This is a genomic window from Bradyrhizobium sp. sBnM-33, assembly GCF_032917945.1.
Lineage (GTDB): Bacteria > Pseudomonadota > Alphaproteobacteria > Rhizobiales > Xanthobacteraceae > Bradyrhizobium.
In genome coordinates this window covers 852,198-909,250 of record NZ_CP136624.1, presented here as the reverse complement: position 1 = coordinate 909,250, position 57,053 = coordinate 852,198, and the positions used below count along the sequence as shown (strand labels likewise).

At 62.7% G+C, this 57,053-nt stretch carries 51 protein-coding genes and 3 pseudogenes (2 of these 54 cut by a window edge); 25 read left to right on the top strand and 29 right to left on the bottom strand.

Annotation, left to right across the window (positions count from 1 at the left end):
• Window positions 1-257: the beginning of a dicarboxylate--CoA ligase PimA gene (pimA, locus tag RX328_RS04270; protein WP_213248580.1), read on the bottom strand. It extends 1,417 nt beyond the left edge of the window; only the first 257 of its 1,674 coding nucleotides appear in the window; the start codon lies at window positions 255-257; its stop codon lies off the left edge, out of view.
• Between the two features lie 193 nt (window positions 258-450).
• The gene (locus tag RX328_RS04265) at window positions 451-2,547 is read right to left on the bottom strand and encodes a 3-hydroxyacyl-CoA dehydrogenase NAD-binding domain-containing protein (RefSeq protein ID WP_213248582.1); all 2,097 of its coding nucleotides are present in this window, start codon (window positions 2,545-2,547) and stop codon (window positions 451-453) included.
• 168 nt (window positions 2,548-2,715) lie between these two features.
• On the opposite strand from RX328_RS04265, the pseudogene RX328_RS04260 reads away from it, so the two are divergent.
• From RX328_RS04260 to RX328_RS04220, 9 genes and pseudogenes are all read left to right on the top strand, one after another.
• Window positions 2,716-3,578: pseudogene (locus RX328_RS04260) on the top strand (IclR family transcriptional regulator).
• Window positions 3,579-3,647: 69 nt separating this feature from the next.
• Entirely contained in the window at window positions 3,648-4,445 is a 798-nt protein-coding gene (locus RX328_RS04255; RefSeq protein WP_213248586.1) for an ABC transporter ATP-binding protein, read from the top strand.
• Complete coding sequence (locus RX328_RS04250) at window positions 4,442-5,155, top strand: ABC transporter ATP-binding protein (RefSeq protein WP_213248588.1); 714 nt, start codon at window positions 4,442-4,444, stop codon at window positions 5,153-5,155. Before RX328_RS04255 ends, RX328_RS04250 begins: the two co-directional genes overlap by 4 nt.
• Window positions 5,156-5,166: 11 nt before the next feature.
• A complete protein-coding gene (locus tag RX328_RS04245) occupies window positions 5,167-6,045 on the top strand; it encodes a branched-chain amino acid ABC transporter permease (protein ID WP_213248591.1) in 879 nt (292 codons plus the stop codon).
• Window positions 6,046-6,047: 2 nt separating this feature from the next.
• A complete protein-coding gene (locus RX328_RS04240; protein ID WP_213248593.1) occupies window positions 6,048-7,061 on the top strand; it encodes a branched-chain amino acid ABC transporter permease in 1,014 nt (337 codons plus the stop codon).
• A gap of 234 nt (window positions 7,062-7,295) precedes the next feature.
• Window positions 7,296-8,525 (top strand): ABC transporter substrate-binding protein, encoded by a 1,230-nt coding sequence (locus RX328_RS04235; protein WP_213248595.1) that lies wholly within the window; start codon window positions 7,296-7,298, stop codon window positions 8,523-8,525.
• Between the two features lie 160 nt (window positions 8,526-8,685).
• Window positions 8,686-9,912 (top strand): ABC transporter substrate-binding protein, encoded by a 1,227-nt coding sequence (locus tag RX328_RS04230; protein ID WP_213248597.1) that lies wholly within the window; start codon window positions 8,686-8,688, stop codon window positions 9,910-9,912.
• Window positions 9,913-10,042: 130 nt separating this feature from the next.
• Complete coding sequence (locus tag RX328_RS04225; RefSeq protein ID WP_213248599.1) at window positions 10,043-11,332, top strand: glycerate kinase; 1,290 nt, start codon at window positions 10,043-10,045, stop codon at window positions 11,330-11,332.
• Window positions 11,333-11,509: 177 nt separating this feature from the next.
• Complete coding sequence (locus RX328_RS04220; protein WP_213248601.1) at window positions 11,510-13,654, top strand: EAL domain-containing protein; 2,145 nt, start codon at window positions 11,510-11,512, stop codon at window positions 13,652-13,654.
• A 130-nt stretch (window positions 13,655-13,784) separates the two neighbouring features.
• Here the strand turns inward: RX328_RS04220 and RX328_RS04215 are convergent, their stop codons facing one another.
• Entirely contained in the window at window positions 13,785-14,303 is a 519-nt protein-coding gene (locus RX328_RS04215; protein WP_213248603.1) for a MarR family winged helix-turn-helix transcriptional regulator, read from the bottom strand.
• Window positions 14,304-14,475: 172 nt separating this feature from the next.
• On the opposite strand from RX328_RS04215, the gene RX328_RS04210 reads away from it, so the two are divergent.
• The 3 genes from RX328_RS04210 to RX328_RS04200 are packed head-to-tail and all read left to right on the top strand — an operon-like array spanning window position 14,476 to window position 18,019.
• Window positions 14,476-15,516 (top strand): branched-chain amino acid ABC transporter permease, encoded by a 1,041-nt coding sequence (locus tag RX328_RS04210; protein ID WP_213248605.1) that lies wholly within the window; start codon window positions 14,476-14,478, stop codon window positions 15,514-15,516.
• 5 nt (window positions 15,517-15,521) lie between these two features.
• The gene (locus RX328_RS04205; RefSeq protein ID WP_213248607.1) at window positions 15,522-17,291 is read left to right on the top strand and encodes an ABC transporter permease subunit; all 1,770 of its coding nucleotides are present in this window, start codon (window positions 15,522-15,524) and stop codon (window positions 17,289-17,291) included.
• The gene (locus RX328_RS04200) at window positions 17,288-18,019 is read left to right on the top strand and encodes an ABC transporter ATP-binding protein (RefSeq protein ID WP_213248609.1); all 732 of its coding nucleotides are present in this window, start codon (window positions 17,288-17,290) and stop codon (window positions 18,017-18,019) included. The genes RX328_RS04205 and RX328_RS04200 overlap by 4 nt, the downstream gene beginning before the upstream one ends.
• 300 nt (window positions 18,020-18,319) lie before the next feature.
• Here the strand turns inward: RX328_RS04200 and RX328_RS04195 are convergent, their stop codons facing one another.
• Both RX328_RS04195 and RX328_RS04190 read right to left on the bottom strand, forming a co-directional pair.
• Window positions 18,320-19,216, bottom strand: coding sequence for a hypothetical protein (locus RX328_RS04195; protein ID WP_213248611.1), 897 nt, complete (start codon window positions 19,214-19,216; stop codon window positions 18,320-18,322).
• A gap of 43 nt (window positions 19,217-19,259) precedes the next feature.
• Complete coding sequence (locus RX328_RS04190; protein ID WP_213248613.1) at window positions 19,260-19,547, bottom strand: hypothetical protein; 288 nt, start codon at window positions 19,545-19,547, stop codon at window positions 19,260-19,262.
• On the opposite strand from RX328_RS04190, the pseudogene RX328_RS43235 reads away from it, so the two are divergent.
• A pseudogene (locus RX328_RS43235) lies at window positions 19,465-19,978 on the top strand (EAL domain-containing protein); the annotation flags it as partial. The gene RX328_RS04190 and the pseudogene RX328_RS43235 overlap by 83 nt on opposite strands.
• Window positions 19,979-20,110: 132 nt before the next feature.
• Here the strand turns inward: RX328_RS43235 and RX328_RS04175 are convergent.
• The 9 genes from RX328_RS04175 to RX328_RS04135 form a co-directional block, all read right to left on the bottom strand.
• Window positions 20,111-21,262 carry an ABC transporter substrate-binding protein gene (locus RX328_RS04175; RefSeq protein ID WP_213248615.1) on the bottom strand — a complete coding sequence of 384 codons (1,152 nt, stop codon included), beginning with the start codon at window positions 21,260-21,262 and terminating at the stop codon, window positions 20,111-20,113.
• A gap of 88 nt (window positions 21,263-21,350) precedes the next feature.
• A complete protein-coding gene (locus RX328_RS04170; RefSeq protein ID WP_213248617.1) occupies window positions 21,351-21,770 on the bottom strand; it encodes an acyl-CoA thioesterase in 420 nt (139 codons plus the stop codon).
• Between the two features lie 9 nt (window positions 21,771-21,779).
• Window positions 21,780-22,541, bottom strand: coding sequence for an SDR family NAD(P)-dependent oxidoreductase (locus RX328_RS04165; RefSeq protein ID WP_213248619.1), 762 nt, complete (start codon window positions 22,539-22,541; stop codon window positions 21,780-21,782).
• Between the two features lie 34 nt (window positions 22,542-22,575).
• A complete protein-coding gene (locus tag RX328_RS04160) occupies window positions 22,576-24,462 on the bottom strand; it encodes a feruloyl-CoA synthase (protein ID WP_213248621.1) in 1,887 nt (628 codons plus the stop codon).
• 1 nt (window position 24,463) lies between these two features.
• Window positions 24,464-25,270, bottom strand: a complete 807-nt coding sequence (locus tag RX328_RS04155) for a crotonase/enoyl-CoA hydratase family protein (protein ID WP_409410743.1) — start codon at window positions 25,268-25,270, stop codon at window positions 24,464-24,466.
• A 642-nt stretch (window positions 25,271-25,912) separates the two neighbouring features.
• On the bottom strand, window positions 25,913-26,374 hold the full coding sequence (locus RX328_RS04150; RefSeq protein ID WP_213248625.1) for a DUF3237 domain-containing protein: 462 nt from the start codon (window positions 26,372-26,374) through the stop codon (window positions 25,913-25,915).
• Window positions 26,375-26,382: 8 nt separating this feature from the next.
• Complete coding sequence (locus tag RX328_RS04145; RefSeq protein ID WP_213248627.1) at window positions 26,383-27,699, bottom strand: TRAP transporter large permease; 1,317 nt, start codon at window positions 27,697-27,699, stop codon at window positions 26,383-26,385.
• Window positions 27,700-27,704: 5 nt separating this feature from the next.
• A complete protein-coding gene (locus tag RX328_RS04140; RefSeq protein WP_213248629.1) occupies window positions 27,705-28,214 on the bottom strand; it encodes a TRAP transporter small permease in 510 nt (169 codons plus the stop codon).
• Window positions 28,215-28,403: 189 nt separating this feature from the next.
• On the bottom strand, window positions 28,404-29,420 hold the full coding sequence (locus RX328_RS04135) for a TRAP transporter substrate-binding protein (protein ID WP_213248631.1): 1,017 nt from the start codon (window positions 29,418-29,420) through the stop codon (window positions 28,404-28,406).
• A gap of 263 nt (window positions 29,421-29,683) precedes the next feature.
• Here RX328_RS04135 and pobA point away from each other — a divergent pair, with 263 nt between their 5' ends.
• The gene (gene pobA / locus RX328_RS04130) at window positions 29,684-30,853 is read left to right on the top strand and encodes a 4-hydroxybenzoate 3-monooxygenase (protein ID WP_213248633.1); all 1,170 of its coding nucleotides are present in this window, start codon (window positions 29,684-29,686) and stop codon (window positions 30,851-30,853) included.
• A gap of 225 nt (window positions 30,854-31,078) precedes the next feature.
• Window positions 31,079-31,504, top strand: a complete 426-nt coding sequence (locus tag RX328_RS04125; protein ID WP_213248635.1) for a PaaI family thioesterase — start codon at window positions 31,079-31,081, stop codon at window positions 31,502-31,504.
• 159 nt (window positions 31,505-31,663) lie between these two features.
• Here RX328_RS04125 and RX328_RS04120 read toward each other — a convergent pair whose 3' ends face one another.
• Complete coding sequence (locus RX328_RS04120) at window positions 31,664-32,557, bottom strand: LysR family transcriptional regulator (protein WP_213248637.1); 894 nt, start codon at window positions 32,555-32,557, stop codon at window positions 31,664-31,666.
• Between the two features lie 119 nt (window positions 32,558-32,676).
• Here RX328_RS04120 and RX328_RS04115 point away from each other — a divergent pair, with 119 nt between their 5' ends.
• Complete coding sequence (locus RX328_RS04115) at window positions 32,677-33,306, top strand: pyridoxamine 5'-phosphate oxidase family protein (RefSeq protein WP_213248639.1); 630 nt, start codon at window positions 32,677-32,679, stop codon at window positions 33,304-33,306.
• On the opposite strand, the gene RX328_RS04110 is transcribed toward RX328_RS04115, so the two are convergent.
• A complete protein-coding gene (locus RX328_RS04110; protein WP_213248641.1) occupies window positions 33,307-34,038 on the bottom strand; it encodes a glutathione S-transferase family protein in 732 nt (243 codons plus the stop codon).
• Between the two features lie 61 nt (window positions 34,039-34,099).
• Window positions 34,100-34,348 carry a hypothetical protein gene (locus tag RX328_RS04105; RefSeq protein ID WP_213248643.1) on the bottom strand — a complete coding sequence of 83 codons (249 nt, stop codon included), beginning with the start codon at window positions 34,346-34,348 and terminating at the stop codon, window positions 34,100-34,102.
• A gap of 102 nt (window positions 34,349-34,450) precedes the next feature.
• Here RX328_RS04105 and RX328_RS04100 point away from each other — a divergent pair, with 102 nt between their 5' ends.
• Both RX328_RS04100 and RX328_RS04095 read left to right on the top strand, forming a co-directional pair.
• The gene (locus tag RX328_RS04100; RefSeq protein ID WP_213248645.1) at window positions 34,451-35,149 is read left to right on the top strand and encodes a helix-turn-helix transcriptional regulator; all 699 of its coding nucleotides are present in this window, start codon (window positions 34,451-34,453) and stop codon (window positions 35,147-35,149) included.
• A 59-nt stretch (window positions 35,150-35,208) separates the two neighbouring features.
• Complete coding sequence (locus tag RX328_RS04095; RefSeq protein ID WP_213248647.1) at window positions 35,209-35,523, top strand: YkgJ family cysteine cluster protein; 315 nt, start codon at window positions 35,209-35,211, stop codon at window positions 35,521-35,523.
• Between the two features lie 118 nt (window positions 35,524-35,641).
• Here the strand turns inward: RX328_RS04095 and RX328_RS04090 are convergent, their stop codons facing one another.
• Both RX328_RS04090 and RX328_RS04085 read right to left on the bottom strand, forming a co-directional pair.
• Window positions 35,642-36,046: a hypothetical protein gene (locus RX328_RS04090; RefSeq protein WP_213248649.1), complete on the bottom strand. Its 405-nt coding sequence runs from the start codon at window positions 36,044-36,046 to the stop codon at window positions 35,642-35,644.
• 182 nt (window positions 36,047-36,228) lie between these two features.
• The gene (locus tag RX328_RS04085) at window positions 36,229-36,582 is read right to left on the bottom strand and encodes a DUF3307 domain-containing protein (protein ID WP_213248848.1); all 354 of its coding nucleotides are present in this window, start codon (window positions 36,580-36,582) and stop codon (window positions 36,229-36,231) included.
• Between the two features lie 417 nt (window positions 36,583-36,999).
• Here RX328_RS04085 and RX328_RS04080 point away from each other — a divergent pair, with 417 nt between their 5' ends.
• The gene (locus RX328_RS04080) at window positions 37,000-38,397 is read left to right on the top strand and encodes a TAXI family TRAP transporter solute-binding subunit (RefSeq protein WP_213248651.1); all 1,398 of its coding nucleotides are present in this window, start codon (window positions 37,000-37,002) and stop codon (window positions 38,395-38,397) included.
• Between the two features lie 90 nt (window positions 38,398-38,487).
• Here the strand turns inward: RX328_RS04080 and RX328_RS04075 are convergent, their stop codons facing one another.
• Both RX328_RS04075 and RX328_RS04070 read right to left on the bottom strand, forming a co-directional pair.
• The gene (locus RX328_RS04075) at window positions 38,488-39,372 is read right to left on the bottom strand and encodes a DUF6537 domain-containing protein (protein ID WP_213248653.1); all 885 of its coding nucleotides are present in this window, start codon (window positions 39,370-39,372) and stop codon (window positions 38,488-38,490) included.
• A 17-nt stretch (window positions 39,373-39,389) separates the two neighbouring features.
• Window positions 39,390-40,055: a Crp/Fnr family transcriptional regulator gene (locus RX328_RS04070; protein ID WP_213248655.1), complete on the bottom strand. Its 666-nt coding sequence runs from the start codon at window positions 40,053-40,055 to the stop codon at window positions 39,390-39,392.
• A gap of 272 nt (window positions 40,056-40,327) precedes the next feature.
• On the opposite strand from RX328_RS04070, the gene RX328_RS04065 reads away from it, so the two are divergent.
• From RX328_RS04065 to RX328_RS04055, 3 genes are all read left to right on the top strand, one after another.
• A complete protein-coding gene (locus RX328_RS04065; protein ID WP_213248657.1) occupies window positions 40,328-41,113 on the top strand; it encodes an enoyl-CoA hydratase/isomerase family protein in 786 nt (261 codons plus the stop codon).
• A 296-nt stretch (window positions 41,114-41,409) separates the two neighbouring features.
• On the top strand, window positions 41,410-41,664 hold the full coding sequence (locus tag RX328_RS04060; protein WP_213248850.1) for a hypothetical protein: 255 nt from the start codon (window positions 41,410-41,412) through the stop codon (window positions 41,662-41,664).
• A gap of 231 nt (window positions 41,665-41,895) precedes the next feature.
• Window positions 41,896-43,530, top strand: a complete 1,635-nt coding sequence (locus RX328_RS04055; RefSeq protein WP_213248659.1) for an ankyrin repeat domain-containing protein — start codon at window positions 41,896-41,898, stop codon at window positions 43,528-43,530.
• 133 nt (window positions 43,531-43,663) lie between these two features.
• Here the strand turns inward: RX328_RS04055 and RX328_RS04050 are convergent.
• From RX328_RS04050 to RX328_RS04015, 8 genes and pseudogenes are all read right to left on the bottom strand, one after another.
• Window positions 43,664-44,364: pseudogene (locus RX328_RS04050) on the bottom strand (nitroreductase).
• 173 nt (window positions 44,365-44,537) lie between these two features.
• On the bottom strand, window positions 44,538-45,782 hold the full coding sequence (locus tag RX328_RS04045) for an acyl-CoA dehydrogenase (protein WP_213248661.1): 1,245 nt from the start codon (window positions 45,780-45,782) through the stop codon (window positions 44,538-44,540).
• Window positions 45,783-45,932: 150 nt separating this feature from the next.
• A complete protein-coding gene (locus RX328_RS04040) occupies window positions 45,933-47,180 on the bottom strand; it encodes an acyl-CoA dehydrogenase (RefSeq protein WP_213248663.1) in 1,248 nt (415 codons plus the stop codon).
• A 119-nt stretch (window positions 47,181-47,299) separates the two neighbouring features.
• The gene (locus tag RX328_RS04035) at window positions 47,300-48,427 is read right to left on the bottom strand and encodes an acyl-CoA dehydrogenase family protein (protein WP_213248665.1); all 1,128 of its coding nucleotides are present in this window, start codon (window positions 48,425-48,427) and stop codon (window positions 47,300-47,302) included.
• A 110-nt stretch (window positions 48,428-48,537) separates the two neighbouring features.
• On the bottom strand, window positions 48,538-50,409 hold the full coding sequence (locus RX328_RS04030; protein ID WP_213248667.1) for an AMP-binding protein: 1,872 nt from the start codon (window positions 50,407-50,409) through the stop codon (window positions 48,538-48,540).
• A gap of 42 nt (window positions 50,410-50,451) precedes the next feature.
• Window positions 50,452-51,258 (bottom strand): enoyl-CoA hydratase/isomerase family protein, encoded by an 807-nt coding sequence (locus RX328_RS04025; protein ID WP_213248669.1) that lies wholly within the window; start codon window positions 51,256-51,258, stop codon window positions 50,452-50,454.
• A gap of 212 nt (window positions 51,259-51,470) precedes the next feature.
• Window positions 51,471-52,229, bottom strand: coding sequence for an SDR family NAD(P)-dependent oxidoreductase (locus RX328_RS04020; protein WP_213248671.1), 759 nt, complete (start codon window positions 52,227-52,229; stop codon window positions 51,471-51,473).
• A gap of 69 nt (window positions 52,230-52,298) precedes the next feature.
• The gene (locus tag RX328_RS04015; protein WP_213248673.1) at window positions 52,299-52,967 is read right to left on the bottom strand and encodes a TetR family transcriptional regulator; all 669 of its coding nucleotides are present in this window, start codon (window positions 52,965-52,967) and stop codon (window positions 52,299-52,301) included.
• A gap of 144 nt (window positions 52,968-53,111) precedes the next feature.
• Here RX328_RS04015 and RX328_RS04010 point away from each other — a divergent pair, with 144 nt between their 5' ends.
• The 3 genes from RX328_RS04010 to RX328_RS04000 form a co-directional block, all read left to right on the top strand.
• The gene (locus RX328_RS04010) at window positions 53,112-54,284 is read left to right on the top strand and encodes an acetyl-CoA C-acetyltransferase (RefSeq protein WP_213248675.1); all 1,173 of its coding nucleotides are present in this window, start codon (window positions 53,112-53,114) and stop codon (window positions 54,282-54,284) included.
• 156 nt (window positions 54,285-54,440) lie between these two features.
• Window positions 54,441-55,985: an acyl-CoA synthetase gene (locus RX328_RS04005; RefSeq protein WP_213248677.1), complete on the top strand. Its 1,545-nt coding sequence runs from the start codon at window positions 54,441-54,443 to the stop codon at window positions 55,983-55,985.
• A gap of 350 nt (window positions 55,986-56,335) precedes the next feature.
• Window positions 56,336-57,053 carry the 5' portion of an alpha/beta fold hydrolase gene (locus RX328_RS04000; RefSeq protein WP_213248679.1) on the top strand. It continues 470 nt past the right edge of the window, so the window shows 718 of its 1,188 coding nt (coding positions 1-718); it begins with the start codon at window positions 56,336-56,338; the stop codon falls past the right edge of the window.

Genomic DNA, 57,053 nt, shown 5'->3' with positions numbered 1-57,053 from the left:
GGGTGATCGGGCGAATTGCCGAGGAACAGCGCGACCGAACTGTTCTTGCCGTAGCCCGCTCGGAGGAAGGCGCTGGCGGCGGTCTCCACCAACGCTTCGAGTTCGCTGTAGCTGATTGGCCGGTCGCGGAATTCGATGGCCGGCCGTGCGGCGAATTCGGCGGCCGCGTCCGACAACAGGTCCGGCAGCGTGCCGCACGCGATCGGCTCGTCCCAGCGGACGCCTTGCGGAAAGAACTGCTCGCCGGGATGGGTCATAAGCACTTTGACGACCGTGAGGTGAGCACAACTGCGCGGGCTCCCTTCCCCCTTGCGGGGTCCGAGGCGAGCGAAGCCCGCTCTCGAGGTTGGGGAAGGGGGTCCACACGGGCAGTCCCGATGCGGCCACCCCTCTCCCTGACCCTCCCCCGCAAGGGGGGAGGGAACGGAGAGACTGTGCCCACAATCAGCATCAAGCCGCCTTCGACTGCTGGGCCAGCGACGCAAACGTCTTGCCTTCGGCGGCGAGGCGCTTGAGCAGCGGCGCTGGTTCGAGCGAGGGATCATTGGTCTCCTTCGCATAGTACGACAGCCGGTCCGCGATGTGCTTCAGCCCGACCTGGTCGGCATAATACATCGGGCCGCCGTGATAGATCGGCCAGCCATAGCCATAGAGCCAGATCACGTCGATGTCGCTCGGCCGGGCCGCGATGCCCTCTTCGAGGATGCGCGCACCCTCGTTAATCATCGGGTACATCATACGCTCCAAGATCTCATCGTCGCTGACGACGCGCTTCTTGCGGCCCATCCGCTGCAGCGTCTCGTCAATCAGCTTCTCGACTTCCGGATCCGGCAGCGGCGCGCGCGAGCCGCCTTCATACTTGTAGTAGCCCTTGCCGGTCTTCTGGCCGAAGCGGCCGGCCTCGCACAGCGCGTCGGCGATTTCCGACTTGATGCCGCGGTCCTTGCGCGAACGCCAGCCGATATCGAGACCGGCGAGATCGCTCATCGCGAACGGGCCCATCGGCATGCCGAACTTCGTCACCACAGCGTCGACCTGCTGCGGCAACGCGCCTTCGAACAACAGCTTTTCCGACTGCTTGCCGCGCTGGGCCAGCATGCGATTGCCGACAAAGCCGTCGCAGACGCCGACTACCGCCGGCACTTTTGCAATCTTGCGCGCGATCGACACCGCGGTCGTCAGTGCATCCGACGCGGTCTTGTCGGCACGCACGATCTCGCACAACTTCATCACGTTGGCCGGCGAGAAGAAGTGCATGCCGAGTACGTCCTGCGGACGCTTTGTGACTTTCGCGATCTCGTCGATGTTGAGATACGAAGTGTTGGAAGCCAGCACCGCGCCGGGCTTGGCGTATTTGTCGAGCGCCTCGAACACTTCCTTCTTGACCGCCATGGTCTCGAACACAGCTTCGATCACAAGGTCAGCGTCCTTGACGTGCTCGAGACCGACCTTGCCGTCGATCAGGCCCATGCGCTTGGCGGGGGCATCCGCCGGGATGCCGCCGCGCGCCGCGGTCGCCTCGTAATTCTTCTGCATCACGCCCATGCCGCGCTTGAGCTGCTCTTCGCCGGTCTCGATCAGCGTCACCGGGATACCGGCATTGGCAAAGGACATGGCGATGCCGCCGCCCATAGTGCCGGCGCCGATAATGGCGACGCGCTCGACCGGGCGCGGCTTGGTCCCTTCGGGCACGCCGGCGATCTTGGCGGCTTCGCGCTCGGCGAAGAAGGCATAACGCTGCGCCTTGGACTGGTCGCTGGAGACCAGTCTGAGGAAACCTTCACGCTCCTTCTTCAATCCCTCATCGAACGGCAGTTCGATCGCGGCGCGCACCGCATCGGCCGCGGCGAACGGCGCTTCCAGCCCGCGCGCCTTCTTGGTCAATGCCGCGACTGCATTGGTAAAGATCGAGATGTCGGCCTTGGCGGCAGCGAGCTTGCTGTCATCGTCGCGCAGCTTGCGCAGCGGACGCTTCTCCGCCAGCACCTTGCGCGCGAAAGCTTCACCGCCCGACGCCGGCCCCTCGACGATTTCCTCGATCAGGCCGTTCTTGAGCGCTTCCGCCGCGCCGATCGGATCGCCGCTGACGATCATCTTGACCGCGAGCTCGGGCCCGACCGCGCGCGGCAGCCGCTGGGTACCGCCGGCGCCCGGCAGCAGGCCGAGCTTCACCTCGGGCAGGCCGAGCTTCGCTTCTTTGACCGCGACGCGATAGTGGCATGCCAGCGCGACTTCGAGACCGCCGCCGAGCGCCGTGCCGTGAATGGCGGCAACGATCGGCTTCGGCGAGTTCTCCATGAGATCAAGCACCTCGGCGAGGCCCGGAGGCTTCGGCGGCTTGCCGAATTCAGTGATGTCGGCGCCGGCGATGAAGGTACGGCCTGCGCAGGTCAGCACGATCGCCTTCACTTCCGAATCCGCGATCGCGCTCTTCATGCATTCGAAGATACCGCCGCGCACCGCGGCGCTCAGCGCGTTAACGGGAGGACTGTTGACCGTGACGATGGCGATAACGTCATGACGCTCGAGTTTTACGACTTCGTTCACGGGACTCTCCCTGGATCGTTTGTTCTTGGATTGCCGCTCGACTTGCGTTGAGTGGCTACGGTCGTCTTTTTGGCAATTTCGCACTGCGAAATTTAATTCCACACCTTGACAGCGAGGGTTATTTTGAAGCACGTCCCTTGTCAACGAGCTCATCAGCAGCGGCAGGGAATGAAGCGTCCAGGGAAGAAAGTGGCGAGTGATCGCAGCTTCGTCGTCGCGCTCTCGCGCGGACTTGATGTGTTGCGCGCATTCCAACCCAATGACGGGCTTCTTGGCAATCAAGAACTTGCCGCCCGTACCAAACTGCCGAAGCCAACCATTTCCCGGCTGACCTACACCCTGACCAAACTCGGCTATCTTACACCCGTTCCGCGTTTCGAAAAGTATCAGCTCGCGCCATCAGCCATGGCGCTGGGGTATGCCGCCCTTGCCAATCTCGGCGTTCGGCATTTGTCCGAGCCTTATCGCGAAGCGCTGATGCGAGAGACCGGCGGCGCCGTAGCGGTCGGCGGACGCGACCGTCACAGCATGATCTATTTCGGCCAGAGCCGCACCGGGCTGCTCGGTGTGCAACTTGACGTCGGCTCACGCGTTCCGATCGCGACTACCGCGATGGGGCGAGCCTACATCTGGGCCCTGCCCGACGACGAACGCGCCTCACTATTGCGCGAACTACGCGACCACTACGGCAATCGCTGGCCCAAAATGCGTGACGGCATCGAGCGTGCGGGCGAAATGCTCGCGCGCCACGGATTCACTATCTCTGCCGGCGAATGGCAGGACGATGTGCACGCCGTAGGTGTGCCGCTGAAGCTCAGCGACGGAACCGGACCATACGCATTCAATTGCGGCGCGCCCGCTTTCCGCTTCACGGAAGATCGTTTGATCAACGACATTGGACCTCGTCTTGTCACGATGGTAAGGAACATCGAAGCAGCGCTGGGCGGCGCAGCACCGCAATCAAAAAATCAGAGAACAAGAAGTTGAAATCAGGAGGAAAAGTTGCACGTTTGGCCGAGGGGATCAGATAGCTTTCACCATGACCGGCAAAAACATTTGCGCGGTCATTCCCGCTCCGTGATCACGGCGAGCGGGACGCGATGACGCAGGCACAGCTCGCGCAGGGCAATGCTCCCCTGCTCGCGGTCCGCGACGTCAGCGTCGTGTTCGGCGGCATCATCGCGCTCAACGGTGTGTCCTTTGACATGCATAAGGGCGCAATCCTCGGTCTGATCGGGCCAAACGGCGCCGGCAAGACGACGCTGTTCAATTGCCTCTCCAGACTCTATCAGCCATCCTCCGGCGACATCCTGATGGAAGGTGTCAGTATCCTGGCGCGCCCGCCGCACCGGATCGCCGAGATCGGCATCGGGCGCACCTTCCAGAACGTCGCGCTGTTTCCCAATCTTTCGGTGCTCGACAACGTTCGCGTCGGGACCCATTCCCGTTCCAACAGCGACATCATCAGCGACTCCTTGCGACTGGGCTGGGTGCGCCGTGGCGAGGCCGAGCTCAACAGGCACGTCCACGAGATCGTCAGCTATCTCGGCCTCGATGACGTCGCTCACACCATCGTGTCGGGCCTGCCGTTCGGTACCCAAAAACGAGTCGAGCTGGCGCGCGCACTGGCTGCCGATCCCAAGATCCTGCTGCTCGATGAACCTGCTGGCGGTCTCAATCACGAAGAAGTCCACGTGCTTGGCGATCTGATCAAGCGCATTCGCGACGAGCGCCACATGACGGTGCTGCTGGTCGAACATCACATGGGTCTGGTGATGTCGATCGCCGACCACGTCGTCGCACTCAACTTCGGCCGCAAGCTCGCCGAGGGAACACCGGCCCAGGTCCAGGCCGACCCGGATGTCATCAAAGCCTATCTGGGGAGCAAAGACCAATGACCGCGATGCTTAACGTCAAGGATCTGCGCGCCTATTACGGCCAGGTCCAGGCGCTTCATGGCCTGAGCTTTTCGCTCAACGAGGGCAGCCTGACCACGCTGCTCGGCGCCAACGGCGCCGGCAAGACCACCACCTTGCGCGCGATCTGCAGCATGGTGCGCTCCACCGGCGCGATCGAGTTCGAGGGCAAACCGCTTTCCGGCCAATCGACCGAAAACGTCGTTCGCCTTGGCATCGCCCATGTGCCGCAGGGCCGCGGCACCTTCACCACCATGACAGTGGAGGAAAACCTGCAGCTTGGGGCTATCACCCGCAACGACAGGAAGAACATCGGTTCCGACATCGAGCGCATGTACGACCATTTCCCGGTGCTGAAGGAACGGCATACCCAACAGGCCGGAACGCTATCCGGCGGCGAGCAGCAAATGCTCGCGGTCGCGCGGGCGCTGATGCTGCGTCCGCGGCTGATGCTGTTGGACGAGCCGTCGTTCGGTCTTGCCCCCTTGATCGTGCGCGACCTGTTCAAGATTCTCGGCAAGATCAACCGCGAGGATAAGGTCACCATCCTAGTGGTCGAGCAGAACGCGCAGCTGGCGCTGGAACTCGCCGACCAGGCGTACGTCATCGAAACCGGACGGATCGTGATGTCGGGCGACGCCAAGGATATCGCGACCAACGAAGACGTCCGTAAATCCTATCTCGGCTACTGAGGAGCGCGGCCATGGAGCTATTTACCAACCAAGTCCTGGCCGGCATCGCCACGGGCGCGATCTATGCCTGTATGGCGCTCGCCGTCGTGATGATTTACCAGGCGATCGACCATCTGAATTTCGCTCAGGGCGAAATGGCGATGTTCTCGACCTTCATTTCCTGGCAGCTAATGCAGTGGGGCATACCCTACTGGTGGGCGTTTCTGATCACGCTGGTCATCTCTTTTGCCGGCGGCATCGTCATCGAGCGGCTGCTGTTCAAGCCGCTCGCCAAGGCGCCGGTCCTGACCAACGTCGCCGGCTTCATCGCCCTGTTTGCGATCGTCAACAGTTGTGCCGGGCTGATCTGGGACTTCACGATCAAGCAGTATCCGACACCGTTCGGATCCTCGCCCTTCCTCGGCAGCCAGCTCATCTCGACCCACCAGGCCGGCATGATCGGCGTCACCTTGCTGCTGCTGCTCGCACTTTATTTCTTCTTTCAGTTTACCCGGATCGGCCTTGCGATGCGCGCGGCCGCTTCGCTGCCTGAATCGGCGCGCCTGGTCGGCATCAACACGTCGTGGATGATCGCGCTGGGCTGGGGCATGGCGTCGGCGATCGGCGCGATCGCCGGCATCCTGATTGCACCGGTCGTGTTCCTGGAGCCGAACATGATGGGCGGCGTGCTGATCTACGGATTTGCCGCGGCCGTCCTCGGCGGCCTGACCAGCCCGCTCGGCGCCGTGGTCGGCGGATTCCTGGTCGGCATCTTTGAAAATCTCGCCGGGACCTACATTCCCGGCGTCGGTAACGAGTTGAAGCTACCGATCGCGCTTGCGCTGATCATCACCGTATTGGTCGTCAAACCGGCTGGGCTGTTGGGCCGGCCCATCGTGAAGCGAGTTTGATCATGAGCGCTGCTGAGGAAGTCGTCACTGAAGCACCGGCCGTCGAAGCCGTTCCGAAGCGAGCCATGACGCTCGGCCTGGGCACCTCGCTCGTGGTGCTCGCCGCGCTGATCGTCGGACCGCTGTTCGTCAAGAACTTCATCATCTTCCAGATGACGATGCTCCTGATCTACGGACTTGCGGTTCTCGCCCTGAACATCCTGACCGGCGGAAGCGGCCAGTTCTCACTCGGCCAGAGCGCGTTCTACGCGGTCGGCGCCTATACGTCGGCGATCCTGATCGAACATGGCGGCATGAACTATGCGCTGACGCTGCCGATCGCGGGCCTCATCTGCTTCGCCTTCGGATTCGTGTTCGGCCAGCCGGCGCTGCGGTTGAGTGGCATTTACCTCGCGCTGGCGACCTTCGCGCTTGCGGTCGCCATGCCGCAACTCTTGAAGCTCGGTTTCTTCGAGCACTGGACCGGCGGCGTGCAGGGACTGGTCGTGACCAAGCCCGATGCGCCGTTCGGCCTGCCGATGTCGCAGGACATGTGGCTGTATTACTTTACGCTGGTGATCACCATCGGGATCTATATCGCCTCGGTCAATCTTTTGCGCTCGCGCTCCGGCCGCGCCTTCATGGCGATCCGCGATAACGAGATCGCGGCCTCCGCGATGGGCGTCGACGTCGCCCTCTACAAGACGCTGGCGTTCGGCGTCTCGGCCGGCATCACCGGCGTTGCCGGCGGGCTCGGCGCTATCGCGGTGCAGTTCGTGGCGCCCGACAGCTACACCATCACGCTCGCGATCTCGCTGTTCCTCGGCATGGTCGTCGGTGGCGTCGGCTGGCTGCCGGGATCGATCGTGGGCGCCGCCTTCATCATCTTCGTGCCGAATATCGCCGAACATATCTCGAAGGGCCTCTCCGGGGCGGTGTTCGGCGTGCTGTTGTTTATCGTCATCTTCCTCGTGCCGCACGGCGCAAGGCAGGTCGCGATCGTTGCGCAGCAGATGATAGGTAAACTGAAGAGGTAACTTCACGCCGCGGGATCTGTTCGGGTACGTCATCAGCGGCGGACCCGGCCGTTAACCAATATTCCGCGGGGCGGTAGTTTCCCGGAGCATCCGACTAAATATCGCCCTCCGCGACGCCGTCGCGGGGGCTTTTTGTTGCTGGACGCAGCCGAAAGGTATTCAATACAGCCAAGAGCCGCCAAGCGCTCCAATCAAAAACAATGACACAGTCACCGATCCTAGGGAGATCAAAAAATGTCCGTTATCAACTTGCGACTGGGAGCCTTTGCGGCTGCCCTCGCATTGCTTGCCGCGACCAGCAGCGGCGCATTGGCACAAAAGAAATACGACACCGGCGCCACCGATACCGAAATCAAGATCGGCAACATCATGCCCTACAGTGGGCCGGCCTCCGCCTACGGCGTGATCGGAAAAACCGAAGAGGCCTATTTCAGGAAGATCAACGCCGAGGGCGGCATCAACGGCCGCAAGATCAACTTCATCAGCTATGACGATGCCTACAGCCCGCCGAAGACGGTGGAGCAGGCCCGCAAGCTGGTGGAGAGCGATGAAGTGCTGCTGATCTTTAACCCGCTCGGCACCCCGCCGAACACCGCGATCCAGAAGTACCTGAACAGCAAGAAAGTGCCGCAACTGTTCGTCGCCACCGGCGCCACCAAGTGGAACGACCCCAAGGAATTCCCCTGGACGATGGGCTGGCAGCCCAACTACCAGAGCGAGTCGCAGATCTATGCCAAGTACATCCTGAAGAACCATCCGAACGCCAAGATCGGTATCCTCTATCAGAACGATGATTACGGTAAGGACTATCTGAAAGGCTTCAAGGACGGACTTGGCGCCAAGGCCGCATCAATGATCGTCCTGGAGGAGAGCTACGAAGTCTCCCAACCGACGATCGACTCCCACATCGTCAAGCTGAAGTCGTCAGGCGCCGACGTCTTCTTCAACATCACCACGCCGAAGTTTGCGGCGCAGGCGATCAAGAAGAACTCCGAGATCGGCTGGAAGCCGCTGCATTTCCTCAACAACGTCTCGGCCTCGATCGGCAGCGTGATGAAGCCGGCCGGATTCGAGAATGGACAGGACATCATCTCGTCGCAATACTTCAAGGATCCAACCGACGCGCAATGGAAGAACGATGCCGCGATGAAGGCATGGAACGAGTTCCTGGATAAGTATTATCCGGAAGCCAACCGGGCCGATGCATCGGTGATGTACGCCTATATCGTGTCTCAAGGTTTGGTGCACGTGCTAAAGGCCTGCGGCGACGACCTGACCCGCGCAAACGTCATGAAGCAGGCGGCCAACATCAAGGACCTCGAACTCAGCGGCCTGCTACCTGGGATCAAGGTCAATACGTCGCCAACCGACTTTGCTCCGCTCTCGCAATTGCAACTGATAAGGTTCAAGGGCGAGAACTGGGAACGCTTCGGCGAAATTCTCTCGGGTGACGTCGGCGGCTAACCCGACTGCGAGCTCTGCTGGAGATGCAGCCCCTGCGGCTTTTGCCGCAGGGGCTTTTTGTTTGTGAGGCTTTCGGCAAGATGCTAATCACGACGCTGTCAAAAGAGCCTCGTCAAGGGGACCGACAGTTACATTAAGAAATGAAAAGGGAGAGACAGAAATGTCCACAATGAAAAAACTTGCGGTTGTTTCGGCCGCGCTTGGACTACTCGCCGCATCGTCGAGCGGCGTTCTCGCACAGAAGAAATACGATCCCGGCGCGAGCGACACCGAAATCAAGATCGGCAACATCATGCCTTACAGCGGACCGGCTTCCGCCTATGGCGTAATCGGCAAGACTGAGGAAGCCTATTTCAGGAAGATCAACGCCGAAGGCGGCATTAACGGGCGCAAGATCAACTTTATCAGCTATGACGATGCCTACAGCCCGCCGAAGACGGTGGAGCAGGCGCGCAAGCTGGTGGAGAGCGATGAAGTGCTCCTCGTCTTCAACCCGCTCGGCACTCCGCCGAACACGGCGATCCAGAAATACCTGAACAGCAAGAAGGTGCCGCAACTGTTCGTCGCCACCGGCGCCACCAAGTGGAACGATCCGAAGAATTTCCCTTGGACCATGGGTTGGCAGCCGAACTACCAGAGCGAAACGCAGATCTATGCGAAATACATTCTGAAGGAGAAGCCGAACGCGAAGATCGGCATTCTCTATCAGAACGACGACTACGGTAAGGACTACCTGAAGGGCTTCAAGGACGGGCTCGGCGCCAAGGCCGCGTCGATGATCGTGCTGGAGGAAAGCTACGAGGTCTCCGAGCCGACCATCGACTCCCATATCGTCAAGCTGAAGGCGTCCGGCGCCGACGTGTTTATCAACATCACCACGCCGAAATTCGCGGCGCAGGCGATCAAGAAGAACGCCGAGATCGGCTGGAAGCCGCTGCACTTCCTCAACAACGTCTCGGCCTCGATCGGCAGCGTCATCAAGCCGGCCGGCATGGAGAACGCGCAGGACATTATCTCCTCGCAATACCTGAAGGATCCGACGGATGCACAGTGGAAGGATGATCCAGGCATGAAGGCCTGGAACGAGTTCCTGGACAAGTATTATCCGGAAGCCAACCGCGCCGACGCATCAGTGATGTTCGGCTACACGGTGGCGCAGGGTCTCGTGCATGTGCTCAAGGCCTGCGGCGACAATCTCACGCGCGAGAACGTCATGAAGCAGGCCGCCAGCATCAAGGACCTCGAACTCGGAGGTCTGCTGCCGGGCATCAAGGTCAACACGTCACCGACCGACTTTGCCCCGATCTCGTCGGTGCAACTGATCAAGTTCAAGGGCGAGACCTGGGAACGCTTCGGTGAAATCCTGTCCGGTGACGCCGGCGGCTAGTCATTCCGAATACTGATCGGCCCATTGGCCGGCCGGAAGAACCCTCGCGGCGCGCCCGCGGGGGTTTTCTTTTGCAGCGATTGGATGGATAACCAGACCTCCCGTCCCGTTAGCAGCCCCGTTGCAGATCATGACCGACCGACGTTCCCTGTTGCGTGCGATCTTTGATGCGGCCGTTGCGGCCGCGCATCCCGACGTGGTGCTCTCGGCGCATCTGCGTCCCGCGCCTAGGGGCAAGGTGATCTGCCTCGCCGCGGGCAAGGGCGCGGCGGCGATGGCGGCTGCGGCCGAACGGCACTACCTCGACACGCTGGGGCTTGATCCGTCGCGACTGACCGGCCTTGCCACCACGCGCCACGGCCACGGCGTGCCAACGCGGCGGATCAGGGTTGTCGAAGCCGGCCATCCCGTGCCCGACGAAGCCGGGCTGAAAGCCGCCGACGAGACGTTGCGTCTCGCCGCGGAGGCGACTGCGGACGATCTTTTGCTGGTGCTGTTGTCCGGCGGCGGCTCGGCAAACTGGATCGCACCCGCAGATGGCGTTTCGTTCGCACAGAAGCAGCAGGTAAACCGCGCGCTGTTGCGTTCGGGCGCGCCGATCGGCGAGATGAATATCGTGCGCAAGCATCTGTCGCGGATCAAGGGCGGCCGGTTGGCCCGCGCCGGGCAGCGTGCCGCCGAGATCGTGACGCTTGCGATCTCCGATGTACCGCACGACGATCCGTCCGCGATTGCATCGGGACCGACAGTACCGGATTCCTCCACGCTGGCGGACGCCCGCGCCCTGGTCGCAAAGTATAATCTCACAGTCGACGATGCCGTCAGGCGCGCACTCGAAGATCCCAAGAACGAGAGCTGCAAGCCCAGCGATCCCGCCTTTGCCCGCGCGCGATTCGAGATGATTGCAAAGCCCAAGGCTTCGCTCGACGCGGCCATCAAGGTCGCGAAGGACGCAGGCTATGAGGTCATCGGCCTCGGCGCGGATCTCGAAGGCGAGGCGCGCGAGGTGGCGGCCGATCATGCGCGACTGGCGCTGAAAGCACAAAGCGAGGGCAAACGAACCGCGATCCTGTCGGGCGGCGAGCTCACGGTGACGGTGCGTGGCAATGGCCGCGGCGGTCCCAACCAGGAATATGCGCTGGCGTTGGCGGATCTTCTGAAGGATACGTCCGGCATTGTGGCACTGGCCGCAGACACCGATGGCGCCGATGGCGGCGCCGGCAGCGCCACCGACCCGGCTGGCGCTTTGATCGATCAGGCGACGTTTGCGAAGATGAAGTCGCTCGACCTCGATCCTGCGGCCTATCTCGCCAACAACGATGCGACCGCGTTCTTTTCGGCGACCGGCGATCTCCTGCTGACCGGCCCGACGCTCACCAACGTCAACGACGTCAGGGTGATTTTGGTGGACCCGGCGTAGATCTCCGGGCAGTTCCGGAACGTCGCATGCGCCTTGACGGCGTTAACGCTTTGTTGAGCAGTTTGCGAGGAACCCGCGCGCTGTTTGCCTATCTCGAAGCTGCGATTCACCAGCTTGGCATCTAATGGCCGTTCTCCTGGAGGAGGAGAGCCGCTAGTGGCGGCTGGGGAACGCTCTATGACGGATCACATCTCGACAACCGCGCTGCGGTCAGCGCATTTGAGTGCGCGCCTCGAGGAGGCGATCAACCATTTGTCGCTCGGTATCGTCGTCTTCGACGAGAAGCGCGAGGTCGTTTTCTGCAACCGCCGCTACAGGGAAATGTACGGCCTCTCGCCTGAACAGGTGAAGCCGGGAACACCGACTCATGAACTGATCCGGCACCGGCTGAATCTCGGCCTGAAGGTGCAGGTCGCGGTCGATGATTATATCCGTGAGCGCGTCGGTCGCGACATCGCACTCGACACCACGGTGCAGGAGTTCACCGACGGCCGGATCGTCGCCTACACCGTCTACCCAATGCCCGGCGGCGGCGGGATGGCGACGCATGAGGACATCACGGAGCGCGAAGAGCTCAATGCTCGGCTGAAGAAGCAATACGAGCTGGGCAAGGAGCAGGAAGAAGCCCTGCGCATCAGGAACTTCCAGTTCGACACCGCGATCAACAACATGTCGCAGGGGCTTTGCTTCTTCGATTCCGACCACCGCCTGATCGTCTGCAACGATCGCTTCGTGGAGATGTACGACATCGCGCCCGAGCGCGTCAGCCCCGGCATGTCGCTGGTCGAGATCGTCGACCTGCGCTTCGAAGCCGGCAGCTTCCCCGCCATGACGCGGGACGAATATCTGCAATGGCGCACCAACGTGGCGGTTTCCAATGAAGCGAAAGACAGCATCGTCGAGTTGAAGAACGGGCGCACCTTCAAGATCCGCCACCGCCCGATGCCCGGCGGCGGCTGGGTCGCGACGCATGAGGATATCACCGAGCAGCGCCAGTCCGAGGTCAAGATCGAATACATGGCGCATCACGATGCGCTGACCGATCTTGCCAACCGGGTGCTGTTGAACAACCGGCTCGAATATGCGCTGGGCAGGGTTTCGGGCGGGGAAATGGTGGCCGTCCACCACCTCGATCTCGATCAATTCAAGGCCGTAAACGATACGTTCGGCCACCCCTGCGGCGACAAATTGCTCAGGAGCGTCGCCGAACGGTTGCGCCGGCTCGTCGGCGATTCCGACACGATCGCACGGATGGGCGGTGATGAATTCGTCATCGTGCAGGCCACGATCTCCGACCCTGCCGATGCCACTTCGCTGGCGCAGGGCGTCATTGATGCGTTGAGCGAGCCCTATGAAATCGACGGCCAGCAGGCCGTGATCGGCGTCAGTATCGGCATTTCGGTCGGTCCCGGCGACGGATCGAACCCCGACAAACTGCTGCGCAACGCCGACCTCGCGCTCTACCGCGCCAAGAGCGACGGCCGCAGCACGTTCCGCTTCTTCGAGCCGGCGATGGACCTGCAGATGCAGACCCGCCGCATCATGGAGCAGGATCTGCGCAAGGCGCTGCCGGCGGGCGAGTTCGAGCTGCACTACCAGCCGGTCGTCAACCTGGCGAGCAAGGAAATCAGCGGGTTCGAGGCGCTGATACGCTGGAATCATCCGACCAAGGGAATGATCTCGCCGGCCGCCTTCATCCCGCTGGCCGAAGAGATCGGCTTCATCGTGCCGATGGGCGAGTGGGTCATCAGGCAGGCTTGTGCCACCGCCGCGCAATGGCCGGACAACCTTCACGTCGCCGTCAATATTTCAGCGATCCAGTTTCGCAGTCCCGGCCTGATGCAGGTGATCGTCGGCGCGCTTGCCGCTTCCGGTCTCGCGCCGACGCGGCTCGAGATCGAAATCACCGAGACAGTGCTGTTGCACAACAAGGAAGCGACGCTTGCAGTGCTGCATCAGTTGCGGGCGCTCGGAATCCGGATCGCGATGGACGATTTCGGCACCGGATATTCGTCGCTGACTTATCTGCAGAGCTTTCCGTTCGACAAGATCAAGATCGATCGCTCGTTCGTCAAGAACATCACCGAGAATTCTAGCTCGCTCAACATCGTGCGCGCGGTTGCCGCGCTCGCCAATGGAATGGGCATGACGGCGACCGCCGAGGGCGTGGAAACGGCGGAGCAGCTCCACAGCATCGCATCCGAAGGATGCACGGAAATGCAGGGCTTCCTGTTCAGCAAGCCGCTTCCCGCGTTTGAGATCGAGCGGCAATTCCTGTCGGGACGCGGGCGCGGGGCTCAAGGCCGCATCGTCGCGGCGTGAGCTCGTCATTCCGGGGCGCGAAGCGAACTACGATGTGCGATTGCACATCGGAGAAGCTCGAGATTCCCCGATGCGCAGTTGCGCATCTGAGGTCTGGTCCTTCGGCCATCCCGGAATGACCGCTAACTACTCAAAACTCCGCCGCGATCTTTGACAGCATTTCAAGCAGTGCGACGCGGTTGGCGGGACCCAGCAGCTCGTTGAGGCGCGCCTCGTGCTTAGTCGCGACCAGCTTCTTGGCGCGCGTCAGCACCGCCCTGCCCTTGTCGGTCAGAACCAGGATGTGCGAGCGACGGTCGTTGGTCGAGCGCATCCGGGCGCAGAGGCCGCGGCTCTCCAGCGCATCCAGCATCGAGACGAAATTCGGCCTGAGGATGCCGAGCGTGTTGGCGATTTCGGTCTGGTTGCGTCCGGGATTGCGATCGAGCAACAATAGCACCGAGAATTGCGCCGGCGTCAGTTGCAGCGGCGCGACACAGCGCAGGAAATCCTCGAATATCTTGAGCTGCGCGCGTTTGAGCGAATAGCCAAGCAGGTCGGCCAGCTCGCCCAGTTGCAGCCCGGCACTCTCCGCGGCGCCATCGGCGATTTCCTTGCCGTTGCTGCGCGGCGACTTGACGACATCGGTCGCTGCCTTGGAAACTGTCATGGCGTGAGGCTCGCCCCCGAAAAGGCTCGGCTGGTGACCGGGCCTTGATGTTATATTTAATAATTGTTATCTGATATATCAAATATCGGCGCCTTTCAACTGCCGAGATATGGGACAGCCGGCGGACCGTGCGAGGTCAGGACCGGCGACGCTTTTAGGGGGAGCGCCAGTCTTGAATACGACGATCATGCTGTTCCTGCTGCAGGACGGCATCACCAATGGCGCGATCTATGCGCTGCTCGGGTTGGCGCTGGTGCTGGTGTTTGCCGTCACCCGCGTCATCCTGATTCCGCAGGGCGAGTTCGTGACCTTCGGCGCGCTGAGCTACGCCATGCTGGCAACTGGTCAGGTGCCGGGCACCGCAAAGCTGGCAATGGCGATGGGCGTGGTCGCGTTCGCCCTCGACCTGTTTGGCGCGCGGCGGTCGCTACGGCCCAAGCGGGTCGCGCGGGCCTTTGCCCTCAACATCGTCCTCCCGGCTGCGATCCTGGCTCTGACCTACGGCCTTGCCGGTCCGAAGACCCCGATCGCAGTCAACATCGCGCTGTCGCTTTTGATCGTCGCGGCGATCGGGCTGTTCCTCTACCGCATCGCGTTTCAACCGATCGCCCATACCTCGGTGCTGGTGTTGCTGATCGCCTCCGTCGGCTGTCATCTCGCGCTGCAGGGCCTGGGTCTCGTGTTCTTCGGCGCCGAAGGCCTGCGCGGACCCGCCCTGTCGAATACCGCACTGACGATCGGCCCGCTGCGCTTCACCGGCCAGAGCCTTGCGGTCTACGGGCTGACGGTCGCCTTCATCGTCGCGCTGTGGCTGTTCTTCGGCTTCACGCTGATGGGCAAAGCGTTGCGCGCTACCGCCGTCAACCGCCTCGGCGCCCGCCTCGTCGGCATCCGCACCACGCTGTCGGGGCAGATTGCTTTCCTGCTGGCATCCCTGATCGGCGCGATTTCCGGGATCCTGATCGTGCCGATCACCACGCTCTATTACGATACCGGCTTCCTAATCGGCCTGAAAGGCTTCATCGCCGCGATCATCGGTGGACTCGTCAGCTATCCGCTAACCGCCGTCGCAGCCTTGCTGGTCGGCAGCGTCGAGGCGTTCTCCTCGTTCTACGCCAGCAATTACAAGGAGGTCATCGTCTTTACGCTGATCCTTCCTGTGCTGGTGCTGCGTTCGCTCGCAGCGCCCGCGGTCGAGGAAGAGAAGGATTGACGGCGATGAACCAGCGCACCCCTCTCATCGTCTTCGCGCTCGTAATGGCAGCGATCCCGTTCATTCCGGGCGTCCCGCCATTCTGGATCGTGCTGCTCAACAATATCGGCCTCGCCGCACTGGTGGCGATGGGCCTCGTGATCTTGACCGGCGTCGGCGGCCTCACCTCGTTCGGCCAGGCAGCCTTCTGTGGCTTCGGCGCCTATACCACGGCGGTATTGACCACGGCCTATGGCGTCTCGCCATGGCTGACGCTGCCGCTCTCGCTCGTGGTCAGCGGCATCGCCGCCGTCCTGCTCGGTATCGTCACGGTGCGGTTGTCCGGCCATTATCTGCCGCTCGGCACCATCGCGTGGGGCATCGGCCTGTTTTACCTGTTCAGCAAACTGGAATTCCTCGGCCGCAATGACGGCATCTCCGGCATCCCGCCGCTCTCGATCGGCACCTTCCGGATGCTCGAGCCCGGCACAATCTATTTCGTGATCTGGATTGCGGTGCTGGTCTCGGCATTGCTGACCATGAACCTCCTGGACTCCCGCACCGGTCGCGCGATCCGCGCGCTGCGGCGCGGGCACATCGCCGGCGAAGCGTTCGGCGTGCAGACACCGCGCGCCAAGCTGCTGGTATTCGTTTATGCGGCGGTTCTCGCCGGCCTCTCGGGCTGGCTCTATGCGCATTTCCAGCGCGCGGCCAACCCGACCCCGTTCGGCGCGCATGCCGGCATCGAGTATCTGTTCATCGCCGTGGTCGGCGGCGCCGGCTATGTCTGGGGCGCGGTGCTCGGCGCCGGCATCGTCGTGATCCTGAAGGAGATCCTGCAGAGCTATCTGCCCTATATCTTCGGCGGCCAGAGCCAACTCGAGACCATTGTGTTCGGCATCCTGCTGGTCGTTCTGCTGCAACTGGCGCCGACCGGCGTCTGGCCCTGGCTGATGTCGCGACTGCCGATCAAGTCGAATCGCAGGATGCCAGATACGTCGCTTCCGCTTGCCACGCCGGTGCGCGCACAGGCTTCGTCCGCCGTGCTGCTGCAGATCGAGAAGGCGCGCAAGCAGTTCGGCGGCGTGATCGCCGTCAACGATGTTTCCTTCGACGTCCGCTCCCGTGAGATCGTCGCCCTGATCGGCCCCAACGGCGCCGGCAAGAGCACGACCTTCAACCTGATCACGGGCGTGCTGACGACGACCGGCGGCACCATCTCGGTGCTCGGTCACAAGGTCGACAACGCTCCGCCGCAGGAGGTGGTAAAACTCGGCGTCGCGCGTACCTTCCAGCACGTCAAGCTGGTGCCTGACATGACCGTGCTGGAGAACGTCGCGATCGGCGCGTATCTGCGAGGGTCTGCGGGCGCGATCTCCAGCATGTTCCGGCTCGACCGGACCGACGAGGCGAAATTGCTGGCGGAAGCCGCGCGCCAGATCGAACGCGTCGGTCTTGGCGACCAGATCGACCAGTTGGCAGGAAGCCTGTCGCTCGGCCAGCAGCGCATTGTCGAGATTGCACGCGCGCTGTGCGTCGATCCATTGCTGCTGCTGCTCGACGAGCCGGCCGCGGGACTGCGCCACATGGAAAAGCAGCGGCTCGCTGCGCTGCTCCGTCAATTGCGCGACGGCGGCATGTCGGTGCTGCTGGTCGAGCACGACATGGGCTTTGTGATGGATCTCGCCGACCGCGTCGTCGTGCTGGATTTCGGCACCAAGATCGCCGAGGGCACGCCGGCTGCGATCAAAACCAATCCCGATGTGATCAAGGCCTATCTCGGAGCTACCGCATGAGTGCGCTGTTATCGGTCTCCGACGCCCATGTTTCCTACGGCAAGGTCGAAGCTGTACGCTCGGTTTCGCTCGACGTCGCCGACGATGAGATCGTCACCATCATCGGCGCCAACGGCGCCGGCAAGACCACGCTGCTGAATGCCATCATGGGCGTTCTGCCGCTCAAGGGCGCCACCGCCTTCGCCGGCACCGATATGACCCCGCTCGACATCGAGGATCGCGTCGCGGCGGGCCTCTGTCTCGTGCCGGAGCACCGCGAATTGTTCGGCACTATGAACGTCGAGGACAATCTGCAGCTCGGCGCCTTCCGGATTCCGAAGGCGACGGCAGCAAGATCATTCGAGCGCGTCTATGCGCTGTTTCCACGGCTCAAGGAGCGGCGCAAGCAATTGGCGGGCACGCTCTCCGGCGGCGAGCAGCAGATGCTGGCGATGGGTCGCGCCCTGATGGGCGCGCCAAAACTGTTGATGCTGGACGAACCGAGCCTTGGTCTCGCGCCGATCATCGTGGCCGACATTTTCCGCACCATCGGCGAATTGCGTGCCGCCGGCGTGTCGGTGCTGCTGGTCGAACAGAATGCGCAAGCGGCGCTCAAAATCGCCGACCGCGCCTACGTCATGGAACTCGGCGAATTCATCCTGTCAGGATCGGCGAAGGATATCGCCAGCAACCAGCGCGTCGCGGCGAGCTATCTCGGCTTCCAGCATGAGGGGGCAAGCGGGATATAGGCGGCACGTACTCATAAATTCGGTTCGGTAATTGCAACTCGCTGAATGTTCGCTTCGCTCCAAGAGCGACTGAATTGCTGCGCCGCCGTGAATGACGCGAAGGGCCATTAGCAAAGGTATGGCAGCCTGTTTCTGTCACAGACCTTTCGTATCTGTTCGACCGGATCCTTCGACTGCCGCCCGGCAGCGAGACGATGACGGTCTCTGCCGCCGCGTTCTCGCATCTCAAGTCCTTTACGGGTTTCTCAGCCACGCAGCTGGAGGACGTCTTGGTCAATTGCAGGCGCCACTTGTGGACCGCTATCGCGGGCCGGCTTGAACCTCCCGCGGGCATCCTGTGGCCGGATTTACAGACGGGCTGCAGGATGAACTTCCACCGCCATTTCCTTTCGCCCACAGGTTATCCCAGCCGCCTATCCACGAGGACGGCACGATCGTGTCCGGCAGCCGCTTGAACCAGCCGAACGACTTGTTCTCCTCCGGCGGCGCCCGGTCTGCCTGCAGTCCGCCGGCTGAGGTCATCTGCGGCTCGGCTTGCACGTTCTTGGCGTGTACCACCCTGACCCGATCACGGGAATACCTTGAAGCACGCCGCGCATGACCACCATGCGCCGGACGCGCCTTCACTGCATGCTTCTCCTTTGCTTTTGCTTTGGCAGGTTTGCTCGCAGCAGGCTCTGCCGGCAACGGAGCCGGTGCTGCAACGTTGTTGTTGCCCTCGCCGGCCGTTGCGATGCGCATGACTGGCTTTATGGTCCCGTCGTAGAGTTCGAGGCGGTCACCGCGCGCTAACGATTGGGACGGCTCGTCTTCGGGAATGTCCGCCCGCAACAAATCCAGACCACGTCGTCTTATCGCTTCCATCCTCTCAGCCTGCGTTTCAACCCAAGGGACGGCGGCCGGGCTGGAAAGATCTGCGCGCCGTTCGGTCGCACCTACCGTGCCTGCTCCAATTTCGCTCCAGACGAAAAAAAGCAGCGCAGCCAACCCGGCGATGCCTACCACGACACCGACCCAGGCAAACCTCAGGTCCGCGATCGTGAAAGATGCGGCCCTTGCACGCGATCCGAAGAAATGATCAGGAGGCCGGATCGCGTCGGCTACGGTCCGGGTAATTGCCGCCGCCATATGGTGGCAGCTTTCGCAAAACTTGAAATAAACTCCTGCGCCAGAACAAGATCCGATTTCCTGATCCATTCGGAGATGCGTCATCCTGCTCGGGTCTGCGAAATCTAACCTCTCAATCTGCTGTCGTGCCATCGGGAGCGTCCTTTCGAACAAATCTCCCAGCCCACTCCACCCGATAAAGCAACGACACTCGAAGCATGCGCGCAACAGCCTTCGGCTCGAACTGCAACCCTCCAAAATTCACTTTTTGTAACTGCCTAAGCCTGTTACAGTGCTTATGAGTAGGGAAACGCCCGGCGCATCGCGAGAGCTTCGCTGTCGCATCGAACATCACCGAAGCCTTGGCGACGCCACTTTGGATCGACAACAGGCAGGTAACGATTGCAGCCAGCATGGGCATCAGCATCTATCCGGACAACGCCACCGATATCGACACCCTGATGCAGCAAGCGGACGCGGCGATGTACAGGGCCAGGCAGATAGGCCGTTGCACCCACCGCTTCTTTTAGCGCCGACATGAACAGGCTCGCCGAACAGCGGGTCGTCTACAACGCGGCGCTATGCCAGGCCAATGCAAGCGATGGGCTGACGCTGCACTATCAGCCGCAGACCAGGACGATCGGCGGCGTCCTATATCGCGTCGAGGCGCTAGCGCGCTGGCCCGCCCCTGTACTCGGCGAGGTCTCTCCCTCAAGTTCATCCCGCTGCTGAGGAGTGCGGCCTGATTGAGCAGATCGGTCGATGGGCGATCCGCGAAGCCTGCCGGCAGATGGCCAGGCCGGACTCAACGTCCCCTGCGTCGCGGTCAATCTGTCGCCGCTCAATTTCCAGAAGTAGGGTGGGAAGGCGCTCTTCGCGCCGTCCCACCCTGTCAGACCCCATCCAGAGTAGCTGCCGTCGGGCCGCATTCGCGCGGACCCATTGGCGCCTCCTCACCATTGAGGGTTCAATCGTTGCCTTCCCTCACTTCGCCGGGACGTACTTGCCGTCCTTCACGGTCAGGATAATGCGCGAGCGGTCGTCGAGGCCGTAGCGATCCTTTTCGGTGAAGTTGTAGACGCCTTGGCTCGCCGCGATTTCCTTCTCCGAGATCAGCGCCAGACGGATCGCCTCGCGGAATTCCGGCGTGCCCGGCTTGGCCTTCTTCAGCGCCACCGGTATCACGCGCTTGAGCACTTCAAAGGCGTCGTAGGAATGGCCGGCGAACTGGCTGCGGCTGTTGGCGCCATACTTGGCTTCATAGGCGGTGTTGAGCGCCAGCCCCGGCTTCTTGGTCAGCGCGCTGTCGGGCTGGGACTCCGGCGACATCACCGGACCGGAAGCCATGATCACGCCTTCCGCCGCAGGCCCCGCGATGCGGATGAAGTCCATGCTGGCGGCGCCGTGAGTCTGATAGATCAGGCCCTTGTAGCCACGCTCGCGCAGCGTGGTCTGCGGCAGTGCCGCGGCGGTGCCGGAGGCGCCGATGAGAATGGCGTCGGGATTGGCGGCGACCAGCTTCAGCACCTGGCCCGCGACCGACGTATCCGGGCGGGCGAAGCGCTCTTCGGTAACCATGGTCAGGCCCATGGGAACGGCCTGGGTCTTGAAGTCGTTGACCCAGAGATCGCCGTAGGAATCGGAGTAGCCGATATAGCCGACGGTCTTGATGCCATGCGCCTTCATGTGCTCGTACAGCACCTTGCCCATAATCGGGATCGGCTGCGGCATCGCGACCGACCACTTCATGCGCGCCTCGTTGATGGGGAGCGGCGCCAGGCCGAAATGCGGAATCCCCGCCTCGTTCGCAACCGTAGAAACCGCAACCGTCGGAGGTGTTGTCGAGGAGCCCATGATGATGTCGGCCTTCGATTCGGTTACGAAGCGCCGTGCATTGGTGGTCGCCGCGGTCGGATCGCCGCCGTCATCGAGCACGATGATCTTGAGCGGCACGCCGCCGATTTCCTTCGGCACGAAATCGAGCGAGTTGCGTTCGGGAATACCGAGAGCGGCTGCGGGACCGGTCGTGGTGACGGTAATACCGATCGTGATTTCATTGGTCTGTGCAATGACCGGTGCTCCCGGCAGCGCGAGGGCCGCGATGACGGCCGCCGCGGAAAGAAAAGCCTTCTTCATTCATTCCTCCCTTGGATTATTATCTGCAGTCTTAAGCAAAACCGGGCGATTAATTCAGCCCCTTCTTTAGGTCATGCCGGATAGTAAGTCAGCCCCGCATGAATCGCTCGATGATCTCCGGCGGCATCGGCGCCGATTTCAGCTTCGCGGGATCGTCCGGGTGCTTGCCGACCAGCACGCGGGTCTCGAACGCCTCGATCGCCAATGCCTCCCCCTTGAACACGTTGTGGATGACCTCGAAGCTCGATCGCTTGAAGCTCTCGATCCGACTTTCGATCCGGATCCAATCGCCATGGGTGGACGGAATATGAAATTTCGCCCGCGTGTCCACCATCGGGATGCCGACCAGGCCATATTTGTGGATGAGGTCCTGTTTCGAAAAGCCGGCGGCTTCGAACATGATCGAGGTCGAATCGTCGAATATCGCGAAATATCGGGGGTAGTAAACGATGTTGGCGGGGTCGCAATCGCCCCACTGGATCTGCACGTCGCGCCGGTTGACGAACATGAAGGGTCCCTACCGCGGCGCCATGCGCAGCGCGGCATCGAGCCGCACCACTTCGCCGTTCAAATATGGGTTGTCGATCATGTGCAGCGCGAGCGAGGCGAACTCGTCGGCTTGACCGAGGCGGCGCGGGAACGGGATCGAGGCGGCAAGCGAGTCCTGCGCTTCCTGCGGCAGGTTGGCGAGCAGCGGCGTGAGGAACAGGCCGGGCGCGATCGTCAGCACGCGAATCCCGAACTGCGCCAGTTCGCGCGCGATCGGAAGCGTCATGGCGACGATGCCGCCCTTCGAGGCTGAATAGGCCGACTGACCGATCTGGCCGTCATAGGCCGCGACCGAGGCGGTCGAGATCACGACGCCGCGCTCGCCGGTCGCAAGCGGCTCGAGCTTCGACATCGGAGCGGTCGCCAACCGCAGCATGTTGAACGAGCCGATCAGGTTGACCTTGATCACCTTGTCGAAATCTCCGAGCGCCATCGGGCCGTCCTTGCCGATCACGCGCTTGGCGACGCCGATGCCGGCGCAGTTCACCAGCACGCGCGCCGGACCATGGGCCGCCGCGGCCTTGGCGATCGCAGCTTCCGCGGAGGCAGCGTCGGAGACGTCGCAGATCACGGCGACGCCGCCGATCTCGGCCGCGACAGCCTCTGCAAGGCTGGCGTTGAGATCGCAGACTGCGACCTTGGCGCCCTGTGCCGCGAGGCGGCGCGCGGTCGCAGCGCCCAATCCCGATGCGCCGCCGGTGACGATGGCGGCCTGATCCTTCAACTGCATGGTGCTCTCCCTGACAAGCTTTGCGCGAATTCGGTTACAGCGTGATCACCTGCGCCGGTGGCGCGGGCGAATAGATTTCCTCGATCAGCGCGCTGCGGTTCTCCAGAACAGCGCGCTGGTTGATCGAACCCTTGTCGGTGACCTCGCCGCGATCGATCGACAGCGGAGTATCGAGCAGCACAGCGCGCATGATCCGGGTCGATGAACCCGTCGCGCCCGCGACGAGCTTCTTAAAGCGTTCGCGGAAGGCAGCGACGATCAGCGGGTCGGACGCCGCGGCAGCGAGGTCGTCATGCGGAAGCGTCGGATTGATCAGGCGGCAACCGTCGAGATCGAGCACCACCAGCGCCGAGATTTCGTCGCGGTTGATGCCGGCAATCACGACGTCGCGCGCCAGCGGCGCGCAGGCCGCGACAAAGCGCGCCCGCAACGGGCCGACGCTGACCCAGGTGCCGCTTGCGAGCTTGAAGTCCTCGCCGATGCGGCCGTCGAAATCAAAACCGGCGTCGAAATTATCGGGATCGGCCGGCTTGAGCGCATCGCCCATCTTGTAGAAGCCTTCCTCATCGAAAGACTTCGCCGTCATATCAGGCTGACGCCAGTAGCCGGGCATCACATTCGGCCCCTTGGCGCGAACCTCCAGCTTGCCATTATTGGGCACGAGTTTCGCGTCATTGCCCAGAACCGGCAGCCCGACATGACCGGAACGGCTGGTATGCGGATTGACCGACATGAAGAACGGCGCAGTCTCGGTCGCGCCAAGGCCGGTCAGCATCGGCACGCGATAGCCGGTTTCCCGGACCGACAATTCGTCGAGGCTGTTCCAGACGAAGGCCGACAGCGCCGCGCCACTGAAGAACATGGCGTGGAGGCGAGCGAAGAATTTTTTGCGCAAGGCTGCATCGTCGCGCAAATAGGGCAATAGCGATTCATAACCCTTGGGCACGTTGAAATACACCGTCGGCGAAATCTCCTGCAGATTGCGCACGGTCTCCTCGATGCCGCCGGGCATTGGCTTGCCTTCGTCGAGGTACATCGAGCCGCCATTGTAGAGCGTCAGCCCGATATTGTGATTGCCGCCAAACGTGTGATTCCACGGCAGCCAGTCGACGATGACGGGCGGCTCGTCCTTCAGGAACGCCAGCGTCTCGCGCAGCATCACCTGGTTGGCGCAGATCATGCGCTGGGTGTTGATGACCGCCTTCGGGTTGCCGGTCGAGCCCGACGTCAGCAGGAATTTTGCGATCGTTTCCGGGCCGATGGTCTCGTGCACCGCGTCGAGCCGCGGATGCAGCGGTGTCGCCATAAGGTCAGACAGAGCCGTCACCTCGCGTCCTGCTAGCACGCCGCGCGATGCCGCGATCTCGGTGCCAAGCGACACATTGGCGGCGAGCGCATCGGCGAATTTCGTCGCGTCGTCGACGAACACGAGGCCGGGCGTCAACAGCTTCATCAGGTAGCCGAGCTTGCCGTAGTCCCGCGATACCAGCGAATAGGCCGGCGATACCGGACAGAAGGGAATGCCGGCATAGAGCGCGCCGAACGCAACCAGTGCATGATCGACCGAGTTGCCGGACAGGATGACGACCGGCTTTTCTGCCGAAAGCCCGCGCGCCAGCAGCGCTGACGCGATCTGCCGCGACGACGTCAGGAGCTCTGCATAGGTGATCTGCCGCCAGCCGCGTGCGGCGTTGCGCTCGGCCATGAAGACCCGATCGGGCGCCGCTGCGGCCCAATGATGCAGGCGGTCGGTGATGCGCGCCGGATAGTCGCGGAGTTGCGCTTTCGGGCGCAGATAGATGGTGCCGTCGTCGCGACGCTCGACATGCACCGCGGGCGTGCCGAACGAGATCGGGCGCAGCGGATGATCGAAGCGCGCGGCTGAATCGGTCGAGGCGGACATGCTGGGCTTGGCGCTCATGTCAGGTCGGCTTCACCTTTGCGGTCTTGTGGTCGAGAAACGCACGAATGCGGCGCTTGGCCTCTTTGTCGCTTTGCGCCACGGTTGCCATCAGGGACTCCATCAGCAGACCCGTTTGCGGATTGGCCTCCGCGATCATCGGCAGCGCCTGCAGCACGGCAAAGTTGGTCAGCGGCGCGTTCGCCGCCACGCGCTCCGCCAGTTCCAGCGCCTTCGGCAGCGCGCCGCCGGCGTCCGTGAGATATTGCGAGAAGCCGTAGGCCGAGCCTTCGGTCGCCGAATAGACCCGCCCCGTGAGCATCATATCGATCATCCGCGCCACGCCGATCAGCCGCGGCAGCCGTACCGATCCGCCGCCGCCAACGAAAATGCCGCGCTGGCCCTCGGGCAGCGCGAAGTAGGCTGACGGTTCGGCGACCCGGATATGGGCCGCGCAGGCCAGCTCCAGCCCGCCGCCGATCACCGCGCCCTTCAGCGCCGCGATCACGGGGACCCGGCTATACTGGATGCGGTCGAACACTCGGTGCCACATCTGCGAGTGCCGCAGGCCCTCGGTGGCGTCATGCTCGGTCAGTTCGGACAGGTCAAGTCCGGAGGAGAAATGGTCGCCGACGCCATGGACGACCACGGCGCCTGTGCCGTCGGGCAGATTGGAGAAGCAATCCTGGATCGCGAGGATAATGCCGTCGTTGAGCGCATTGCGCTTGGCCGGACGGTTGAGGCCCACGGTCAGCACCGCGCCCTTCTGCTCGATCTTGAGCAGGTCGGATTGACCCGCAGCGGCGGTGGAGGCGTTTCCCATGGGCAATTTTAGGTCCTGCGCAGAATAGTTATGTTTTATAACGATTTTGCCGGGCGGGAGTCAAGGCGCGATGTTGCGGCTATGGCTCCTCCTCCCCGTCGTTGCGAGGAACGCCAGCGACCAAGCAATCCATCTATCCCTGAGTGGTGAGGTGGATTGCTTCCGCCTTCGCTCTCCGAGCTTCGGCGGACAAGTCGCTTCGCTCGCGATGACGTGGAGGTAGCGACGCAATACACCATCGTCATCTCCGCGTAGGCGGGACTCCAGTACGCCGCGGCTTCTCCACGTCCTTGCGAGGAGCGACAGCGACGAAGCAATCCATGCCTCCGCAAGCGGCGAAATGGATTGCTTCGCTGCGCTCGCAATGACGGGGAAGCGGCGACGCAACACTCAACTGTCATCCCCGCGGATGCGGGGATCCAGTCGCCGCGGCCTATCCGTTCGATCACTGCTGTCTCTGGAATACTGGGTCACCCACTTTCCGCCTTCGCTCTGTTGCGGCGACTTCTCTCTCCACGTCATTGCGAGCGAAAAGCGAAGCAATCCATGCCTCAACCCGCGGATAGATGGATTGCTTCGCGGAGCCTGTCATCGGGCGCGCATTCGCGCGACCCGTTGGCTCGCAATGACGGTGGTTAGGACGGTTGCTCACAACACCTGATGCACGTCGATCACGACGCGGTCGGCGTGGCGGGCGGCGGAGGCGATGAAGAGGTTTTGCATCAGCCAGCGATATTTCTCTGCCCCGGTTTCGAATTTCGGCACGGTACGGAAATAGATCAGTTTCGGATCGACCGGCTCGCCGCGCTTGAGCTTCTGCAGCAACTCGAGCGGGCCGAAGCGCAGGCCCTTGTTCTTGACATAGACCACCGCGCCGTCGTCGGTCTCGAAGGCGTACTTTGCTTCCAGCTCGATCAGCTCGTTCGGGCGAATGATCTGGAAATCGGCACCGAAGGGAAGAACCTTGCCGTTGATCCTCTCCCCCTTCACCTCGCCGCCGATGATCGGAATGATCCGGCGCATGCCGGTGCCGATCTCGCCCACTGAGGTCACCTCGCCGATCCGCGCGGTGATGGTGAAAACGTATCTGGTCTCAAGCTGCGGAGTCATCGACCACCCTATCCGGCCATCCGCTGCGGCAGCCACAGTGCCAGTACCGGAAATGCGATCAGGATCACCAGCCGGATCAAATCCGTCACCACGAACGGCATCACGCCACGGAAGATCGTGGAGAACGACACGTCTGTGACGACGCTCTTGATGACAAAGACATTCATGCCGATCGGCGGAGAGATGAGGCCAAGTTCCACCGTCATCACGATGATGACGCCGAACCAGATCGGATCGAAGCCGAGATGCACGATCACGGGAAAGATGATCGGCACCGTCAGGATGATCATGGCCATGGCATCCATCAGACAGCCGAGCACCAGATACATCACCATGATGAGGGCCAGGATGCCGTAGGGACCGAGCCCGAGGCCGGTGAGCAGCTCGGTGACCTTCTGCGGGGTCTGAGTCACCGTCAGGAAATAACCGAAGATCAGCGCGCCGATCAGCACCGTAAACACCGCGGCGGCGGTGCGCGTAGCCTGCAGTAACGCGCCCAGGATTTTTTCCTTGTCCAGCCTTCCCGTCAGCACGCCAATCAGGAACGCACCGGTGGCACCGACGCCGCCCGCCTCAGTTGGAGTAAAACGCGGCAGAAACGGCAGCCCGTAAAGCCCGCCGATCACGAAGATGAACAGCAACACCGGCGCCCAGATGTTCTTCAGGCCGGCCAAGCGCTCGCGCCATTTGGTTTGCGGACCCGCCGGCAGGAAATCCGGCCGGAACCAGCCGATCAGCGAAATCGTCAGCATGTACATGACAATGGCCAGCAGGCCGGGGATGATGCCGGCGATGAACAATTTTCCGATGTCCTGTTCGGTGATGATGCCGTAGACGGCGAGCACCGTCGACGGAGGCAACATGGCGCCTAACGTGCCGCCGGCCGCGATGACGCCGGTGGCAAAGGATTGCGGATAGCCATAGCGCCGCATTTCCGGATAGGCGACGGCCGAAAACGTCGCGGCGGTCGCCACCGACGAGCCGCAGATCGCGGCAAAGCCACCACAGGCCCCGACAGTAGCAATGCCAAGCCCGCCGCGCAGATGGCCGACAAAGCCATTGGCGGCGCGGAACAGTTCGCGGCTCATGCCGGAATTGCTGACGAACGCGCCCATCAACAGGAACATCGGGATCACGCCGAAGGTGTAGTCGGTCACCGTGCGCATCGAGGTCTGGCCGACCATCTTCAGCGCCGGCGTGAAGCCGACCAGATAACCGAAGCCGCAGACGCCGACGAGGCCCATCGCCATGCCGACCGGCACGCGCAACACCATCAGCACAAACAGCGCGACAAATCCCAGGACCGCGACGGTATCGGTGCTCATGCCGCCTACTCCACGGTCTTGATCTTGGCGTCATGAATGTCTTCCGGATGGAAGACCAGCCGCCAAGTGCGGATCGCGATCAGGAGCACCGCGGCTGCGTCGCCAGCCCAGGCGATCGCAAAGAACGGCCAGGTCGGCATGTGCATTTCAAAGGTGAGAACATTATCGTTGTAGGTGCCGCGCACCTTGTCGAACAGGGTATAGGTCTGCACGGTGACGACGAACAGCAGCACCAGCGTCGCGAACACGTCGATCATGCGCTGGTACTTTGGACCGACATTGGCCCAGATCAGATCGACCGTGATATGGCCGCCGCGATAGCTGGTGGCGGCGATACCCCAGAAGATCAGGATGCCGAGCAACATGCGCCCGATATCGAAGGAGTCCGGGATCGCATAGTTCAGCGTGTTGCGCAGCAGGACGCCGATGAAGATGTTGAGCGCAACGATGCCGACAAAGCCGGCGGCGATCCATTCGATCGTATCGATGAAACGATCCATCCACGCGCGATTCATTCCAGATGTCCCTAAGCGTGATGCCGTGTGGTTAGCCGCAAACTCAATTCACCTCTCCCGCTTGCGGGGGAGGTCGCTGCGCGAAAGCGCAGCGGGTGGGGGCTCTCTCCACTCGAACAGTGTGAATCGTGGCAACACCCCCACCCCAGCCCTCCCCCCAAGAGCGGGAGAGGGAGCGCAGCCAGCGTTCTACTGCGCGAGCGCGTTGTACTTGGTGAGCGAGGCCTTGAGTTCGGCCAGCGCCGAGTCCGGGTCGCCGCCGTTCTTCTTGACGCCCTCGCCCCAGGTCTTGACCAGCGGCTCGGCCGCCTTCTTCCAAGCCGCCGTCTGCTCCGGCGTCAGCTTGTAGACCTCATGACCCGTCATCGCCTTGATCTTCTCGACGCCGGCATCTTCGTACTTGCCCCAGGGTTCGCCGACGCGGCCGGAGGCTTCCGTGTTGCAGTTGTTGTCGATCGCCTTCTTTTGCTTGTCGGACATCTGGTTGTACTTGTCCTTGTTCATCACGAAGGCAAAGGTCGTGACGTAGATCGGCGCTTCGATGTGATACTTCGTCACCTTGTCGATGCCGAACAGCACCACCGACCCCCACGGGAAGGTGACGGCGTCAGCCACGCCGCGTTCGATGATGTCGCGGACCTCGGGCGCCGAGGACTGCACGTTGGTGCCACCGAGCTGGGTGACGAAATTCGCCATGGTGGCGTGGGCGGGCCGGATCTTCATGCCCTTGATGTCTTCGGGCGTAACGATTTTCTTCGTCCGGGAATGGAACGTCGACGGCGAATGGATGAAGGCCAGACAGAACTTGACGTCCTTCATCTCCTTCTCGGCATATTTGCGATACCAGGCGTCGAGCGCCATCGAGCCGCCCTTGGCATCCGACATCAGAAAGGGCAATTCGCCCGCGCCGATGAGTGGAAACCGCCCCGGCTGATAGCCCGGGTTGATGTAAGTGACATCAGCGATGCCGTCGCGTGCCATATCGTAATGGTCGAATGCCTTGCCGAGCTGCTGCGCCGGGAACACCTTGTATTTGATGGTGCCGCCGGATTCTTTCTCGACCGCGGCGCCCCATTCCTCCAGCGCCTTCTGCAGCGGATGCGAGGCTGGCACCCAGTGCGACAATTTCAGCTCGAAGGTTTTTTCCTGCGCCAGCGCAGGCGTCACGCTGGCGGCCAACAGCATCGCCAGAAATGCTTTCCTCATCGGCATTCTCTCCCTTGGCACGGCGGGCTGTTCGATCGCCCGACCTCGTTAATTAACATGTTATCTAACTCGCCTGCGTTTTCAAGGCGAACGTTCAGCCACGGCGTCTCCTCTTCCCCTGGTCGCCATGTGCACCGCCGCGAAGTACACTTGAACTGCTTCGCGCCAATGTCCTTTGCCAAAACCGTTATATGATATAACTACTATTCCAAGCTCGGGGGCAACCGCCGGCTTGGAACCTATAATACCGGGAGGAGCGGGTATTGAGGACAAAAGTAGCAATCATAGGTGCAGGTCCGGCGGGATTGTTGCTTGGGCAACTACTTCACCGTTACGGCATCGACAACGTCATTCTCGAGCGCCAGACGGGCGAATATGTGCTCAGCCGCATCCGCGCCGGCCTGCTCGAGGAAGGCACGGTGGCGCTGCTCGACGAGGTCGGCGCCGGCGAGCGCGCCCATCGCGAGGGGCTGGTCCACCATGGTCTGGAATTGGCGTTTGGCGGCGCGCGGCACCGAATCGACTTGCACGGCGCGACCGGCAAGACCGTCATGATCTACGGCCAGACCGAGGTGACGCTCGACCTGATGAACGCGCGCAAGGCGGCCGGCCTAACCACCATCTACCAGGCCGCCGACGTCAAACCGCTCGATTTCGATACCGACCGCCCGCGCGTCAGCTATGTGAAGGATGGCGTTACCCACGAGATCGAATGCGACTTCATCGCCGGCTGCGACGGCTTTCATGGCGTCAGCCGCGCAAGCGTCAAACCGTCAGCGATCCAGACCTTTGAACGGATCTATCCATTCGGCTGGCTCGGCATCCTCTCGGAGACGCCGCCGGTCAGCCCGGAGCTGATCTACAACAACCATGCGCGCGGCTTTGCGCTGTGCACGATGCGCTCGATGCGCCGCAGCCGCTACTATGTGCAATGCTCGCTCGACGACCATATTGATCAGTGGCCGGATGAACGGTTCTGGGACGAGCTGAAGCGCCGGATCGACCAGAAGGCGGCCGACGAACTCGTCACCGGCCCGTCGATCGAAAAAAGCATCGCGCCCTTGCGCAGCTTCGTCGCTGAGCCGATGCGGTTCGGGAGGATGTTTTTGGCCGGCGACGCCTCCCACATCGTGCCGCCGACCGGCGCCAAGGGACTGAACCTCGCCGCCAGCGACGTGCATTACCTCTCGCAGGCGCTGCGCGAATATTACGACGAGAAATCCTCGGCCGGGATCGACAATTATTCCGCCAAGGCATTGTCGCGCGTCTGGAAGGCGGTGCGCTTCTCCTGGTGGATGACCTCGATGCTGCACAAATTCCCGGACCAGGGCGAATTCGGCGCACGGATTCAGCTCGCCGAGCTGGATTACGTCGTCAACTCGAAGGCGGCCTCGGCGTCGCTGTCGGAGAATTATGTCGGGCTGCCGTTTTAGGGCGAGGCATAATGTCGCCGTCATTGCGAGGAGCGTAAGCGACGAAGCAATCCATCGTCCCGCATACGCGGAAGCATGGATTGCTTCGCTCCGCTCGCAATGACGGAAGGATAAAACGCGGCATTTCAAACACCCGTCGCAATGCCGTTTAAAACTTTGTAGGTGGTGACTTCAGCCGGCGCGTCGCGTTCAATGACGGAGACATCGTCACATCCCGAGCCGCCAATGACCGCATCCGACATTCCCGCAGGGTTCGAGCCGCACACCCGCAAGAGCCCGCTGACCGATCCCTGGGAGCCGCTGTATTCGAAGAAGACCGACAAGGCCGTCATCATCGGGCTGCGGCTTGCAAAGCCGCACACCAATGGACGCGGCCTGATTCATGGCGGGCTGATCGCGGCGCTGGCCGACCACGCCATGGGCCATAGCTGCGCGCATGTGATGGGCGGTGTGTCGTCGCTGGTGACGATCGGGCTGGCGGTCGATTTCGTCGGCACCGCGGAGGTCGGGCAGTGGCTCGCGGTCGAGAGCGAGGTGGTCAAGACCGGCAAGACGATCTGTTTCGCGCAGAGCCTGATCAAGGCCGACGACGCCGTGATCGCGCGGGCCAATGCGACGTTTCGCGTAGTGCCGAAGAAGGAGCCGGTGTAGGCGCCGCGTGTCCCGGACGCGGTGCAGCGTGCCCCGGCGATGCGAAGCATCGTCCGGTACGCTGCTCCGCAGAGCCGGGACCCATGCGGCAACCGGCCGAAATGGGCCCCGGCTCTGCGGCGCACCACGTCGCGGTGCGCCGCAGCCGGGGCACGGTACCTAGCCAAAATGCCAGTCGGCCATCTCGGTCACGACATCGATGAACGTGCGCACCTTGGCCGAGAGCAGCCGCGAGGTCGGATAGACGATGTGGATCGGCATCGCCGGCTGTTCGAAGTGCGCCAATACGATTCTGAGCCGCCCTCCTCTAAGCGATTCGGCGGCCTGATAGGCCATGACCCGCGTCAGCCCGCCATCCTGCTCGGCATACTGGATCGCGGCGTCCGAGCTGTTGGTGGCAAAGCGCGGCGTGCTGGCGACGCGGATTTCGCGGCCGTCCTCGACGAAACGCCAGTCGAGCGCCGCGGTCATGGCGCCGAACTGGATCGTGTCATGCGCGGAGATGTCCCGCGGCCGCTGCGGCTCGCCGCGCGCCCGGAGGTAGCCGGGCGAAGCCACCACGATCCGCCGCATCTCGCCGACATGTCGCGCCACCAGCGTCGAGTCGGGTAGATGGCCGATCCGGACCGCGAGATCGACACCGTCCTCGACAAGGTTGATCATGCGGTCCGACAGACGGAGGTCGACACTCACCTCGGAATAGCGCTTCAGGTAGGCCGACACGATCGGGCTGACGTGCAGCCGGCCGAAACCGACCGGTGCCGAGATGACGAGTTGCCCTTCCGGCCGCGTGCGCTCGCCCGCGACGGCGCCCTCGGCCTCCTCGACGTCGGCCAGAATTCGCCGCGCTCGCTCCAGATAGCGTGAGCCGGCGTCGGTCAGCGTCACCTGCCGCGTGGTCCGCTGCAACAGCCGCGCGCCGAGGCGATCCTCCAGCGCCGCAATCAGCCGCGTGACGCCCGACGGCGACAGGGCGAGCTTGCGCGCCGCGGGAGCAAAGCCCCGCAAGTCAGCCACCGCGACAAAGGCCTGCATGGCATCGAGCCGGTCCATCCGACTATTGCATATTCAGCAATAGTGAAGTGTCAATACCCAAGATTGTTTATATTACCGAAACGGCCATCTTGGAGCTGAAGAACGACCGTGTAGGCGCTCCATGACGGGAGGCTCAGATGTCTGAGGTTCACACCTATTCCAGCGACGTCGCCTTCACCCCGGCGGTGAAAGCGATCCAGACCCGCAAGGGCTCGCGCGAGGCCTATGCCAGCGTCGAGGCACGCGGCGGCTGGCGCGTCGAGATCGACGAGAACCTCGCCGGCTTCCTGGCTGAAACCACGAGCTTCTATCTCGCGACTGCCTCGGCCGATGGCCAGCCCTACATCCAGCACCGCGGGGGGCCGAAGGGCTTTGTCAAAATTCTCGACAAGAACACGATTGCGTTCGCCGATTACAGCGGCAACCGGCAGTACATCAGCCAGGGCAATCTGTCGGAGAATCCGAAGGCGCATATTTTCGTGATGGACTACGCGCATCGCCGGCGCGTAAAAATCTGGGGCGAGGCGCGCGTGGTGGAAGACGATCCGGCCCTGACGAAATCGCTGATGCCGCACGGCTACAAGGCGCGGCCCGAACAAGTCATCCTGTTTCGGATCGCGGCGTGGGACACCAATTGCCCGCAGCACATCCCGCAGAAGTTCGATGCCGCCGATGTCGCGCAGGCGCTTGCCGTGCGCGACGCCCGCATCGCCGAGCTCGAAGCGGAGCTGGCCGCGTTGAAGGGCGAGCCGGCTCCGGCGAGTTAGTCAGGCGGCCTGCTGCTGCACCGGCGCCCAGGCGAATTCCGGATAATACAAAAGCATCATCCGGTCGACATAGGCCGTGAGGTTGGCGAACTGCTCGGTCCGCTGTCGCAGTGCCGATTCGAAGAACGGCGTCAGAATTCCGGCGAGCGCGCCGAACGCGGTGGCATCGGTGCCGCATGGTGTTTCGCCCATCAGAAACGGCTTGTCGCCGAGCTGGACCGACAGCGCAAACAGCGAGCGGGCGGCAAGATCGATGTCCTCGTCCGGGGCGTGGCGGCCGAGGCCGCTGAGCAGGTAATTCTCGGCGACACGGAACTGGGCGTCCTCGCGCATCTTCTCGCGCAAGTGCGCCGGTGCGCTGTCGAAGAAATGCGCAGGCCCCTTGGCAAAATTGTCGCCGTCGACCCAGCGCGCGCCGACCAGCGCCCAATAAATATGATGCTCGATCATCCGCTCGAAGGCCCAGGCCTGCGCACGCGCCTGCAGGCTGAGCGGCGCATCGAAGTCGAAACCATACTTGGCCTCCAGATGCGCGCGAATGAAGGTGGAATCGGCGATCGTCTCGGCCTCATCAACGATGTAGGGCAACTGCCCCTTGGGCGAAGCCGGCGGCTTGGCCTTCTCCTTGCGATAGGCAAGACCAGCCATCTTGAGCTGGACTTCGGTCTTGGTCACAAAGGGGCTGATCTCCGGCAGGCCGAAGCCGGCACCGAAGCCGTAGAGGGTAATCATGCGGGTCTCCCAATCTCAAAAGCACGCCCGAGGCTAGCGCCCCCCTGCTGCCACCATAGTGTCAGCAGCAGCAATGCCGGCCGCCGGCCTCCTCCTGCCGCGGCGAACGGGACTTGCGCGCCCACGACGCAAGCTGCTCTTGCGCCAGGGCGCAGATGGCGACGAGCGAACGCCATGCCAGCTCAACCATCGCCCAGCGCAGGTCGGTCGTGACGCAGTGGATGGAAACGAGCTGTTCCAATGCAAACCGGTGGGCATTCACGAGAGGTCCGCGGCTTCGCCGGAAGCCGAATTCGCTGAAAATCGTCATGGACAAGTTCCCTTTCATTGAGGTGTTGTCCCGATATACAAAACCCCTGCTGCCAACATGCTGTCAGCATCGTGGGCCATCGATCAGGAAAAGAGACCAGCCATGAGACGGGCCGACCGGCTGTTTCAAATCATTCAGGTGCTCCGGCGCACCCGGAAGCCTTTGACCGCAGACGCGATCGCGGCGGAGCTGGAGACTTCGAAGCGAACGATCTATCGCGATATAACGACACTGATCGAACAGCGCGTGCCGATCCGCGGCGAAGCCGGCGTCGGCTACATCCTGGAAAAGGGCTTCGACCTGCCGCCTTTGATGCTTACGCCTGACGAGATCGAGGCCTGCGTGCTCGGCGCGCAATGGGTGGTCGGCCACGCCGATCCCGCGCTGGCGCGCGCAGCCCAGGACCTGATGGCGAAAGTCGCCGAGACCGTGCCGGAGCGGCTGCGGCCATTCGTGCTGGAGCCGGCCAGCCGCGCCCGACGGGCATGGAATAGGGAGCCCGACCGCATCGACATGGTGCGGACACGGACGCAAATCCACGAAGGCAAGAAGATCACGCTGAACTATCGCGACGAGCATGGCCGCGACAGCCAGCGCACGATCTGGCCGATCGCGGTCGGCTATCACGAGGCGGTGCGGATACTGGCGGCGTGGTGCGAACTGCGGAAGGATTTTCGCAGCTTCCGCACCGACCGCGTCGTCGACGCGGTCTATCACGACGAAAAATATCCGGAACGGCGCGATATCCTGCGGGCGAAATGGCGGCGCAGCCTGGTCTGGGAAGCGCCCAAAGATACCTAGACAGGATACCTGGCGCCGGGCGGCTGGCCGCGGCCGTCATTCCGGGCTAAACGCGAGGCATGCAAGGATTCGCCGCCGACAACCAAAACCCCTGCCAGGCCTGCGGTGCCTGCTGCAATTACTCGCATAACTGGCCGCGCTTCACCACCGAGGACGACGCGGCGCTCGACCTGATCCCGGAACAATTCGTCAACGCAAGGCTGTCCGGAATGCGCTGCGACGGCGACCGTTGTTCGGCGCTGTCAGGCAAAGTCGGCGAGGCGACGTCGTGCCAGATCTACGCGGTGCGGCCCGAAGTGTGCCGCACCTGCATGCCCGGTGACGTGGAATGCGCGATGGCGCGAAAGCGGCACGGATTGCCGGTGTTGGCGTAACGTATCTCGATTGACAGTAGCCCGGATGGAGCGAAGCGCAATCCGGGGCGACTCGAGCCGGTTGCGAGAGAGCCCCCGGGTTGCGCTTCGCTTCACCCGGGCTACCCGCTGAACTGACTTACGCCGTCACCGCTTCCGCAAAATCTTCGTCGTCGATCTCATCCTCGATCGGCTTGAAGGTCGAGAGCGGCTTGGTCGACAGGGTGATCGGCTTGCGGCCGCCGTGCGATGACGACGAGGCGGAACGCGCGGCGGGTTCGCGCGACAGCGCATAGAGCGTGGAACCGACACGGCCGCCGAAATGGATCAACTCGCGTTCGGTGCAGCTCGCCGCGATGGCGACTGCCAACGCGTGGAGGTGGCTGCGGCGGTAGCAGAACAGTGCCAGCATGGCGCGGACGTCGGATGAAACGCTTTCCACCAGCAGCGACAGGCCATGCGGATTGGCGCGATACATCTCGCCCAGCAGCTCGTCCCGGACTGGACAGAAATCGTTCTCGAAGGCGTCGCGGCTTGAAAACATTGCGGTTCTCCCTATCCGGAAGATGCCGCGCAATTCTCTAATGAAGAGTTAACCACCCGCACCAGTAGTGTTCCGGGGGACTTGCCAGTGGAGCCCGAATACGAATCGGAACGTGATTCGCGCCAGCGTAGATGCGCGTGCAATTTCGAAAGTGGATCGGGTCGATGCCGCCGGTCGCGGTATCAGTTCGCCGCCATGAAGATCGCCAGGCCGAAACCGGTGAGGTGGTGCAGCGCCTGATCGACACCGATCAGTGTCCAGAACCACGGATGCTCGTTCTCGAGCGTCACGCCGAACCGGGAGGCGATGATCCCCTTGAGGCGGTCGACGGTGATGTGAATGAAAAAATCGATAAAGGCAACGAACCAGAATCGCGGCGCGACGATCAGGATCAGCACGAGCGATACCGCAAGGTGCACGAGGCAATGCGCGAGCAGCGGCAGCGCCCAACCGGTCTTTTGATCCTTGCCGATCGCCATCCAGGAAGTTTGCAGTACGAAATCGGCAATGACGTGCTTCACGGTGAGAAGCAGCATCCATCCGACCAGCGCACCTACCGGGATCGAGGACGACATCGAAGGAAACAACAAAGCTGACGCCCTTTGCTGGGACTGACGAGATGGCGAAAACCGGGGCCTAGGCTGTCAGCGCAATGTTCTTGTCAAACCCGGACTATTCGAACGGTGCCTTTATTTATGACATCTCCTGTGGCGGAATGCACCTGTGGGTAGTCTGAAAATCGCACGGTGTGGCGGAACTGCGATACTGCGGCAAGGGCGCGCAGCGCGGCCCGGGGTAAGGTTACCGGCGGGCGCGCTTTGCAAGCCCGTAAGCGCGGGCTATCATTGGCCGGTGGTCAAAATTATCGTTCTTTTCTAGGTATTTACGAATCCATTCGGACGGCCTGCGGCGCCCAGCCCGGCGGCGATACGTCCCTGACCCGGGTACGAGCCATGCGTGCTGAAGCCCCAACGGCGCATCCGAAAATGCCGCGTCCCCGGTTGCGGTCCGTCAAGAGCAACCGGACCCAGATCCTGTTGTTTTCCATCCTGACGCTAGTCCTGACCGCCGCCGTGGTGTGGGGTGGCCGGACGCTGCTGCGCAATTCCGAGACGCTGGTATTTGCCGTCGGCGAGCGCAATGGCCCCGAGGCACGTTTCGCCGCCCGGCTCGCGGCGGTGCTCAAGAACAATTCCTCGCGGCTGCGGCTCAAGATCGTGACCAACGGCGACAATGCCAGGGCATTGTCGCAGTTCGATCGCAAGGAGGCCAACCTTGCGATCTTGCGCACCGACGCCAGGATTCCGCCCCGCGCCCGCGCGCTGGCGATCCTCGAACATGACCTGCTGTTGCTGATTAGCCCGAACGGCAAGAAAATCAAATCCATCGCGGAGCTGAAGAAAAAGAAGATTGCCGTCGTCGCCGACAACGAGAGCGGGGCTGCGCTGGTGCGCAACATTCTCGAGCTCTCCGACACTCCGGACGCGGCGGCGCGGGTCCAGATGGCCCCGCCGGGCGCAACCTTCGACCAACTGTTCGCCGCAGGCTTCGGCGCCGTGATCAGGATCGCGCACGCTTCGCAGGTCGTGAAGGACAAGAGCTACGAGCAATATGCCAGGCGTGGCGGCTTTACCCTGAATGCGATCGATTCGGCGAAAGCGATCGCGAGGAAGTACCCGGCGATCTCGGAGGAGACGGTGGCGACCGGCATGCTGTCCGCCTCCCCCGCCGTCCCTGCGGAAGACGTCGACACGATCGGGCTCGAATGGCTACTGGTCGCCCAATCCAAGCTCTCGACCACCACCGTGGGCGACCTTGCGCGGATCATCTATGAGAACAAGGCCGAGCTTGCGCTACCCGACGGCTTCGCCTCAAAGATCGAGCCCGCAGAAACCGACAAGGACGCCTTCGTCGTGGCGCATCCGGGCGCTGCCGAATACATCAATGATGAGACCAAGTCCTTTGTCGAGCGCTACAGCGATTTGATGTATGTGGCGCTATTGGCGCTCAGCATCATCGGCTCGATTTTTGCCGCCATTTACGCCAAGGTCACCCGGATCGCACCGGAAAAGGCCAGCCAGCTCGCGACCGCGATTCTCGATATCGGCGAACGCATCGAATACGCCAACTCTCTCGACGCGCTCGACGAACTGCAGGACGAGCTGGAAGCGACCCTGCGCGGCGTGGTGATCGGCTTGCGCGACGGCACCATCAGTAGTGATGGGCTGGATACCTTCAAGCTCGGCTATGAATTCGTGCGCGACGAAATCGGCTTGCGCCGCGAACATCTCAAGCGGCATCATCCGCAGGACGACAGGGTCGTGGTCGTAAAGACGGCGCAGAGCGCGTAAGGCCAAGTTCTACGATGACTGATGGTGGGCACGCTTCCGCCTTCGCTCGTCGAGCTACGGCGGACAAGTCGCTTTGCCCATCCTACAATCTCAGGATGACGGGACTGCCGCATCCGCGCCGGCAGACACCCGCGCCCTTATCTCCGCGATCTTGCGCTTGAGCGCGGCCTGCCGCGGGTCGGGCGAGGCGGCGGCGCGCGCTTCGGCTATTGCGCCGGCGAGATCCGACAAGGCCAGCACGCCATCGAAGGTCGGCTTGGCAAGCCCGTCGATGATCGCGTGCCAATCGGCCATGCCCTGCCGATAGACGTCGCCATAGCCCTCGATCATGGTCGCGGTCTGGATGATCGTGGGCGCGGCTTGGGGCTGTTTGGTCAGGCTGCGGTCGATCATGTGCAGCCAGCGTTCGACCCAGACCCTCTCCTTGGCATAGCGCACCGAAAGCAGCCGCCATCGCCGCAGCCCCGCCTCGATCTTAAGGCGGCGAATGCCAAAGCGGCTTGCCGTGCTGAAGCGGATGGAGACGCGCTTGTGCGCCCACCCCATCCATTCCAGCGCATCGAGCACGTACTCGGCGATCACGGCGGGCAGTGCGCCGATCAGCTCTTCAAGCCGGAATTTTTTGACCTCGACAGACCCGGCCGACGCGCCGGCCGGGCCGTGCAGTTCGGCAAGCTTGAGCTGCGCGATCCGGATCGGGTCCTGATAGCTCATGCGCTCCGCCATCAGCCGCGCTATTTCGCCGAGCATCACTTCGTCGACGCCTCGTTTTCCGATGAACCGCCGCAGCCGGTCGACGTAGAGCCGGGCGTAGCTCGGGCCCTGATAGTCGATGAGAAGATGGATGGCCTCGCTCGCCACCGCCATCACCGGCTCCGGCAGTCCTTCGGGCAGGAACGGCGGCTCGTCGTCATCGTCGCCGATGAAATCGGCCAACAGATAACGCAACGACGACAGAATACCGCGGTCTGACACTCCTTGGGCTCCGGCCTCTACGCGGGTTTCGGCTCGGCTGCCGGCGCAGACTGCTGTGCCAGTCGCCGCTCAAGCGTTTCAATATTCTGAAACAGCCGGGCACTCGCCAGCCGCAGGAAATAGAAGCCGAAGGCCGGGTTCTGCACGTAGAGCTCCTCAACCTTGGTGTAACTGACGCTCAGGATGAGGCCGGATTCGACGCATTCCAGCGTCTGGGTTCGCATGTTCGACGGCGACAGCATACCGAGCTCGCCAACGATGGCGCCTACCGGCAGCACGATGCCGGATTCGACCAGCTTGAACTTGCCGCTGACGATATAGAGCATGTCCTCGGCCTTCTCATCCTTGTAGAACAGGATTTCGCCGGCCTGGCATTGGCGCTCGGTCATGAACGGCTTCAACCATTCCATCGACAGGTCGCTGTTGACGGATTTTTTGACGTCGCGCACCAACTGCAACATCTGGTGCAGCCGATAGGAATTAACCAGCAGCATGATCAACTGCACCACCATGACCAGGTAGTTTCGGGCGGGAATTGCGGTGATGATCAGGATGACGTTGGCGAGAATGCCGAAAACCCGCAAGGGGATCATGGTCTTCATCGTCGTGGTGGCAACCACGAAGATCGTGGCAAACAGCGCACCGGCCGTTCCCGCGTGTTGTGCCAGATGAGACGTATCCATTGGAGGCCAACCAATTTTCTTCAGGGACTGATTTTTCGCGATTCTGCTGCGGCGCCCGCTATCGTAATGCCCGCAGGGCCCTTTTGGTATACGAGGAAAAGGCGACGTTTTGTCGGGATTCTCACTATTCCCGGGTAAAATTCCCGTCCATATAGCCCGCCCATGGCCCGAACCCGACCGCCTGGCGCACCGGGCGCGAGGGCATCGTTGACGCTCTCCCCAGCAGCAGGCACGCTTGTGTTGGCGATGACGGCTGAACAATGGAGCAAATAATGTCCGATACAGCCGAGACGGCGAGCGCGCCCATCCTCGAGATCAGCGGCCCGCGCGCCACCATCCGCCTCAACCGGCCGAAACATCTGAACCGGTTGCAGAGCGAGGACCTCGGCGAACTCATGAAACTGTTCGACCGGATCGAGGCTGATCCCGCGATCCGCGTGCTGGTGCTGACCGGCACCGGCCGCGCCTTCAGCGCGGGCTACGATCTCAATTCGGTCGCGGATCGAGTGACCAGCGAGAAGGAACAACAGAGCGCAGGATCGGCGTTTGAGGTCGTCGTCAACCGGCTGGAGGATCTCGGCGTGCCGACGATCTGCCGGCTCAATGGCGGCGTTTATGGCGGCTCGACCGATCTGGCGCTGGCCTGCGATTTCCGTATCGGCGTCGATACGGCCGAAATGTTCATGCCGGCGGCGCGGCTCGGCCTGCATTATTACAAGAGCGGAATTAAGCGCTACGTTTCCCGGCTCGGCGTCGACAACGCAAAAATGCTGTTTCTCACCGCGCAGAAGATTACCGCACCGGAAATGCTGCGGATCGGGTACCTCACCGCCATGGCGCCGGTCGAGATGCTGGACGAGGAAGTGGATCGTCTCGCCGCTATCCTGGCCGGCAACGCGCCGCTGGCAATGCGCGGCATGAAGCACGCCATCAACGAATTCGCCCGCGGCAAGCTCGACGAAGAGGCTGCCGACCTGCGCCATCGCGAGAGCATGCGTAGCGCCGAGATCAAGGAAGGCATCGAGGCGTTCGCAGAAAAGCGGCCGCCGCGGTTCTAGAGCGGGGGGCGTACCCCGGATGCTGCGCAGCGCGCCGCACTTTGCGGCGTGATGCGCTGCTATGCCGGGATCCCTGGCGCTGGATCCCGGCGCTGCGGCTCAACGCCATAGCGCGTCGAAGACGCGCGTGAACGCACTTGTGGCGCTGCGCCGCGTCCGGGACGCGATATTTGGCGACACGAAACACTCCTGAAACACGATTCTCCCCCTTGCGCGTGAACGCAATCCGCCTGTGGTCCGACTGATGGGCAGGGACGCAACAACGGCCTCGTGCCAAGCAACTGGAGAAAATGAGTATGTTTCGCAAGGTTACCCTCGGACTGATTTCCGCCGCCTCGCTGACCATTGCCGCTGCAGCGCCCGCTTCCGCCGGCGGCTTTTACCACGGCCATCACTGGGGCCATCATTGGGGCCATGGCTGGGGTCCCGCCATCGGCGTTGGCTTCGGCGGCGTCTACGTCAACACCGGTTTGAACGGCTGCCTGCAGCAGCGCTGGGTCGAAACCCGCCGTGGCATGCGCCTGCGCACCGTGAACGTCTGCGCCTACTGATCGAATAGCGTTCTGTAAGAAAGATCCCGGCCGCGCCAGCGACCGGGATTTTTCCGCTTGCCTGAGTACGTTGACCCCTGCCCGCTGCAGCCATATTGTGGCGCCTGCGGTGCAAGCCGCTCCCGGGCCCGCGGGAAGGGTTGAACCCACTTGCAGCTTTCGAGCGAAATCTAGAGCCTTTGTGCAGCCGGTATTGCGGGCCGTCGGCGATGTCATGCACGGAGGTGTCTGATGAACCGGTCTCCCGATCGATTGAATCTCGATCATCTGAAGAAACAAGCCAAGGAATTGATCCGCCTCTATCGAAGCCGCGACCCGGCGACGATGGCGCGGTTTCGGCAAGCGCTGCCGGCGGCGGCCGGCCGCAGCGACGGCGATATTGCGTCCCTCGATCTTCGCCTGCACGACGCGCAATCATGCATCGCGCGCGAGCACGGCTTTGCTTCCTGGCCCGACCTGAAGCGTTACGTCGAAGTACAGACGGCTGTGCGCAACGAGCGCGCCGCCCGCGTCCTGTACTGGGCTCAGCTTCTCTATTCTGGCGACGTCAGCGGCACAATCAACCGTGCCAACCCGCGCGTCGCGCTGCGCATCATGACCGATGATCCCGAACTTGTTGACGGCGATCCCCATCTCGCCTGCGCGATCGGCGATGAAGACGCGCTGCGGCGAGCGACACAGGCCGATCCGACCTGGATCAACCGTCCCGGCGGCCCGCTGCGATTGCCACCGCTGTTCGCGGTCGCGCATTCGAGCCTGCTGCGCGTGGAAGAATTTCGCGAGCGCCTGCATCGCTGCGCGCAATTGCTCATCGCGGCAGGCGCCGACGCCAACCAGCACATCTACAGCCGCTGGCCGCCTGGATCGCTGAATGCGCCCGACCAACGCTATCCGCTCTCGACGCTTTATGGCGCGGCCGGCAGCAACCATGATCCGGCGCTGACCAAATTGCTGCTCGAAGCGGGAGCAGATCCCAATGACGGCGAATCGCTTTATCATTCATTGGAGAATCCCGCGTGCACGCGGCTATTGCTAGAGCACGGCGCGCGGATTGCAGAGAGCAACGCGATCTACCGCGCGATCGATCTCGAAGACGACAGCGCGCTAAAGCTGTTGCTGCAGCATGGCGGCGATCCAAACGAGCCAGCACGAAACAAGCCGCTGACCGATTGGGGTTCGCCTTTGGCATGGGCGATCTACCGCCGGCGCCCGCGCCATGTGAAGGCATTGCTGGAGGTCGGCGCCGACCGGTTGCGACCAACCGCTGACGGCATCAGTGCCTACAGGCTGGCACTGCAGTTCGGACTGTCCGAGGTCGCAGCCCTGCTGCGCGAGGGCGAACCTGATATCTCAGACGAAGAACGCTTTGTCGCCGCATGTGCGCGCGGCGACGAAACGGAGGCGCGGGCGATCCGCTCGCGGCGGCCCGACCTGCCGTCCGCGTTGCCGGCAGCACAGTTCCGGCTATTGCCCGATATGGCCGCAGCCGGCGCCGATGACGTCGTCAAGCTGATGGTCCGGCTCGGCTGGCCGATCGCGGTGCGCGGCGGCGACTGGGATGCATCCGCGCTCAACCTCGCGGTGTTCCGGGGCGACGCGGCGCTCACGCGCTTCCTGCTTGAACACGGCGCTGAGTGGAGCGAGCAGCATGGTCATGGCGACAATGCCTGCGGCACGCTGGGATGGGCCTCCTGCAACGAGCCGGTCGAAGGCGGTGATTGGGCCGGCTGCGCGCGCGCCCTGCTCGATCATGGCATGCCGGGTGCGACGGCAATCCCCAACGATCCCGAATGGGTGGTGGTCGCAGGAATCAAGAAGCGGTTTTCCGACGATGTCACCGAGGAGCTGCTAGGTCGCGGAGCTTGAACATTCTTCCCCCTCTCCCCTTGTGGGAGAGGGTGGCTTCGCGACGCGAAGACGGGTGAGGGGTTGTCTCCGCGGATGGAGACCCCTCATTCGGCGCTTCGCGCCACCTTCTCCCACAAGGGGAGAAGGGCAGCTACTCGTCCACGAAGGTGACCGTATCGGCGACGCTCGCCCGCGAGGTGCGGTAGCTGTTGACCTTGTGGGCGTGGTCAGCATAGCCGAAGGAGATGCCGCAGACCACGCGACGATCATCTGCCAGCTTGAAGTGACGCCGGATCAATCCGGAATGCCGCGCCAATGCGGCCTGCGGAATGGTGCCGAGGCCGAGCGCCTGTGCGGCCAGCATGAAATTCGAGACATAGGCGCCACAATCGACCGCACCATAGATGCCGAGCGGTTCGTCGGTGTGGATGATGGCGACATGCGGGGGGCGCCGAAGAAATTGTAGTTCTCCAGCGCCTGCTTGGCGTAGGCCATCTTGTCACCTCTGGCGATGCCGAGCGTATTGTAGAGCTGAAAACCGCTCTCGCGGCGGCGTTCGAGATAAACGCCGAGATATTCGCGCGGCGGCGTGAAATCATGATCGTCCTTTGCGCCGGAGGCGGCTTCGGCATAGATCGCCTTGCGAAACTTTTCCTTGGCACCGCCGCTGGCGATCAGCACCTGCCAGGGCTGGCTGTTGCACCATGACGCCGTGCGTTGCGCGACCTTCAGAATATGCTCGATGGTCTCGCGCGGCACCTCCTGCGGCAGGAAAGCTCGAACGGAGTAGCGCTCGTTCAGGAGGTCCTCGAGCACGTCGATGCGATCTTGTTGGTTCACGGCAGTATCCATGGCCTTGCTCACTTTCGTGCCCCGTACGCAGCGCAGCGCGGAGCGGTGCGCTGCAGAGCCGGGGCCAATTGCGTGTAGGTCCCGGCTGTGCGGAGCAGCGCATCGGACGATGCTTCGCATCGCCGGGACACGCTGCACCGCGTCCGGGACGCGAGAGTTTACCGGGCCGAGAACTACCGCCCCTTGGTCGGGATCTTGTTGAACGGCACGTCCTTGTCGACCCTGATGTCGCCGGGCAGGCCGAGCACGCGCTCGGCGATGATGTTGCGCAGGATCTCGTCGGTGCCGCCGGCAATGCGCATCGAGGGCGAGGACAACAGCATCTGCTGGAACTGGCCGCGCGCCGCCTCCTCATCGGCGCCCGTCAGCGCGCCGGCCGCGCCCTGCAGGTCCATCGCATAGGTCGCGATGTCCTGCAGCATCGAACCCGACACCAGCTTGCCGATGGAGTTTTCCGGGCCCGGCCGCTCGCCCTTCGATAGCGAGGAGATGGCGCGGTAGCTGGTGTATTTCAGCCCGCTCGCCTTCACCGCCCAACTCGCGAGTTTTGAGCGCGTCGCGGGATCGTCGATCGCGAGCCCGTCATCGGTCATCAGGTTAGAGCAGAATTCGAACATCTCGGGGAAGCCGGTCGCGAGCCGCGAGCCGATCGACATCCGCTCGTTCATCAGCGTGGTCAGCGACACGTTCCAGCCATCGCCGACCGCGCCGAGCCGCTGGCTGTCGGGGATCACGACATCGGTGAAATAGACCTCGTTGAATTCCTGCATGCCGTTGGCCTGCTTGATCGGCCGCACCTCGACGCCCTTGCTCTTCATGTCCAGAAAGAACATCGTCAGGCCCTTGTGCTTGGGCACGTTGGGATCGGTGCGCGTGATCAGCAGGCCGTAGTCGGAATAATGCGCGCCCGAGGTCCATATCTTCTGGCCGTTGATGATCCAGTTGTCGCCCTGCTTTTCCGCGCGCGTTCGCAGCCCCGCGACATCCGAGCCGCCGGCCGGTTCGGAGAAGAGCTGACACCAGATGTGCTCGCCGGAAGCAAGTTTTGGCAGATAGTGACGCTTGTGCTCCTCGCTGCCGAACGCCATCACGGTCGGGCCGCACATGCCCTCGCCGATCTGGAACGGCTGCGTCAGCTTGCCGTAGACGCCCTCTTCCTGTTGCCAGATCACCTTCTCGATCGGGCTGGCGCCGCGGCCGCCATATTCCTTCGGCCAGTGCAGGCAGGCCCAGCCGCCTTCGGCCTTCTTCTTTTGCCACGCCTTGCCGACATCGACGATGTCTTCCTTCTCCAGCCGGATCCGCCCGAGCGAGGATTTTGACAGCTCCGCCTCGTATTGTTTGGGCGCATTGGCGTCGATCCATTTGCGGGCCAGGCTGCGGAATTCCGCTTCCTGCGGGGTATCGTCGAAGTTCATGGCGGACCTCTCATTTTTCTAATCTTGCATCGTTCTTTACCCTCATGGTGAGGAGCGCGAAGCGCGTCTCGAACCATGAGGCCACCAGCCGGGCCTTCATCCTTCGAGACGCGGCGCATGCGCCGCTCCTCAGGATGAGGGCCTTCATTTCTATGCGCGTCCCTTGGTCGGGATCTGGTTGAACGGCACGTCCTTGTCGACGCGGATATCGCCGGGCAAGCCAAGCACGCGCTCGGCGATGATGTTGCGCATGATCTCGTCGGTGCCGCCTTCGACGCGGGTGCCCGGCGCGCGCAGCAGCATCGCCTGGAATTTTCCGGCGACCTCGGCGTCGTCGGGCCCGCTCAGCGCGCCGGCGGCGCCCTGCAGGTCGAGCGCATACATCGCGACTTCCTGGACCATCGATCCCGCCACCAGTTTGCCGATGGAATTTTCCGGTCCGGGCCGCTCGCCTTTCGACAGCGCCGAGATCGCGCGCATGCTGGTATATCTCAGGCCGCTCGCCTTCACCGCATAGTTCGCAAGACGTGAACGAACGTTGCGGTCCTCGATCGCGGGTCCATTCTCCAGCATCAGGCCGTTGCAGAACTCGAACAGTTCCGGAAAGCCTGTCGCGACGCCCGCGCCGATCGACATGCGCTCGTTCATCAGCGTCGTCAGCGAAACGTTCCAGCCGTCATTGACGGCGCCAAGCCGCTGCGAGTCCGGGATCTTCACGTCAGTGAAGTAGACCTCGTTGAAGTCGGACTGGCCGCTGGCCTGCTTGATCGGCCGCACCTCGACGCCCGGGCTCTTCATATCAAGGAAGAACATGGTGAGGCCCTTGTGCTTGGGCACATTGGGATCGGTGCGCGTCAGCAGGATACCGTAATCGGAATAATGCGCGCCCGAGGTCCAGATCTTCTGGCCGTTGATGATCCAGTCGTCGCCCTTCTTCTCGGCGCGGGTGCGAAGCCCTGCGACGTCGGAGCCGCCGGCGGGTTCGGAGAATAGCTGGCACCAAATTTTTTCGCCGGAAGCGAGCGGCGGCAGATATTTGCGCTTCTGCTCCTCGCCGGCATAGGCCATCATGGTCGGCCCGCACATGCCATGGCCGATGATGAACATGCCGCTGAGCTTGCCGAACGGCCCCTCTTCCTGCTGCCAGATCACCCGCTCGATCGGCGAGGCGCCGCGGCCGCCATATTCCTTCGGCCAGTGCAGGCAGGCCCAGCCGGCATCGGCCTTCTTCTTTTGCCAGGCCTTTGCGACCTCGAGAATGTTGGCGCCCTTCAGCACTGTGCGGCCGAGCGAGGATTTTCGAAGTTCTTCCTCGTACTGCTTCGGCGCATTGGCTTGTATCCATGCGCGGGCCTCGGCGCGGAACGCGGCTTCCTGCGGTGTGTCGTCGAAGTTCATGTTCTCAATCCTCGATCGCGTTCCGGCTTCGTAGGATGGGTGGAGCGAAGCGATACCCATCTCCTTCTCGGCCGGTGTGATGATGGGTTTCGCTTCGCTCTACCCATCCTACAGGTGCCTTATGCCGCGTTCTTCTTGCGCATGCGGTCGATCAACTGATCTTCCCAGTATGACAGGCTGCCGAGCGTCAGCGCGGTGGTGTTGGCGCGGCGGTAGTACATGTGGCAGTCGAACTCCCAGGTGAAGCCCATGCCGCCATGAACCTGGATGTTGTTCTTGGAGCAGTGTTGGAACGCCTGCGTCGCGCTGATGCGCGCGGCTGCAGCGGCTTCCGGCAATTCCGACGCGTTGGTCGAGAGCGCCCACGCGCCGTAATAACAATTCGAGCGCGCCAGCGTTGCCGAGACATACATGTCGGCGAGCATGTGCTTCACCGCCTGGAACGAGCCGATCGGCCGGCCGAACGCGATACGGTCGAGCGCGTAGTCGCGACCCATTTCGAGCGCACGGTCGGAGCCGCCGACCTGCTCGAACGCGAGCAGCACCGCGGCGCGGTCGAGCACTTGCGTGAGGATACTCCAGCCCTCGCCAGCAGCTCCCAGCGGCTCGACCTTGGCATTCTTGAAGATGAGTTCGGCCTGGCCACGGGTCGGATCGATGTTGGTCAGCGGCTTCGCCTCGACGCCGCCGGCCTTCAGGTCGACCAGGAACAGTGAGATATCGGAATCGCGCCCGCTCGAACCGGTGCGCGCGGCGACCACAGCGAAATCGGCAATCGCGCCATCCGGCACCGGCTTCTTGATGCCGTTGAGCGTGCCGCCGGAAGCCTGCAGCTTGATCGCCTTCGGCGACGGATTGCCCTTGCCCTCGAACAGCGCCAGCGTGCCGATCGCCTCGCCTGCGGCGATCTTCGGCAACCATTTCTGCTTCTGCGCATCGGAGCCGGCCAGCAGCAGCGCCTCGGCGGCGAGATAGACCGTGGAGGAGAACGGCACCGGCGCATTCGCGCGGCCCATCTCTTCCGCGATCACGCAGAGCTCGAGATGGCCCGCGCCGGCGCCACCGAATTCTTCCGGGATCGCGACGCCAAGAAAACCCATCTCGGCGAGGCCCTTCCACAATTCCTTGTCGTACGGCGACTTGCCGTCGAGCACCTCGCGCACGGCCTTCGGCGGGCACTTTTCGGCAAGAAATTTTCTCGCCGCGTCGCGCATCTGTTTTTGTTCGTCGGAGAAATCGAAGTTCATGGCGTGTTACTCGCGTTGGTAATGGCTCTGTAGGATGGGTGGAGCGAAGCGATACCCATCAATTTTTGGCTTCGAATGATGGGTTTCGCTGCGCTCTACCCATCCTACGATCAGTTCAAAATGATTACGTCGTCTCCCGGCTTGTCGGCATAAAGCTTCTCCACCAGCGCGGCGCGGCGTTCGAGGCCGGCGCGCTGGTTGATGTAGCCCTTGTCGGTGAGTTCGTTGCCGTCGATCGAGGGCGGCTCGGCCATCAGCATGGCGCGGGCAATCCGCATGCTGCTGCCGGTGGCGGAGGCGTTGTGCGCTTCCAACCCGCGCTTCAAGCAGGCGATCACCTCGGGATGCCTGACAACATCTTCAAACGTCGCATCCGGGTTGCCGACGATCTGCCGGCAGGCATGCAGATTGGGCCAGGCTAAGAGCCCGATGAAGGGACGGTCCTGCCCCGTAACCAGCGCGTCATGCACCACCGGCGTCGCGGCCGCGATGGCATCGGTGCGCAATGAGCCGACATGGACGAAGGTGCCGGTCGTGAGCTTGAAGTCTTCGACCACGCGGCCGGCAAAGATGATGCCCTGCAGCGGATCGTTCTCATCGACGAACACGCCGGCATCGCCGATGCAGTAAAAGCCTTCCTCGTCGAACATCTTCTTCGTCAATTCAGGCTGGCCGAAATAGCCCGGCGTGACGTTGATGCCGCGCAGGCGCAATTCGTATTTCGAACCGCACGGCACCATCTTCAATTCGACGCCGGGAAACGGCAGGCCGATCAGGCCGACGCGCTCGGTGTCCCAATAGGTGCCGGTCGACGTCGGCGCGGTCTCGGTCGAGCCCCAGCCGGTGTAGAACACGATGCGCTCGCCGGTGGTCTTCACCGCCAGCGCCTGCATGCGGTCGTAGAGATCGTCAGGCAGCCGCGCGCCGCCATAGGCCATCACGGTCAGGTTCTTGAAGAAGCTGCGGCACAGCGCGTCGTCCTTTTCCATTGCAGCGGCCAGCGCGGCATAGCCGGCGGGTACGTTGGCATAATAGGTCGGCGACACCTCACGCAGATTCTTGATGGTCTCCTCGAACTGACCCGGCATCGGCCGGCCGTCATCGATATAGAGCGTGCCACCATCGATCAGAATCGGATTGAACGCGGCGTTACCGCCCATGGTGTGATTCCACGGCATCCAGTCAAGCACGGTGGCGAGTGGCCCGTTCGGATCGCGCGGCCGCACCTGCATCATCATCGCCGCATTGGCGCACATCATCTCCTGCGTGTTGATGACAGCCTTCGGCATGCCGGTCGAGCCCGAGGTGAACAAGAGCTTGCCGATGGTGTCAGGCGTGATCTTCGCAATTGACTCCTCGACCGCGTTCGTCACCGGCGTGGCCGCAAGGTCGGCAAAGGATACGCTCTTGATGCCGTCGCAAGGACGCAAGACATGCACGACGGTGACATCAGTGAGATCGAGCGCCTTCAAGGCCTTCTCGAAGGCCGGCCCGTCCTGCACCATCACGACCGCCGGCTTGATCAGGTTGAAGAGGTATTTGAGCTTGAGATGATCCTGACTCATCAGCGAATAAGCCGGCGACACCGGTGCTGCCGGCAGGCGCGCCTGCATCGCAGCTTGCGTCATCAGCGCGTGTTCGATCGAATTGCCTGACAGGATCGCAACGGGATGGCCCTCTGCGAGGCCGAGATTGAGCAGGCCCTGTGTCAATCCGTCGACGATGCGCTTGGCGTCGCCATAAGAGACCTTCCGCCACTGCCGCTCCGGGCCGCCACGTTGCGCCAGCCAGATGCGCTCGGGCGCTTGCTTGGCCCATTTTGCCAGCGATGCCGGAATATGCTTCTCGTAAGCCTGCAGCGGAATGCGCGACTTCAGGATGATGACGCCGTCTGGGCGACGCTCGACCGCGATGTCGCGCGGCAGCCACTCGATCTTGCGGAAGGCCGGCTTTGTCAGCACCTTCGCTGCACTCCCACTCATATTGCGTCTCCCGGAATTCTTGTCCTTTTGCGGATCTTGTCATCACCGCCTGATATAGACAGGCTTTCGCTTTTCGAGAAAGGCCCTGATGCCTTCGTTGAAATCTTCCGAGCGGCTGCACAGCACCTGATTGCGGTCTTCCATCGCAATCACGGCTTCGATCGAGCCGGCATCGACGCTCATGTTGAGGCATTCCTTGGAGAGCCGTAAGGCCACGGGCGAGGCCGTCATCATCGCCTCGACGTAAGGCTCGGCTGCGGCATCGAGCCCGCCTTCCTCGACGACTTCGGAGACGAGGCCAACCGCGAGCGCGCGCTCGGCGCCGATGAAGCGGCCGGTGAGGATCAGTTCGGAGGCGACCGACACGCCAACCAGGCGCGGCAGGAAATAGGAGGTGCCGATGTCGCAGCCGCCGAGACCGAGCTTGATGAAGGCGCAGTTCATCCGCGCGGATTTGGTGGCAATCCGGATATCGGCAGCGAGCGCCAGCGCAAAACCGCCGCCGGCAGCCGCGCCCTGAATCAGCGCGATGATCGGCTGCGGGCAGCGCCGCATCAGCATCACGATGTCGGCGATGCGGCGCTGCGAATCCAACGATTCGGTCACGCCGGGCGGCTCCTGTTGCCCGGCGCGGCGCTGCATGGCGTGTTTCAGATCAAGCCCGGCGCAGAACGCGCTGCCTGCACCCTTCAGCACCACGACACGCGTCGAACGGTTGCGCTGCAGGCCCTCGAAATAGGTATTGAGCGCGTCGATCAACGAGCGATCGAGCGCGTTGAGGCTGTCCGGGCGATTGAGCGTGACCCAATCAACCCCGTCACGATGTTCGATCAGCAGCGGTTGAGTCACGAGGCGCTCCCTGCATCCACGGATTGCGGCGCCCGTTGCTGCGCCCTCTCCCCTTGTGGGAGAGGGCAGCACCGGCGTTAGCCCTGCATTCGATGCGGTGAGGGGTTGCCAGCCAGAGAGAACCCCTCATCCGTCTTCGCTTCGCGAAGTCACCTTCTCCCACATCCCCCTTCGCCTGAAGGCTTCGGCGGACATGAGGGAAGAAGGGAGCCCTACCGCGGCGCCATGCGGATGGCGCCGTCGAGGCGGATGGTCTCGCCGTTGAGCATCGCGTTCTCGACGATGTGCACCGCGAGCGCACCGTATTCGTCGGGCTCGCCAAGACGGGCCGGATGCGGCACCTGGGCGCCAAGACTCTTGCGAGCTTCCTCGTTCAGCCCCATCAGCAGCGGCGTGAAGAAGATGCCGGGCGCAATCGTGTTGACGCGGATCTTCAAGCTGGCGAGATCGCGCGCCGCCGGCAGCGTGAGGCCGACGATGCCGCCCTTGGAGGCAGAATACGCGATCTGGCCGATCTGGCCTTCATAGGCCGCAACGGACGCGGTGTTGATGATGACGCCGCGCTCCTCGCCGACGGGGGGCGCGGTAGCGAGCCGCTCGGAGAACAGGCGCAGCGCGTTGAAGGTGCCGATCAGGTTGACGTTGATGATGCGAACGAACTTTTCCAGGGGGTAGACGCCGTCCTTACCGACCACGCGCTGCGAGCCGCCGATGCCGGCGCAGTTCATCAGCACGCGAGCGACACCATGAGCAGCCTCCGCCTTGGCGATCGCCGCCTTCATCTGTTCCTCGCTGGTGACGTCGGCATGAAGGGCTACGCCCTTCACTTCGGCCGCGACCTTTTCGGCATTCTCCTTGTTCTGGTCGAGCACGCCGATCTTGGCACCCTTGGCGGCCATGGCGCGGGCGGTCGCGGCCCCTAGGCCGGAGCCACCGCCGGTGATGAGAACGGCAACGTCTTTCAACTGCATTTTGAGAGCCTTTCCTTGGATGTTTTCTTCTCTAGTTGGCGAATGGCAAATAGCGAGTGGCGAATGGATTCATTCGCTATTCGCTGCTATTCGCCCATTCAACATGCCGCCGCAGATCAGCGCTTCCATGTGCTTGATGTAGTCGCGGCAGACTTCGTCGGTGACCGGGCCGACTCCGGTCGCGCGAGACATCGCGTGGCGGCCGAAGAACAGGTGATCGCAGGCGCCGATCAGGCTGGTGTAGAACAGCACCGGATCGATATCGCGGAACTCGCCGGCCTTGACGCCTTCGGCGAGCAGGCGGCGATGGAAGTCCAATAGCGGCGCGACGAAGAATTGCGAGACTTGGTCGGCGGCTTCCGCGCTGCTCTCGTGCAGGAGGTAGTGGATCAGCCGGTTCATGTAGGGAAACTGGTGATAGGCGCGGATGATGCCGCCGATGTGCAGGCGCAGCTTGGCGGTCGGCGAGATCGGCTGGCTGATCAGGTATTCGAGTTGCGACATCTCGGTCGCGGCGTCGCGCGCCAGCAGCGCCAAGAGCAGCCCGTCCTTGTTGCCAAAGTGGTATTTCACCAGCGCTGCGTTGACGCCCGACTTCTGCGCAATGTCGGACAGCGATACCTCGATCGAGGCGCGCTCGATCATCAGCTCGCTCGCCGCCACAAGCAGCTTCTCGGCGGTTGTATTTTTGCCGCTCGGGAGCCTGGTCGGTACGCTGGTATTCAAGGGTGATCCCATTCCTGCCTGCCGGAGATCCGGGCCGCACATAAGCGCATGCCGCGGCTGCACTCAAGAGTTAATTGATTGATTGACTAAATCCCGCTGCCCCCCTTAAATCCGGCCCATCTTTCCAAGCCACAACAACATTCAGGGAGAACAGACATGGCCGAGGCCTATATCGTCGCCGCCGCACGCACTGCCGGTGGCCGCAAGGGCGGACGTCTCGCAGGCTGGCACCCGGCCGATCTCGCCGCTTCCGTGCTCAATTCGCTGGTCGACCGCTCCGGCGTCGACCCGGCCCAGATCGAGGACGTGATCATGGGCTGCGTGATGCAGGCCGGCGAACAGTCCAACAACATCGCTCGCAACGCGGTGATGGCCTCGAAGCTGCCCGAGAGCGTGCCCGCCACCTCGGTCGACCGGCAGTGCGGCTCGTCGCAGCAGGCGCTGCATTTTGCGGCGCAGGCAGTGATGGCCGGCTCGATGGACATCGTGATCGCCGCCGGCGTGGAATCGATGACGCGGGTGCCGATGGGGCTTGCTTCGTCGCTGCCGGCCAAGAACGGTTTTGGTCACTACAAGAGCCCGGGCATCGAGGCGAAATATCCGAACATCGTGTTCAGCCAGTTCACCGGCGCGGAAATGATGGCGGAGAAGTACGGGCTCTCGAAAGACCAGCTCGACGAATACTCCTACAACAGCCATCAGCGCGCGATTGCCGCGACGCAAGGTGGCAAGTTTAAGGATGAAATCGTTCCGCTGCAGATCACCCGCGCCGACGGCTCGACCGACACCCACCATATCGACGAAGGCATTCGCTTCGACGCCAGCCTCGACGGCATCAAGGGCGTCAAGCTGATTGCCGAGAACGGCAAGCACACCGCCGCCAGCGCCAGCCAGATCTGCGACGGCGCCTCCGGCGTGCTGGTGGTCAACGAGAAAGGCCTGAAGTCGCTCGGCGTGAAGCCGTTGGCGCGCATCCATCACATGACCATGATGGGCGGCGATCCCGTGATCATGCTGGATGCGCCGCTGCACGCCACCAAACGCGCGCTGGAGAAAGCCGGCATGTCGATCGACGACATCGACCTGTTCGAGGTCAACGAAGCCTTCGCGGCCGTGCCGGTGGCGTGGCTGAAGACGACCGGCGCCGATCCTGACAGGCTCAACGTCAATGGCGGCGCGATCGCGCTCGGCCATCCGCTCGGCGGCTCCGGCACCAAGCTGATGACCACGCTGGTCAACGCGCTGAAGCAGAACAACAAGCGCTACGGCCTGCAGACCATGTGCGAAGGCGGCGGCATGGCGAACGTGACAATCGTGGAAAGGCTGTAAGTCTCACGTGTCCCGGACGCGATGCAGCGCGCAAGCGCTGCTTCGCAGAGCCGGGACCCATTCGTGCCCCAATGGACCCCGGATCAGCAGCGCACCGCTTGCGCGCTGCGCAGCATCCGGGGAACGCCACATCAAGCGCGGAGCCGAAGCATCACAATGACCCACCCGTCCGTCCACGCCCGCAACACGCCGAACAAGATCGCCTATCAGATGGCCGGGACCGGCAAGGCGATCACCTATCGCGAGCTTGACGAGCTTTCGAACCAGGGCGCGCATCTGTTCCGTTCGCTCGGCCTGAAGGCCGGCGACCATATTGCCTTCCTGATGGAAAACCGCCTCGCATTCATGGAGATCTGCTGGGCGGCGCAGCGCTCGGGCCTTTATTACACCGCGATCAGCCGCTATCTCACGGAGGAGGAGATCGCCTATATCGTGAAGGATTGCGGCGCCAAGGTCTTCATCACCACGCCGCAATGCGCCGACAAGGTCAAGGGCCTGATCAAGGGCGAACCCGGCGAGCCGCTGTTCTTCATGGTCGACGAGCCGGCGCCCGGCTTCCGCTCCTTCGACAAGGAAGCGATCGCGATGCCGGTGACGCCGATTACGGACGAGGTCGCTGGCTATGACATGCTGTATTCCTCGGGCACCACCGGCCGGCCCAAGGGCATCAAAAAGGAGTTCGAGGGCAAGGCGATCGACGTGCCGAACCCGCTCCTGAAAATTCTCTGCGCCGACATGTGCGGCATGTCGTCCGACAGCATCTATCTGTCGCCGGCGCCGCTCTATCACGCAGCTCCCTTGCGCTTCAACATGATGGCGATCACGCTCGGCGGCACCTCCATCATCATGGAACATTTCGACGCCGAGGAATTCTTGAGGCTGGTCGAGAAATACAGGGTCACGCAATCGCAGCTGGTGCCGACCATGTTCGTGCGCATGCTGAAATTGCCGGACGAGGTGCGCAATCGCTATGACGTCTCGTCATTGAAGGGCGCCATTCACGCCGCAGCGCCCTGCCCGGTCGATGTCAAAGCCAAGATGATCGAGTGGTGGGGACCGATCCTGATCGAATATTACGCCGGCTCCGAAGGCAACGGCGTCACGGTTTCAAACTCGCAGCAATGGCTGACCCATCGCGGCACCGTCGGCCGCGCGGTGGTCGGCAAGGTGAAGATCCTCGACGAGAACGAGGAGGAACGGCCGGTCGGCGAAATCGGCACGGTCTATTTCGCCGACGCGCCTGTTTTCACCTATCACAACGATCCCGAGAAGACCAAGAAGGCCTACAACGCCAAGGGCTGGTCGACGCTCGGCGACGTCGGCTATCTCGACGCCGAAGGCTTTCTCTACCTCACCGACCGCAAGAGCTACATGATCATCTCGGGCGGGGTAAACATCTACCCGCAGGAGACCGAGGACGTCCTGATCACGCATCCTGCCGTTTCCGACGTCGCGGTGTTCGGCGTGCCGAACGAGGAAATGGGCGAAGAGGTCAAGGCCGTGGTGCAGCCGCACGACATGGCCAAGGCCGGCAAGGAACTCGAGGCCGAACTGATCGCGTTCTGCCGCAAGCATTTGTCGCCGATCAAATGCCCGAGGAGCGTCGACTTCGAGGCAGAGTTGCCGCGCACGCCAACCGGGAAACTGGTGAAGCGGCACCTGCGGGACAGGTATTGGCCGAAGGCGGCGGCGAAGGCGTAATTCTCTTGTCCCGGACGCGGCGCGGCGGCGACGCTGTGCCGCAGAGCCGGGACCCACGAGCGGCCAGATAGGCCCCGGCGACGCAGCGCACCGCCGGAGTCGCGCGAAGCGCGATCCCGAGAGCGCTGCGCTGCGTCCGGGGCACGCAAGTCTCGGCACGTCATGCCCGGCTTGTCTTTTTTCTTTCGTCCTTCCTTCCCTTCTCCCCTTGTGGGAGAAGGTGCCTTCGCGGAACGCGAAGGCGGATGAGGGGTCTCTCTCCGCGGAGACAACCCCTCACCCGTCCGCGATGCTGCGCATCGCGTCCACCCTCTCCCACAGGGGGAGAGAGGAAGAAAGGCGAAGCCACCATGCCCACCCTCCCCGATATCCCGCTCCCCTCCACGATCCGCTCCCGCTACGTCGATGGCATCAACGGCCTGCGCATGCATGTGCTCGAAGCCGGCTTCGAGACCCGCCGCCGGCCCTGCGTGCTGCTGCTGCACGGCTTTCCCGAACTCGCCTTCTCCTGGCGCAAGGTAATGCCTGTCCTTGCGGAAGCCGGCTATCACGTGATCGCGCCGGACCAGCGCGGTTATGGCCGCACCACCGGATGGGACCCGGATTATGACGGCGACCTCGCCTCGTTCCGGCTCCCCAATCTGGTGCGCGACATGCTTGGGCTGGTATCGGCATTCGGGTATCGCGAGGTCGATGCCGTGATCGGACATGATTTCGGCTCGTCGGTGGCGGCGTGGTGCGCGCTGATCCGCCCCGACGTGTTTCGCTCGGTCGTCATGATGAGCGCGCCGTTCGGCGGCCCGCCCTCGCTACCGTTCAACACAGTGGATGGGCCGGCCAAGCCTGTTGCCGAGGACCCCATCCATCGCGAGCTCGCGGCGCTGCCGCGGCCACGCAAGCATTACCAGTGGTACTACTCGACACGCGAGGCGAATGAGGACATGCACCGCGCGCCGCAGGGCGTGCATGATTTCCTGCGCGCTTACTACCATTACAAGAGCGCGGACTGGAAAGACAACAAGCCCTACCCGCTCAAATCCTGGACCGCGGAAGAGATCGCGAAGCTGC

Excerpts from the sequence above, each read along its gene's own strand:
- RX328_RS04255 (WP_213248586.1), top strand. The coding sequence starts at position 3,648 with ATGACGCAGGCACAGCTCGCGCAGGGCAATGCTCCCCTGCTCGCGGTC.
- RX328_RS04250 (WP_213248588.1), top strand. The coding sequence starts at position 4,442 with ATGACCGCGATGCTTAACGTCAAGGATCTGCGCGCCTATTACGGCCAG.
- RX328_RS04245 (WP_213248591.1), top strand. The coding sequence starts at position 5,167 with ATGGAGCTATTTACCAACCAAGTCCTGGCCGGCATCGCCACGGGCGCG.
- RX328_RS04240 (WP_213248593.1), top strand. The coding sequence starts at position 6,048 with ATGAGCGCTGCTGAGGAAGTCGTCACTGAAGCACCGGCCGTCGAAGCC.
- RX328_RS04235 (WP_213248595.1), top strand. The coding sequence starts at position 7,296 with ATGTCCGTTATCAACTTGCGACTGGGAGCCTTTGCGGCTGCCCTCGCA.
- RX328_RS04230 (WP_213248597.1), top strand. The coding sequence starts at position 8,686 with ATGTCCACAATGAAAAAACTTGCGGTTGTTTCGGCCGCGCTTGGACTA.
- RX328_RS04225 (WP_213248599.1), top strand. The coding sequence starts at position 10,043 with ATGACCGACCGACGTTCCCTGTTGCGTGCGATCTTTGATGCGGCCGTT.
- RX328_RS04220 (WP_213248601.1), top strand. The coding sequence starts at position 11,510 with ATGACGGATCACATCTCGACAACCGCGCTGCGGTCAGCGCATTTGAGT.
- RX328_RS04215 (WP_213248603.1), bottom strand. The coding sequence starts at position 14,303 with ATGACAGTTTCCAAGGCAGCGACCGATGTCGTCAAGTCGCCGCGCAGC.
- RX328_RS04205 (WP_213248607.1), top strand. The coding sequence starts at position 15,522 with ATGAACCAGCGCACCCCTCTCATCGTCTTCGCGCTCGTAATGGCAGCG.
- RX328_RS04200 (WP_213248609.1), top strand. The coding sequence starts at position 17,288 with ATGAGTGCGCTGTTATCGGTCTCCGACGCCCATGTTTCCTACGGCAAG.
- RX328_RS04195 (WP_213248611.1), bottom strand. The coding sequence starts at position 19,216 with ATGGATCAGGAAATCGGATCTTGTTCTGGCGCAGGAGTTTATTTCAAG.
- RX328_RS04190 (WP_213248613.1), bottom strand. The coding sequence starts at position 19,547 with ATGCCCATGCTGGCTGCAATCGTTACCTGCCTGTTGTCGATCCAAAGT.
- RX328_RS04175 (WP_213248615.1), bottom strand. The coding sequence starts at position 21,262 with ATGAAGAAGGCTTTTCTTTCCGCGGCGGCCGTCATCGCGGCCCTCGCG.
- RX328_RS04170 (WP_213248617.1), bottom strand. The coding sequence starts at position 21,770 with ATGTTCGTCAACCGGCGCGACGTGCAGATCCAGTGGGGCGATTGCGAC.
- RX328_RS04165 (WP_213248619.1), bottom strand. The coding sequence starts at position 22,541 with ATGCAGTTGAAGGATCAGGCCGCCATCGTCACCGGCGGCGCATCGGGA.
- RX328_RS04160 (WP_213248621.1), bottom strand. The coding sequence starts at position 24,462 with ATGAGCGCCAAGCCCAGCATGTCCGCCTCGACCGATTCAGCCGCGCGC.
- RX328_RS04150 (WP_213248625.1), bottom strand. The coding sequence starts at position 26,374 with ATGACTCCGCAGCTTGAGACCAGATACGTTTTCACCATCACCGCGCGG.
- RX328_RS04145 (WP_213248627.1), bottom strand. The coding sequence starts at position 27,699 with ATGAGCACCGATACCGTCGCGGTCCTGGGATTTGTCGCGCTGTTTGTG.
- RX328_RS04140 (WP_213248629.1), bottom strand. The coding sequence starts at position 28,214 with ATGAATCGCGCGTGGATGGATCGTTTCATCGATACGATCGAATGGATC.
- RX328_RS04135 (WP_213248631.1), bottom strand. The coding sequence starts at position 29,420 with ATGAGGAAAGCATTTCTGGCGATGCTGTTGGCCGCCAGCGTGACGCCT.
- RX328_RS04125 (WP_213248635.1), top strand. The coding sequence starts at position 31,079 with ATGACCGCATCCGACATTCCCGCAGGGTTCGAGCCGCACACCCGCAAG.
- RX328_RS04120 (WP_213248637.1), bottom strand. The coding sequence starts at position 32,557 with ATGGACCGGCTCGATGCCATGCAGGCCTTTGTCGCGGTGGCTGACTTG.
- RX328_RS04115 (WP_213248639.1), top strand. The coding sequence starts at position 32,677 with ATGTCTGAGGTTCACACCTATTCCAGCGACGTCGCCTTCACCCCGGCG.
- RX328_RS04110 (WP_213248641.1), bottom strand. The coding sequence starts at position 34,038 with ATGATTACCCTCTACGGCTTCGGTGCCGGCTTCGGCCTGCCGGAGATC.
- RX328_RS04105 (WP_213248643.1), bottom strand. The coding sequence starts at position 34,348 with ATGACGATTTTCAGCGAATTCGGCTTCCGGCGAAGCCGCGGACCTCTC.
- RX328_RS04100 (WP_213248645.1), top strand. The coding sequence starts at position 34,451 with ATGAGACGGGCCGACCGGCTGTTTCAAATCATTCAGGTGCTCCGGCGC.
- RX328_RS04095 (WP_213248647.1), top strand. The coding sequence starts at position 35,209 with ATGCAAGGATTCGCCGCCGACAACCAAAACCCCTGCCAGGCCTGCGGT.
- RX328_RS04090 (WP_213248649.1), bottom strand. The coding sequence starts at position 36,046 with ATGTTTTCAAGCCGCGACGCCTTCGAGAACGATTTCTGTCCAGTCCGG.
- RX328_RS04085 (WP_213248848.1), bottom strand. The coding sequence starts at position 36,582 with ATGCTGCTTCTCACCGTGAAGCACGTCATTGCCGATTTCGTACTGCAA.
- RX328_RS04080 (WP_213248651.1), top strand. The coding sequence starts at position 37,000 with ATGCGTGCTGAAGCCCCAACGGCGCATCCGAAAATGCCGCGTCCCCGG.
- RX328_RS04070 (WP_213248655.1), bottom strand. The coding sequence starts at position 40,055 with ATGGATACGTCTCATCTGGCACAACACGCGGGAACGGCCGGTGCGCTG.
- RX328_RS04065 (WP_213248657.1), top strand. The coding sequence starts at position 40,328 with ATGTCCGATACAGCCGAGACGGCGAGCGCGCCCATCCTCGAGATCAGC.
- RX328_RS04060 (WP_213248850.1), top strand. The coding sequence starts at position 41,410 with ATGTTTCGCAAGGTTACCCTCGGACTGATTTCCGCCGCCTCGCTGACC.
- RX328_RS04055 (WP_213248659.1), top strand. The coding sequence starts at position 41,896 with ATGAACCGGTCTCCCGATCGATTGAATCTCGATCATCTGAAGAAACAA.
- RX328_RS04045 (WP_213248661.1), bottom strand. The coding sequence starts at position 45,782 with ATGAACTTCGACGATACCCCGCAGGAAGCGGAATTCCGCAGCCTGGCC.
- RX328_RS04040 (WP_213248663.1), bottom strand. The coding sequence starts at position 47,180 with ATGAACTTCGACGACACACCGCAGGAAGCCGCGTTCCGCGCCGAGGCC.
- RX328_RS04035 (WP_213248665.1), bottom strand. The coding sequence starts at position 48,427 with ATGAACTTCGATTTCTCCGACGAACAAAAACAGATGCGCGACGCGGCG.
- RX328_RS04030 (WP_213248667.1), bottom strand. The coding sequence starts at position 50,409 with ATGAGTGGGAGTGCAGCGAAGGTGCTGACAAAGCCGGCCTTCCGCAAG.
- RX328_RS04020 (WP_213248671.1), bottom strand. The coding sequence starts at position 52,229 with ATGCAGTTGAAAGACGTTGCCGTTCTCATCACCGGCGGTGGCTCCGGC.
- RX328_RS04015 (WP_213248673.1), bottom strand. The coding sequence starts at position 52,967 with ATGGGATCACCCTTGAATACCAGCGTACCGACCAGGCTCCCGAGCGGC.
- RX328_RS04010 (WP_213248675.1), top strand. The coding sequence starts at position 53,112 with ATGGCCGAGGCCTATATCGTCGCCGCCGCACGCACTGCCGGTGGCCGC.
- RX328_RS04005 (WP_213248677.1), top strand. The coding sequence starts at position 54,441 with ATGACCCACCCGTCCGTCCACGCCCGCAACACGCCGAACAAGATCGCC.